At 55.0% G+C, this 57,671-nt stretch carries 50 protein-coding genes (2 of these 50 only partly in view); 23 read left to right on the top strand and 27 right to left on the bottom strand.

What is annotated here, in order from left to right; all coding sequences use genetic code 11:
* From ACOOFE_RS15845 to ACOOFE_RS15855, 3 genes are all read right to left on the bottom strand, one after another.
* Window positions 1-1,356, bottom strand: partial view of an NAD+ synthase gene (locus ACOOFE_RS15845; protein WP_420410943.1) — the 5' portion only. Its footprint begins 312 nt before the window's first position; the window shows 1,356 of its 1,668 coding nt (coding positions 1-1,356); it begins with the start codon at window positions 1,354-1,356; its stop codon lies off the left edge, out of view.
* A 98-nt stretch (window positions 1,357-1,454) separates the two neighbouring features.
* Window positions 1,455-1,928, bottom strand: coding sequence for a response regulator (locus tag ACOOFE_RS15850; RefSeq protein ID WP_420410944.1), 474 nt, complete (start codon window positions 1,926-1,928; stop codon window positions 1,455-1,457).
* Window positions 1,929-2,153: 225 nt separating this feature from the next.
* Complete coding sequence (locus ACOOFE_RS15855) at window positions 2,154-3,536, bottom strand: class II 3-deoxy-7-phosphoheptulonate synthase (protein WP_420410945.1); 1,383 nt, start codon at window positions 3,534-3,536, stop codon at window positions 2,154-2,156.
* A 271-nt stretch (window positions 3,537-3,807) separates the two neighbouring features.
* Between ACOOFE_RS15855 and ACOOFE_RS15860 the strand changes: the two genes are divergently transcribed.
* Window positions 3,808-4,542, top strand: a complete 735-nt coding sequence (locus ACOOFE_RS15860) for a VIT1/CCC1 transporter family protein (RefSeq protein ID WP_420410946.1) — start codon at window positions 3,808-3,810, stop codon at window positions 4,540-4,542.
* Window positions 4,543-4,632: 90 nt separating this feature from the next.
* On the opposite strand, the gene ACOOFE_RS15865 is transcribed toward ACOOFE_RS15860, so the two are convergent.
* Together ACOOFE_RS15865 and ACOOFE_RS15870 are read right to left on the bottom strand one after the other, a co-directional pair.
* A complete protein-coding gene (locus ACOOFE_RS15865) occupies window positions 4,633-6,087 on the bottom strand; it encodes a triacylglycerol lipase (RefSeq protein ID WP_420410947.1) in 1,455 nt (484 codons plus the stop codon).
* A gap of 206 nt (window positions 6,088-6,293) precedes the next feature.
* Window positions 6,294-6,884, bottom strand: a complete 591-nt coding sequence (locus ACOOFE_RS15870; RefSeq protein WP_420410948.1) for a gamma-glutamylcyclotransferase family protein — start codon at window positions 6,882-6,884, stop codon at window positions 6,294-6,296.
* A 52-nt stretch (window positions 6,885-6,936) separates the two neighbouring features.
* Here ACOOFE_RS15870 and ACOOFE_RS15875 point away from each other — a divergent pair, with 52 nt between their 5' ends.
* Both ACOOFE_RS15875 and ACOOFE_RS15880 read left to right on the top strand, forming a co-directional pair.
* Window positions 6,937-8,133: an aminotransferase class V-fold PLP-dependent enzyme gene (locus tag ACOOFE_RS15875; protein ID WP_420410949.1), complete on the top strand. Its 1,197-nt coding sequence runs from the start codon at window positions 6,937-6,939 to the stop codon at window positions 8,131-8,133.
* A 459-nt stretch (window positions 8,134-8,592) separates the two neighbouring features.
* Entirely contained in the window at window positions 8,593-10,122 is a 1,530-nt protein-coding gene (locus ACOOFE_RS15880) for a diguanylate cyclase domain-containing protein (RefSeq protein WP_420410950.1), read from the top strand.
* An 80-nt stretch (window positions 10,123-10,202) separates the two neighbouring features.
* On the opposite strand, the gene gor is transcribed toward ACOOFE_RS15880, so the two are convergent.
* From gor to rpiA, 3 genes are all read right to left on the bottom strand, one after another.
* Window positions 10,203-11,579, bottom strand: a complete 1,377-nt coding sequence (gor, locus tag ACOOFE_RS15885) for a glutathione-disulfide reductase (RefSeq protein ID WP_420410951.1) — start codon at window positions 11,577-11,579, stop codon at window positions 10,203-10,205.
* Between the two features lie 207 nt (window positions 11,580-11,786).
* The gene (locus ACOOFE_RS15890) at window positions 11,787-12,299 is read right to left on the bottom strand and encodes a DUF2059 domain-containing protein (RefSeq protein ID WP_420410952.1); all 513 of its coding nucleotides are present in this window, start codon (window positions 12,297-12,299) and stop codon (window positions 11,787-11,789) included.
* A gap of 51 nt (window positions 12,300-12,350) precedes the next feature.
* On the bottom strand, window positions 12,351-13,049 hold the full coding sequence (rpiA, locus tag ACOOFE_RS15895) for a ribose-5-phosphate isomerase RpiA (RefSeq protein WP_420410953.1): 699 nt from the start codon (window positions 13,047-13,049) through the stop codon (window positions 12,351-12,353).
* A 223-nt stretch (window positions 13,050-13,272) separates the two neighbouring features.
* Between rpiA and ACOOFE_RS15900 the strand changes: the two genes are divergently transcribed.
* The 4 genes from ACOOFE_RS15900 (at window position 13,273) to ACOOFE_RS15915 (ending at window position 21,297) form a co-directional block, all read left to right on the top strand.
* Window positions 13,273-15,042 carry a methyl-accepting chemotaxis protein gene (locus tag ACOOFE_RS15900; protein ID WP_420410954.1) on the top strand — a complete coding sequence of 590 codons (1,770 nt, stop codon included), beginning with the start codon at window positions 13,273-13,275 and terminating at the stop codon, window positions 15,040-15,042.
* 105 nt (window positions 15,043-15,147) lie between these two features.
* Window positions 15,148-15,822 (top strand): phosphoglycolate phosphatase, encoded by a 675-nt coding sequence (gph, locus tag ACOOFE_RS15905; protein WP_420410955.1) that lies wholly within the window; start codon window positions 15,148-15,150, stop codon window positions 15,820-15,822.
* Window positions 15,823-16,103: 281 nt separating this feature from the next.
* A complete protein-coding gene (locus ACOOFE_RS15910) occupies window positions 16,104-19,223 on the top strand; it encodes an Ig-like domain-containing protein (protein ID WP_420410956.1) in 3,120 nt (1,039 codons plus the stop codon).
* A 220-nt stretch (window positions 19,224-19,443) separates the two neighbouring features.
* A complete protein-coding gene (locus tag ACOOFE_RS15915) occupies window positions 19,444-21,297 on the top strand; it encodes a tetratricopeptide repeat protein (protein WP_420410957.1) in 1,854 nt (617 codons plus the stop codon).
* Between the two features lie 27 nt (window positions 21,298-21,324).
* On the opposite strand, the gene ACOOFE_RS15920 is transcribed toward ACOOFE_RS15915, so the two are convergent.
* The 5 genes from ACOOFE_RS15920 to ACOOFE_RS15940 all read right to left on the bottom strand — a co-directional run bounded on the left by ACOOFE_RS15920 (window position 21,325) and on the right by ACOOFE_RS15940 (window position 26,877).
* On the bottom strand, window positions 21,325-22,203 hold the full coding sequence (locus ACOOFE_RS15920; protein ID WP_420410958.1) for a methyltransferase domain-containing protein: 879 nt from the start codon (window positions 22,201-22,203) through the stop codon (window positions 21,325-21,327).
* A gap of 10 nt (window positions 22,204-22,213) precedes the next feature.
* Complete coding sequence (locus ACOOFE_RS15925; RefSeq protein WP_420410959.1) at window positions 22,214-22,927, bottom strand: cytidylyltransferase domain-containing protein; 714 nt, start codon at window positions 22,925-22,927, stop codon at window positions 22,214-22,216.
* A gap of 23 nt (window positions 22,928-22,950) precedes the next feature.
* Window positions 22,951-23,982 carry a GDP-mannose 4,6-dehydratase gene (locus ACOOFE_RS15930; RefSeq protein WP_420410960.1) on the bottom strand — a complete coding sequence of 344 codons (1,032 nt, stop codon included), beginning with the start codon at window positions 23,980-23,982 and terminating at the stop codon, window positions 22,951-22,953.
* Entirely contained in the window at window positions 23,975-25,798 is a 1,824-nt protein-coding gene (locus ACOOFE_RS15935) for an N-acetylneuraminate synthase family protein (RefSeq protein ID WP_420410961.1), read from the bottom strand. Before ACOOFE_RS15935 ends, ACOOFE_RS15930 begins: the two co-directional genes overlap by 8 nt.
* A 266-nt stretch (window positions 25,799-26,064) precedes the next feature.
* Complete coding sequence (locus ACOOFE_RS15940; protein WP_141187230.1) at window positions 26,065-26,877, bottom strand: ferredoxin--NADP reductase; 813 nt, start codon at window positions 26,875-26,877, stop codon at window positions 26,065-26,067.
* Between the two features lie 740 nt (window positions 26,878-27,617).
* Here ACOOFE_RS15940 and ACOOFE_RS15945 point away from each other — a divergent pair.
* The gene (locus ACOOFE_RS15945) at window positions 27,618-28,652 is read left to right on the top strand and encodes a GlxA family transcriptional regulator (RefSeq protein ID WP_141187231.1); all 1,035 of its coding nucleotides are present in this window, start codon (window positions 27,618-27,620) and stop codon (window positions 28,650-28,652) included.
* Window positions 28,653-28,753: 101 nt separating this feature from the next.
* On the opposite strand, the gene ACOOFE_RS15950 is transcribed toward ACOOFE_RS15945, so the two are convergent.
* Together ACOOFE_RS15950 and ACOOFE_RS15955 are read right to left on the bottom strand one after the other, a co-directional pair.
* A complete protein-coding gene (locus ACOOFE_RS15950) occupies window positions 28,754-29,509 on the bottom strand; it encodes a sulfite exporter TauE/SafE family protein (RefSeq protein ID WP_420410962.1) in 756 nt (251 codons plus the stop codon).
* A gap of 80 nt (window positions 29,510-29,589) precedes the next feature.
* On the bottom strand, window positions 29,590-30,429 hold the full coding sequence (locus ACOOFE_RS15955; protein WP_420410963.1) for a substrate-binding periplasmic protein: 840 nt from the start codon (window positions 30,427-30,429) through the stop codon (window positions 29,590-29,592).
* Window positions 30,430-30,590: 161 nt separating this feature from the next.
* On the opposite strand from ACOOFE_RS15955, the gene ACOOFE_RS15960 reads away from it, so the two are divergent.
* Complete coding sequence (locus tag ACOOFE_RS15960) at window positions 30,591-31,805, top strand: winged helix-turn-helix domain-containing protein (protein WP_420410964.1); 1,215 nt, start codon at window positions 30,591-30,593, stop codon at window positions 31,803-31,805.
* On the opposite strand, the gene ACOOFE_RS15965 is transcribed toward ACOOFE_RS15960, so the two are convergent.
* Window positions 31,802-32,866, bottom strand: coding sequence for an NAD(P)H-dependent flavin oxidoreductase (locus ACOOFE_RS15965; protein ID WP_420410965.1), 1,065 nt, complete (start codon window positions 32,864-32,866; stop codon window positions 31,802-31,804). The genes ACOOFE_RS15960 and ACOOFE_RS15965 overlap by 4 nt on opposite strands.
* Before the next feature lie 219 nt (window positions 32,867-33,085).
* Here ACOOFE_RS15965 and ACOOFE_RS15970 point away from each other — a divergent pair, with 219 nt between their 5' ends.
* Complete coding sequence (locus ACOOFE_RS15970; protein ID WP_420410966.1) at window positions 33,086-33,289, top strand: YgaP family membrane protein; 204 nt, start codon at window positions 33,086-33,088, stop codon at window positions 33,287-33,289.
* Between the two features lie 233 nt (window positions 33,290-33,522).
* On the opposite strand, the gene ACOOFE_RS15975 is transcribed toward ACOOFE_RS15970, so the two are convergent.
* From ACOOFE_RS15975 to ACOOFE_RS15985, 3 genes are all read right to left on the bottom strand, one after another.
* Window positions 33,523-34,248, bottom strand: coding sequence for a hypothetical protein (locus tag ACOOFE_RS15975; RefSeq protein ID WP_420410967.1), 726 nt, complete (start codon window positions 34,246-34,248; stop codon window positions 33,523-33,525).
* A 244-nt stretch (window positions 34,249-34,492) separates the two neighbouring features.
* Window positions 34,493-35,530 carry an L-threonine 3-dehydrogenase gene (tdh, locus tag ACOOFE_RS15980; protein WP_141187238.1) on the bottom strand — a complete coding sequence of 346 codons (1,038 nt, stop codon included), beginning with the start codon at window positions 35,528-35,530 and terminating at the stop codon, window positions 34,493-34,495.
* Window positions 35,527-36,714, bottom strand: a complete 1,188-nt coding sequence (locus tag ACOOFE_RS15985) for a glycine C-acetyltransferase (protein WP_420410968.1) — start codon at window positions 36,712-36,714, stop codon at window positions 35,527-35,529. Before ACOOFE_RS15985 ends, tdh begins: the two co-directional genes overlap by 4 nt.
* Window positions 36,715-37,400: 686 nt before the next feature.
* Between ACOOFE_RS15985 and ACOOFE_RS15990 the strand changes: the two genes are divergently transcribed.
* On the top strand, window positions 37,401-38,123 hold the full coding sequence (locus tag ACOOFE_RS15990) for an isochorismatase family cysteine hydrolase (protein WP_420410969.1): 723 nt from the start codon (window positions 37,401-37,403) through the stop codon (window positions 38,121-38,123).
* Between the two features lie 91 nt (window positions 38,124-38,214).
* Here ACOOFE_RS15990 and ACOOFE_RS15995 read toward each other — a convergent pair whose 3' ends face one another.
* Entirely contained in the window at window positions 38,215-38,892 is a 678-nt protein-coding gene (locus ACOOFE_RS15995) for a Crp/Fnr family transcriptional regulator (protein ID WP_420410970.1), read from the bottom strand.
* A gap of 130 nt (window positions 38,893-39,022) precedes the next feature.
* Complete coding sequence (locus ACOOFE_RS16000; RefSeq protein WP_420410971.1) at window positions 39,023-39,583, bottom strand: helix-turn-helix domain-containing protein; 561 nt, start codon at window positions 39,581-39,583, stop codon at window positions 39,023-39,025.
* A 203-nt stretch (window positions 39,584-39,786) separates the two neighbouring features.
* On the opposite strand from ACOOFE_RS16000, the gene ACOOFE_RS16005 reads away from it, so the two are divergent.
* Together ACOOFE_RS16005 and ACOOFE_RS16010 are read left to right on the top strand one after the other, a co-directional pair.
* Window positions 39,787-41,457 carry a formate--tetrahydrofolate ligase gene (locus tag ACOOFE_RS16005; RefSeq protein ID WP_420410972.1) on the top strand — a complete coding sequence of 557 codons (1,671 nt, stop codon included), beginning with the start codon at window positions 39,787-39,789 and terminating at the stop codon, window positions 41,455-41,457.
* A gap of 124 nt (window positions 41,458-41,581) precedes the next feature.
* The gene (locus ACOOFE_RS16010; RefSeq protein ID WP_420410973.1) at window positions 41,582-42,100 is read left to right on the top strand and encodes an HD-GYP domain-containing protein; all 519 of its coding nucleotides are present in this window, start codon (window positions 41,582-41,584) and stop codon (window positions 42,098-42,100) included.
* 15 nt (window positions 42,101-42,115) lie between these two features.
* On the opposite strand, the gene ACOOFE_RS16015 is transcribed toward ACOOFE_RS16010, so the two are convergent.
* A complete protein-coding gene (locus ACOOFE_RS16015; protein ID WP_420410974.1) occupies window positions 42,116-42,595 on the bottom strand; it encodes a hypothetical protein in 480 nt (159 codons plus the stop codon).
* Window positions 42,596-42,801: 206 nt separating this feature from the next.
* Between ACOOFE_RS16015 and ACOOFE_RS16020 the strand changes: the two genes are divergently transcribed.
* From ACOOFE_RS16020 to ACOOFE_RS16050, 7 genes are all read left to right on the top strand, one after another.
* Window positions 42,802-43,506, top strand: a complete 705-nt coding sequence (locus ACOOFE_RS16020) for a corrinoid protein (protein ID WP_420410975.1) — start codon at window positions 42,802-42,804, stop codon at window positions 43,504-43,506.
* 6 nt (window positions 43,507-43,512) lie between these two features.
* Window positions 43,513-44,190 carry a DUF1638 domain-containing protein gene (locus ACOOFE_RS16025; RefSeq protein WP_420410976.1) on the top strand — a complete coding sequence of 226 codons (678 nt, stop codon included), beginning with the start codon at window positions 43,513-43,515 and terminating at the stop codon, window positions 44,188-44,190.
* Window positions 44,191-44,293: 103 nt separating this feature from the next.
* A complete protein-coding gene (locus tag ACOOFE_RS16030) occupies window positions 44,294-44,596 on the top strand; it encodes a virulence factor (RefSeq protein ID WP_420410977.1) in 303 nt (100 codons plus the stop codon).
* Window positions 44,589-45,482 carry a methylenetetrahydrofolate reductase gene (locus ACOOFE_RS16035; protein ID WP_420410978.1) on the top strand — a complete coding sequence of 298 codons (894 nt, stop codon included), beginning with the start codon at window positions 44,589-44,591 and terminating at the stop codon, window positions 45,480-45,482. The genes ACOOFE_RS16030 and ACOOFE_RS16035 overlap by 8 nt, the downstream gene beginning before the upstream one ends.
* On the top strand, window positions 45,483-46,436 hold the full coding sequence (locus ACOOFE_RS16040; protein ID WP_420410979.1) for a methyltetrahydrofolate cobalamin methyltransferase: 954 nt from the start codon (window positions 45,483-45,485) through the stop codon (window positions 46,434-46,436).
* 180 nt (window positions 46,437-46,616) lie between these two features.
* The gene (locus ACOOFE_RS16045; RefSeq protein ID WP_420410980.1) at window positions 46,617-48,653 is read left to right on the top strand and encodes an ASKHA domain-containing protein; all 2,037 of its coding nucleotides are present in this window, start codon (window positions 46,617-46,619) and stop codon (window positions 48,651-48,653) included.
* Window positions 48,654-48,971: 318 nt separating this feature from the next.
* A complete protein-coding gene (locus ACOOFE_RS16050) occupies window positions 48,972-50,132 on the top strand; it encodes an adenylate/guanylate cyclase domain-containing protein (RefSeq protein ID WP_420410981.1) in 1,161 nt (386 codons plus the stop codon).
* 81 nt (window positions 50,133-50,213) lie between these two features.
* On the opposite strand, the gene ACOOFE_RS16055 is transcribed toward ACOOFE_RS16050, so the two are convergent.
* Complete coding sequence (locus ACOOFE_RS16055) at window positions 50,214-50,807, bottom strand: class I SAM-dependent methyltransferase (protein ID WP_420410982.1); 594 nt, start codon at window positions 50,805-50,807, stop codon at window positions 50,214-50,216.
* 422 nt (window positions 50,808-51,229) lie between these two features.
* On the opposite strand from ACOOFE_RS16055, the gene ACOOFE_RS16060 reads away from it, so the two are divergent.
* Window positions 51,230-51,949 carry a spermidine synthase gene (locus tag ACOOFE_RS16060; RefSeq protein ID WP_420410983.1) on the top strand — a complete coding sequence of 240 codons (720 nt, stop codon included), beginning with the start codon at window positions 51,230-51,232 and terminating at the stop codon, window positions 51,947-51,949.
* A 146-nt stretch (window positions 51,950-52,095) separates the two neighbouring features.
* Window positions 52,096-53,481 carry a DUF3179 domain-containing (seleno)protein gene (locus ACOOFE_RS16065; RefSeq protein WP_420410984.1) on the top strand — a complete coding sequence of 462 codons (1,386 nt, stop codon included), beginning with the start codon at window positions 52,096-52,098 and terminating at the stop codon, window positions 53,479-53,481.
* A 31-nt stretch (window positions 53,482-53,512) separates the two neighbouring features.
* Here ACOOFE_RS16065 and ACOOFE_RS16070 read toward each other — a convergent pair whose 3' ends face one another.
* The 4 genes from ACOOFE_RS16070 to ACOOFE_RS16085 all read right to left on the bottom strand — a co-directional run bounded on the left by ACOOFE_RS16070 (window position 53,513) and on the right by ACOOFE_RS16085 (window position 57,375).
* Window positions 53,513-54,187, bottom strand: a complete 675-nt coding sequence (locus ACOOFE_RS16070; RefSeq protein WP_420410985.1) for a DUF2161 domain-containing phosphodiesterase — start codon at window positions 54,185-54,187, stop codon at window positions 53,513-53,515.
* 90 nt (window positions 54,188-54,277) lie between these two features.
* The gene (locus ACOOFE_RS16075; RefSeq protein ID WP_420410986.1) at window positions 54,278-55,255 is read right to left on the bottom strand and encodes a cyclic nucleotide-binding domain-containing protein; all 978 of its coding nucleotides are present in this window, start codon (window positions 55,253-55,255) and stop codon (window positions 54,278-54,280) included.
* Window positions 55,252-56,028, bottom strand: coding sequence for a sterol desaturase family protein (locus ACOOFE_RS16080; RefSeq protein WP_420410987.1), 777 nt, complete (start codon window positions 56,026-56,028; stop codon window positions 55,252-55,254). Before ACOOFE_RS16080 ends, ACOOFE_RS16075 begins: the two co-directional genes overlap by 4 nt.
* Window positions 56,029-56,139: 111 nt before the next feature.
* Window positions 56,140-57,375, bottom strand: a complete 1,236-nt coding sequence (locus ACOOFE_RS16085) for an APC family permease (RefSeq protein ID WP_420410988.1) — start codon at window positions 57,373-57,375, stop codon at window positions 56,140-56,142.
* Between the two features lie 293 nt (window positions 57,376-57,668).
* Here ACOOFE_RS16085 and napF point away from each other — a divergent pair, with 293 nt between their 5' ends.
* A protein-coding gene (gene napF, locus ACOOFE_RS16090) for a ferredoxin-type protein NapF (protein ID WP_420410989.1) crosses the window boundary here: on the top strand, window positions 57,669-57,671 show its 5' end (the start). 486 nt of this gene lie beyond the right edge of the window; only the first 3 of its 489 coding nucleotides appear in the window; its start codon is at window positions 57,669-57,671; the stop codon falls past the right edge of the window.

Raw genomic sequence — 57,671 nt, forward strand, 5'->3', positions numbered from 1 at the left:
GCCTCCCGGCCCAAGCAGACCGGACGGCTTATTGGCATTGCGCCAAGCCGCCAGGTGGTAAACTTGTGTCTTGTACAGGTCCTTGATCGGGTTGTAGCCGCCGTTCATGTCGCCATAGAGGGTAGCGTATCCGACCGACATCTCCGACTTGTTGCCCGTGGTCATCACCATGTGGCCGAACTTGTTGGACACCGCCATCAAAATGACACCGCGAGTCCGGGATTGAAGGTTTTCTTCGGTGACACCGGCTTCCGTGCCTTCAAACAGCCCGCTCAGCGCAGCTGAAAATCCTTCGACCGGATCAGCAATCGGCACCGTGTCATAGCGCAAACCAAGGGCATTGGCGCATTCGGCCGCATCCTTGATGCTTTCTTCTGACGTATAACGATACGGCAGCATAATGCTGTGCACCTTATCGGCGCCCAGAGCATCAACGGCCATGGCAGCACAGATCGCTGAATCAATCCCGCCGGATAGCCCTAGCACGACCCCCGGAAACCCGTTTTTACTCACATAATCGCCGAGCCCCATGACACATGCGCGCCAGTTGGCTTCATCAAGATCGGGCAGTTTGGCAACCGGTCCGCTGGTACAAACCCAGGTTTCTCCCTCTCTCTTCCAGTCAGATATTCCAAGTGCGGTCTCGAATTGCGGCATCTGGAAGGCCAAGCTGCGATCTGCCTGAAGCGCGAAGGAGCCACCGTCAAACACCAGCTCATCCTGCCCGCCAAGCTGATTACAATAGACCAGCGGCAAACCTGTCTGAACAACACGGGAGACAACCACTTGCAGCCGTTCCTCGGCCCGGTTTTCCCAATAGGGCGATCCGTTGGGCACCAGAAGGATTTCCGCCCCGGTTTCCTCCAGGCACTCGCAAACTTCGTCGTTCCAAATGTCCTCACAGATCGGGATCCCGATCCTGACGCCTCTGAAATCCACTGGTCCCGGCAAGGGCCCCGCCTTGAAAACCCGTTTTTCGTCAAAGACGCCGTAATTGGGCAGATCGCTTTTGTAGCGCACGGCTTTGACATTGCCGCCATCCAGCAGCAGCAGAGCGTTATGGAGATCACCCGCATCCGATAGCCAAGGCGTTCCAAGGAGCACCGCAGGGCCACCGTCGGCTGTCTCTTCAGCAAGCACCTTAGCCGTTTCCATGCATTCCCGCACAAAGGCTGGTTTCAGTACCAAGTCTTCGGGAGGATAACCTGCCAGCATCAGCTCGGATGCCAGCAACAAGTCAGCGTTTTGGGCTGCGGCCTCGGCACGGGCCTCACGAACGAGCGCTGCATTGCCCTTAACGTCACCCACAGTTGGATTAAGCTGGGCAACGGCAAGACGGAAAGAATCGATGGTCATGAATCTCGAACCGGAAAATGAAGAGGCTCGAGATGTACCTGCATGGTTTAGGCCTTGCAATCATGCAATTGCCGAAACCAGTTCACATTACTGGGCTTTTAAAGAAGTGCGAGCGAAGCTTCTTCGCGGTCAGGTTCCAGCTCCGGAGTCATTTTGGTCAGGTCCACCTTGTCTCCGGTCGACCGTATTGGCTCGCCTTGCAGTGAGATCCCTTTGCAGCGGCCCTGCCTTTCCTGGCGTTGCAGAACATCACCAATGTGCTTGTAAAGGATCGCTGGTGACACAGGTTTGGCAATAAACCCATGAATTCCAATATTCAGTGCTTCCAGAATAACCGGCCGGCGGGCATGCGCAGTGATGACAAGGACGGGCGTTGTATTGACGATTGGATCCGGATCGCGACGCAGGACCTTAAGGAAATCGGCTCCGCCGAATAGGTTCATGACCCAGTCGCATAAGACAATGTCGGGCTTGCGGTCGACCACAAGTTCAAGGGCCTCCGCCCCTTCCGGTGCCTCAAAAACCGTGCGTACACCAAAACCGGTCACCACTGATCGGATAATAGTGCGCATGTGCGGATTATCCTCCACGATTAGGCACGAAATATTCGAAAGGTCCCACGGTCCCCGCACGCTCGTCATATCCCCCACACTGCGTGTTCCACCTACGCAGTTGATATGACGGTAGAGCGTTAACCCCCTATTACCGCAACGTCAAAATTGACAATTTTATGCATAAAAAAAACAGGGGTGGCTGATACCACCCCTGAATTCTGTCAAACGCGCTAAACGGCTGGTTTATGCACTGGCAACCAGTGGTTCACTCTGCTTGCCGTCTTTTTCCTTTTTGAGATTTTCGGCAATCAGGAATGCGAGCTCGAGCGCCTGATCCGCATTGAGGCGCGGATCACAATGGGTGTGGTACCGGTCACCGAGTTGCTCTTCAGTCAATGCACGGGCACCACCGGTGCACTCGGTCACATTCCGGCCAGTCATTTCCACATGAACACCGCCAGCATGTGTGCCTTCGGCCCGATGAACCGCAAAGAAAGCTTCCACTTCTTTCAGGATCCGATCGAACGGGCGGGTCTTGTAACCACCGGCGGAAATCGTATTGCCATGCATCGGGTCACAGGACCAGACAACCGACTTACCTTCCCGCTCCACAGCACGGACTAGCTGCGGCAGATGATCAAACACCTTGTCCGCGCCGAAGCGGGCGATCAGGGTCAGACGGCCCGGCTCGTTGTCCGGGTTCAGGATGTCGATCAATTCCAAAAGACCATCCGGGCTTAAAGACGGACCGCACTTCAGGCCAATCGGGTTCTGAATACCGCGGAAGAACTCCACATGGGCGTGATCCGGCTGACGGGTCCGGTCACCGATCCAAAGCATATGGCCAGAGGTGGCATACCACTCACCAGATGTGGAATCGACGCGAGTCAAGGCTTCTTCATAACCGAGCAACAGTGCCTCGTGGCTGGTGAAGAAATCGGTCGAGCGGATTTGTGGAACACTGTCGCTGTTGATGCCACAGGCGCGCATGAAAGCAAGCGACTCGCTGATGCGGTCGGCCAATTCTTTGTAACGGTGGCCTTGCGGGCTGTCGGAGATAAATCCGAGCATCCACTGGTGCACCTGGTCCAAATTGGCAAACCCGCCCTGTGCAAACGCGCGCAGCAGGTTCAAGCTCGCTGCAGATTGGCGGTAGGCCATCGACATGCGCTTCGGATCCGGGATCCGGCTTTCCGGAGTGAAGTTGATGTCGTTGATGATGTCACCGCGGTAGCTCGGCAGCTCGACATCGTCCTTCTTCTCGATATTGGACGAGCGCGGCTTGGCAAACTGGCCCGCAATCCGGCCGACTTTCACCACCGGCTGGCTGGCAGCATAGGTCAAGACAACCGACATCTGCAGGAAGACACGGAAGAAATCACGGATGTGATCCGGATGGTGCTCCGCAAAGCTCTCTGCGCAATCACCGCCCTGAAGCAGGAAACCCTTGCCGTTGGCGACGTCGGCCAGCTGATTTTTCAGCGCGCGCGCCTCACCTGCAAATACCAGCGGCGGATATGTCGACAGGCGATGCTCAACATCCGCCAATGCCTCCTGATCCGGATATTCCGGCACCTGCAGGATCGGCATTGATCTCCAGCTATCCGGGCTCCACTTGTCCGCCATACTTCCAACTCCTCAGTGGACCACTTGTTCGAATTGAACTTTTTCAATGCGGTCCGAGACATTTTCATTCGTTTCAGCTTGCTCAAACACAGCAAACGTGCGGCCTTATACACTCCGAAGCGGGTGAATGCCACAGGGGAAACATCCAAAATCCCGGCCGCCTTGAGAAAGGTTTTCCGTGTCACACAAAACCCACGGCCAATTGAGACGGATCATGGTTGCCCGGACCTCGGACGGCTAGGCTTTTCACAGCCAGCCAAGGACGCCAGCCATGCCAAACCTACCGCTTGAACACAGTCACCGGCCGGACGACATCGCCGCACGTCTCGAACGCGGACCCGATGCCAGTTATCTGCGGGACTGGGTCTATGGCGGCATCGATGGCGCGGTCACCACCTTTGCCATCGTAGCCGGATCCGTCGGCGCAGGCCTCTCGGCCAAAATCATCCTAATCCTGGGTGTGGCTAACCTGCTTGCGGACGGCTTTTCCATGGCTGCGGCCAATTATAGCGGCTCAAAATCCGAAAACGAGGAATTTCAGCGGCTGCGTGCGATAGAAGAAAAGCACATTTCTGTCGCTCCTGAAGGTGAGCGCGAGGAAATCCGGCAGATTTTTAAAGCCAAGGGTTTCGACGGAGACGACCTTGAAGAGATGGTCCGGCTGGTGACCTCCAACCGGAGTACATGGATCGAGACCATGCTGCTTGCCGAATATGGGATTTCCGACGGAGGGCGGGCACCGCTGAAAGCGGCTCTTTATACCTTTGCAGCCTTTGTTCTGTTCGGCGCCCTGCCCTTGCTGCCGTTCCTGGCGTCCCTTCCGGCGAGTGCGGCCACAGCGTCAATTTTGACAGCATCAGCCTTTTTTGCCATCGGCTCGCTGCGGGCCCGCTGGTCCCAGCGGAACTGGATTTCTTGCGGCTTGGAAACCACAGCCATCGGCATGGTGGCAGCTGCGATCGCCTATGCCGCCGGCCACGGCCTGCAGCAACTGTTCGGAGGGTGAACCAGTCTCCAATGGCGCTTCACTTTTCTAGTCAGCGATCAAATCCGCCACAAAAAATCTGTAACGATTCCTACTCGGTTTCCCTGTGCTTCAGGCAAAAACAAAATCATTCGCCGTCAGATCAGGAAGTGACGGCATCCAGCCTGTGTCGAGCCGGAGTGTGTCTGAGCCGTAAGCAACTTCCACATCGATCCACCAGCCATGATCCGTGATCGCCAGTTCCGAAAAACTCGTGATTCCGGCACCGCTCACATCGATCTTGTCGACACCAACTTCAAAATCCTTGATTTCATCTGTTCCGGCACCGGCTGCAAACACGAAAATATCCGCCCCGCTGTCTCCGTAAAGAATGTCGGATCCGGTCCCACCGGTGATGATGTCGTTTCCGTCCCCACCTTCGATCACATCGTTTCCTGCCCCGCCGAGAAGACGGTCGTGGCCGCCTTTGCCCTTCAGATGATCATCTCCGGCAAACCCTTCCAGGGCATCGTTGCCCCTCTGACCTGCCAAAAGATCCCCTTTGGAGGAGCCAAGGATGTAGGCATCATCGCCCTGATGGCCTGTTGGATCGAACAGGGGATTGATGTCCTCCACCCAGACCGCACCGCGGGTCAGATCCGACAGGTCCGAGACGATGACAACACTGTCGCGGGACATCTCCGTGTAAAAGACCGATCCAGCGATGGCGTCAAAGGCTTGATCGTAGTTGGACGGCAAATGCGCGGTCCAGGCGATCAGATTGGTTATGTTGCCTCCGTCCCAATAGGCGGGCGTTGCATAGAAATCATTGAACAAAACCAGATTGCTGGTTTCGTATGCGTAATCGGTGTCATTTCCCAGAAGGTGAACCGTGCCATTGGCGATGACTGAGGGAACTGGATCGTTCTCAATGTCGACACTGAAGATTTCCGCGCCACTGTCCAATACGGACGCTCCATCCTCTGGCGTATAGTGAGACGCAAATCCGATGTAGTCGGCATCTGTAAAGAAGCCGCCGAAAAAGTCATCGCTGCGCTCTGCCATGTTGATGACCGCGCCGCCGCCCAGCGAATGACCGGTCACGATCAAATCTGCTGCCGTCAACCCATTGGTTTCCAGCAAGTTCTTCACCGCTCCCATCAGGCCTGAGAACGCTCCAAAGGCATAATTTGGATCCGCGGTCAGAAACTCCAGATAATCGATCACATCGCCAACAGTATCGCTGATGATTTCGTCGATTGTTCCCGTGGTGCCCCGGAAGGCCAGGCCAACCTTGGTTATGTTTCCGGCCGTATCATACCGCCCCAGCACATCGGCCTGAGCGTCTTTGAATTGAAAAGTCTCACCCTGAAATGTGCCGTTCCGGTCGATTTCCGCCCCCGGTATTCCAAGATCCGCGGGAGAGAGCACAGTCCATCCCTTAGCCTCGATCTCCTGACGCGCAGCCTCCTCGCTGTTGCCCGGCTCGAGAATGTTTTCGATCCCATGATAGCTGTAGATCATCAGATCCCGGGCGTCGGCGACTAGACCACGCGCTTCCTGCCCCCTGTAGTCGAAAAACGGCATGAAATCCTCCCTGGATTGCATTATTGCAATGCACAACCAGATATCAAATACTACCGTTTACGTAAAGGTAAATTTACATAACATGCTGCTCACGTAGTGGCGCGACTATCCTCACAGCAATTCTCAAGTATGGGAAAACGGCATAGACGCTCAGAACCGGACATCAAAACACTGCCGAAACAAGACGGAAGAGAGCTAGACCCGCTTCACACGGTCAAAAGACGGATGTCTCGCATGCCTGCGCGGTCATCAAAAAGGCGCAGCAAGGCGGGTTCAATGTCAACCGCGCGCGGATAAAGCGGCTTTCTCCGGTCCGGCAAGACCGGGACATGCCAGCCATCGGTGGTGTCGAAGAAGTGCTCCACACCCTCTTCGCCCCAAATCTGGTGATAGCCAGCCAGCACGCAGTCCAAATAACTTTGCAAGATCGGGTGCTGGGCGCAGCCCCAGCGCTCGTTTTCCGGAGTTGCTTTGAAGAGGAACAAATCCTCCGGACCTGGCTTCTGCTCCGCCTCACAGCGGAACGAACCGGCGATCCGCCCAATTTTTTCGTAGCGGCTTTCCCGCTTTTCAAGCGCATCCAGCCGTGTCTTTTGCTCCCGGGTCATGACACCCCAGATTTCAGCATCCGGGTCCTGACGCACACTGAGGGCACAGCGTCCCTGCCCGTTTTCCCAAACACTGCAGACCCGCCATTCCCGGACCCAGCCTTTGAGGCGTCCCGGCACCAACTCGGCAGCCTCGGGGACTGTTGACGCATTGACGAGAGACCCATAACCAAAATATGTGATCATCATCTCTTTCTTATTCCATCCATTTCACTGCGCGCTTTGACCGGAAAGGTATCTCATGATCGTACCGTCCCTATCACAAAACGATATTGACCTGTTGCGTGCGGATACGCCCGGAGTAAACAAACTTATCCACTTTAACAATGCCGGCACGGGCCTTGCGCCGGCGCCTGTTTTGGATGCTGTTAAAAAACACCTCGATCTCGAAGCCACGCTTGGCGGCTATGAAGCTGCTCATGCGGCCGCAGCCGACTACAATGCCTTTTACACATCCATTGCGGCCCTCATTGGATCGACCCCGGCGGAAATCGCCTATGTCGAGAATGCCACCCGGGCTTGGGACATGGCCTTTTACGGCATCGATTTCCGCGAAGGCGACCGGGTGATCACCGGCCGGGCCGAATATGTCTCCAACTATGTTGCGCTCTTGCAAATGAAGCGGCGCAAGGGCATCGAAATCGACCTGATTGACGACGATGAGACCGGCCAGATCGACACAAAAGCCCTGGAATCAGCAGTCTCGCCCAAAACCCGGCTGATCGCTCTCACCCACATTCCGACCTTTTCCGGCCTGATCAACCCAGCGGACGAAATTGGCGCAATTGCCGCAAAACACAAGTTGCTCTACTTGCTGGATGCCTGCCAGTCGGCCGGCCAAATTCCGCTGAACGTCAACGATATCGGTTGTCACATGTTGTCAGGGACAGGCAGAAAATATCTGCGTGGTCCGCGCGGCACCGGGTTTTTGTATGTCAGTGATGCGGTTCTCGATCAGATCGAACCGCCGTTTGTCGATCTGCAAGCGTCTGAATGGTTGGACGAAAACACATACCGGCTGGCCCCGCATGCTAAGCGGTTCGAAACCTGGGAAAGGTTCGTTGCCGGTCAAATCGGCCTCGGTGTTGCCACCAGCTATGCTATCGGATTTGGCATGGAGCGGATCGGAGCGCGGATCTGCGCCCTCGGCGCACAAATGCGGACCGAACTCGCTACCCTGCCCGGGGTCTCCATACACGATAAGGGACAACGAAAAGGCGGTATCGTCACATTCACTGTCGATGGAGAAACGCCTGACTCGACCAAAGCCAGGCTTGCAAAACATCAAATCAATGTCTCGACCAGCCAGGCAAGCTCCGCCCGGATCGATCTCCCGTTGCGCGGCTTGGATGCGGTCGTCCGCGCTTCGCTCCACGCTTTTAATACAGAGGCCGAAATCGAAATGTTTGTAAAAACACTTTCCGGCAAAGCGATTTAGTCAGAACTTTCTCGGGACTTGGAAAACACTCACGCCCTATCGGCAAGTCTCAAATATGTGTTACGTGCCGAATAATTTCGGACATGACGGATAAGCCGATGGTTTACCGTCAAGGAAACTCAACGCCAAATCGACGAACAGATGCAACTTGGCGGTACCGCAACAAACATTTTCTTAACCTCACTTAACTGCTATTAATACCTTCGGTGTTTCTATCAATAAAGAGATGTTTTTTACCCAGCCCGCAAACTCAGCAATTATCACCACTTCAAATTAACACTTTCCAGACTACGATACGCTCCATATTAGATCTTGCGGCATACCCGCCAAGTCTTGCATCAAAGAGAGCAAAAGTTGCAACCTTGGGTATGACGGAAGGTTGTTTGGACTAGGTGTTTTAGTTGCCCTTGCGTTCTGGGGCCTCCGCTAGACTGCTGGCCGATTTGGAAAGACGAAACTGTGACGGAATTTCGGCGGAGATATACGGACAAATCAGACAGTGCATCACGCACCCATATCTCTAGGCTCGCCTTCCTTTTGGCAGCTCTTTTGATCGCGGTGACGTCAATTTCCCTGGCATTTGTCGGCTACGTTGCTTCACTTGCCTCTACCAAGCAAGCGATTGCGAACGAAGAGCGATTGTTTCGAAATGCATTGGATGAGCGGTTACGCGATATTGTCCGCGAACAAAGCTCCATCGGCATTTCCGATGAAACAGTCACAAAACTGGTCCGCGGTTTTGATCCAGTTTATGCCCGCCAGAGCTTTAACATGCTCTGGACCAATTACCGCCACAACAAGGTTTTGCTGATCTCCGGCACCAAACAAATCCTTGCCGAGTCTTTTCAGGACTACACCCACATCACCAAGCGGCCGGCGAGCGAAACACCTGCACTCACACCGGTCATTCAAAGAGCGAATGAACTATATGCCGCCAACCGTGTTCGTGTCCCCGGCGGCTTCGGACACCGGTCGGTTCAAGGACTGGAACTGGACCAATATGCGCTTATGGGGGTTATCCGGCTCGACGGCAAACCCGCCCTGTACTCCGTCATACCGGTCATGCCCGACAACTACGACATCACACTTCCGGGTGGCGACCCGACCTTGCTGATGTCTGTGAAATACATCGATGGCTTTCTCCTGGAGCGGCTGAATTCGCAGCTTAATTTTACCGAGCTGCGTTTCGAACCCAAAGTCATTCCAACGAACGCTGGTCCATCCCATCTGGTAAAGAGCGCAGAAGGCGTGAACATCGGCTCTTTCCGGTGGAATAGCCAGACAGTGGTGGACTCCATATGGCCAACCGTTATTCCGGTGATTGCCATGCTCAGCGTGACACTCGCAGCACTCGCATTTGGTATTGCCTGGAAGATTGGTCAGCTGACCCGCTCCTTGCAAAAGAGTGAAGAACAAAACCGTTACCTTGCTCTTCATGACAATCTTTCTGGCCTTGCCAACCGCCTTCAGTTCACCCGTGTACTGGAAAGTTCGACGGCCGCCTTACCAAGCAAACCCTTCGCCATACTTCATTGTGATTTGGATAAGTTCAAAGAGGTTAACGACACTTTTGGTCATGCGGCCGGTGATACGGTGATCAAGATGATGGCGAAGCGGCTCAAGGAAGTCGTCGGCAAACCGGGACTGGTCAGCCGTATCGGCGGCGACGAGTTCATGATTATCTACCGGGCAGGTAGGAGCCGGAAAGAGCTGGACACTTTATGCCGGGCTCTGATCAGCAAAACGCTTGTCCCAATCCCGCTTGAAGGGGGCAACACAGCTAACATCGGGCTGAGTATCGGAGTTGCCATCGCTCCCGCAGACGGCACGCTCCCAGAAGAGCTCGTCGCGCGATCCGATGCCGCCCTATACCGGGCCAAAGATCTTGGTCGCGGCCAACACTTCTATTACAGCGATCTTATGAAAGACAGCTTCCTTCCGGAACACGACGCGACCACCGCCAAAAACTACTCGCCCCTGAGAGCCTAAAGCATTGGAACAAAAACCGCCGCGATTGCGTCGCGACGGTTTTCAGCTTGTCTTCAAATCCTACTTCAAAGCTGATCCGATCAGCCGCGCAACCGTTCGGTCGGCTCGCGCATTGTAACCAGCTCTTCGGCTGCTGTCGGATGCACGGCAATCGTTCGGTCGAAGTCCGCTTTTGTGGCGCCCATTTCCAGAGTAATCCCTAGAATTTGCGCAAGTTCTCCGGCATCCGGACCGACAACATGGACACCCAGTACCTTTTGACTGTCCGCATCGACGATCATTTTCATGAGCATCTTCTCATCCCGGCCGGAGAGTGTGTGTTTCATCGGCCGGAAGCTCGACTTATAGATGTCGAGATTCGGTGTCCGCTCCAAGGCTTCCTCCTGAGTCAGCCCCACAGTTCCCATCTCTGGCTGCGAGAAAACCGCAGTCGCAATCAAGCTGTGATCGACGGTCCACGGTTTGTTGCCAAACACCGTGTCAGCAAACGCATGGCCTTCACGGATGGCCACAGGTGTTAGGTTGGCCCGGTTGGTCACATCGCCAACTGCGTAGATAGACGCAATATTGGTTTGAGACTCTGCGCTGACCTTGATGGCACCGATCCCGTCCATTTGCACACCGGCTTTTTCCAAACCGAGATCTTTGGTGTGCGGCTTTCGGCCAATGGCAAACATGATCTGATCAGCGGCCAGCGCGGCGCCGCCTTTTGTACGGCCAATCAGAGAACCGTCCGCCTGTTTTTCAATGGCACTGAATGTGTCATTCAAAACGACCTTGATGCCCTTCTTCTCCATTTCCGCGCGTACGGTTTTGCGCAGGTCCATGTCAAAGCCACGCAGGATCTCTTCGCCGCGGTAAATCAGGGTTGTATCAACACCCAGACCATTGAAGATGCCAGCAAACTCCACTGCAATGTAACCGCCGCCAGCGACAACAATGCTGTTCGGCAATTCCTCCAGATGGAATGCTTCGTTGGACGTGATGACATGCTCACCGCCCGGCAAGCTGGCATCGACATTTGGGGATGCCCCGACCGCAATCAGAATGTATTTTGCCCGGATTGTCTGGCCGGTCGCCAGCAGCCGCACGGTATGTTCATCTTCGACCACCGCACGGCTGTCGTGAATTTCCACGCCGGTGTTGTCCAGATTGCGCCGGTAGATTCCCTCCAGGCGAGTGATTTCCTGATCCTTTGCCGCAATCAGCTTGTCCCAAGAAAACGTCCGCTCACCAACACTCCAGCCGAAACCTTCGGCATCTTCGAATTCTTCAGAGAACTTGGAGGCATAGACAAAGAGCTTCTTCGGCACGCAGCCGCGGATCACACAGGTTCCACCGTACCGGTATTCTTCTGCAATCCCGACCCGGGCACCATGTGTTGCTGCGATACGGGCCGCGCGTACACCGCCTGATCCGCCGCCGATCACAAACAGATCATAGTCAAAGTCACTCATCTAATGCCCCTTGGGATTTCTTCAGGTCTATCGGCCAGCGGGATAGTGGCCTCGCAGCCCACATAAGCGCTCCCTGGCTAGAAACAAGTCCCGGCAAGACCACCGGCCAGGAACAGGGAACGCTTGAGTTCTTGTGCATCGGGCCGCTTTCGCGGCCCGTTCAAGTGTCGGTAGCCTCCTCATTGCAGAGGCTCACTCACCAATCACTTATTCTTTAGGCGCTTCAGTATCGCCCTTGGTCAGCTCTTCTTGAACCAAAGCGACCATATCGACACTCAACCGGTCCTGCCACTCACGGCTGGCATTCACGGACCGACCGGTGATTTCTGCAATGCTGTCACGCAGCTTAGAACCAAGCGGCGTCCGGTAGAACTCGGCAAGCTGTACAAGTTCTTCTTCTGAGAAGGCTGCCGCCCAGATTTTGTAGATCTCCTGGTTCAACTCAGCACGGCGCGGCGCCAGCGACAAAGCGACGTTTTGCACCACTTGCGCGATCTCTTCCGCCCGGGTCGGATCGTTTTGCGTGAAGGCAGACAATGTCTGCTCCGACATCACAAACAAAATGGCGTCGAACGGTTCCAGCACCTTTGTTTCGATTGCAACCGCTTTAGCAGCTTCAATATGGCTGTCGGAAAAACTGTCTTGAGCGACCGCAGCCCCCGAGACCATGCCCAACGCCATCATCGCCAGACCAATGCGGGCAAACTTCATAGATTTCATTTCATTGACTCCTTGGCGGTCCTCCGGAGGTTATCCGGCAACCAAAATTCGCTAAATCGACGCAGGCGTAATCGTCTTTACCCCATCTTCTCCGGCCACGTAAGCCTTCGATGCAAGTTTCAGGAAAAGACCGTGTTCGACGACGCCTGGTATCTCGACCAAAGCTTCAGCAAGCAGGACTGGGTCTTCGATCCGCTCAAGATGCGCATCAAAGATTACATGCCCGCCATCTGTGACGAAAGCTTGTCCGCCAGCGAGGCGAAGTTCCAGTTTTTGCGGCAGGCCCAACTCGGCAAACGCGGACAAGATGGCGCGGCGTGTGGCCTCCTGTCCAAATGGGACAACTTCAATCGGCAAAGGAAACTGTCCAAGCGTTGGAACATTCTTGCTGCAATCAGCAATCACAATCATCTGCTTAGACGCAGCTGCGACGATTTTCTCCCGCAAAAGCGCACCGCCCCCGCCCTTGATCAGGGCAAGGTTTGCGTCAAGCTCATCCGCACCATCGACCGTCAGATCCAGCTCCGGCATCTCTTCCAACGTGGTCAGCTTTATGCCCAAGCTGGAGGCCAGCTCCGCTGTGCGTTCCGATGTTGGTACACCGGTAACGTCCAATCCATCATCAACCCGTTTGGCCAGCGCCCGGACAAAAAACTCAGCAGTTGAACCAGTCCCAATCCCAAGGCGCATTCCGGAAGTAACGTCTTCCGCTGCCCGCTCAGCCGCCAGCTGCTTAAAGTGATCGCTCATCGTCCGCTTCTCCGGTTCTCACGCACGCTGTTTGTAGCGTACCGGCCAGTTTGTTGGATTAACCGCGCGGTCCTTAGCATGGCTGACAAGCATGGGTCCAGATCGTTTGCAGTTTTCAACCGGGATCGGCAAGCGGAACCGTTGACGTATAGTTAACCCTAGTTTCAGAAAATTCGAAAATAATCCAGTTTGATTCGAAATCATGGCTAAGAGGCCGAGTAGAATGTTCAAAATAAAAAAGAAGTTGAACACTTCTCCAACCTCAGCGACAGACGCGTTTGATAATTCTGGCACTGTTGAAGATACTCAAGGTGCTCAGCCCGAGGACGGCAAAACTTCCGCCGACATCATGGGTCACGCACTCGACAGCCTGGAAGGCGATCTACAGGTCGCCGCGAAAAGCATCGATGTTGCGGCAAGCAAGGTTCAAGACAAACTCGGCACACAAGCTGGCATTCTTGAGGAGATCAAATCCGGCAGCCAGGTGCTCACTGACCAAGCGGCCATGGCCGGGCAAAATGTCACCGAACTAACCGCCTCGATCCAGAATCTATCCTCATCAAGCGCTGAAATCGGCACCCAAGTCGGTGTTTCGAACGATCTAGCGGTAGAAGCCAGGGATGTTGCCGATCAGGCAAACCAAGGCGTTCTTCAGCTCAAAAGCGCCATCGAAGATATTGCCAATGTGGTCGGGTTGATTTCTGATATCGCCAAACAAACCAACCTTTTGGCCCTCAATGCCACTATCGAGGCAGCGCGTGCAGGTGAAGCTGGCCGCGGTTTTGCAGTTGTCGCTGGTGAAGTCAAAGCCCTATCCGTGGAAACTCAATCGGCAACAGAACAAATTGTTGCCAACATCGACAAGCTAAACCATTCAGCTGAGCTCAGCCTCGGGTCGGTAAGCCGCATCATTGATGTGATTGGCCAGATCCGGCCGAGTTTTGCTGCCGTTGAGGAAGCTGTTCAAACGCAGGTAGAGACCACGGCTCTTGTCGGCCAAAAGGCCGAAGAGACCGATACTTTTGTTCAGGAAGTTGTCCGTCGGGTCGATAAAATCAGAACGTCTGCTGATCAAGCGGAAGCAAATGGGGCCCGTGTCCGCGAAGCCGGAGACGAGATGAACGTTACCACCAAGGCATTGCAGTCACGCTTTGCCATGATGATCCGGCAAATGGAGGCCGGTGACCGGCGAAAGAACGACCGCCTGCCTGCAAAAATTGCTGGAACCTTTACATCTGGAAAAGTGACTGGCCGGCTGGAAACCCGGGATCTTTCGAGAGGCGGAGTGCTGTTTAGAACGGAAAGCCAGGACCTTGTTCGCAACGGTTCTCAAATCCGCCTTGAGTTGAAAGGACTTGGATCCACCGATGCAAAGATCGTCGGTGTTTCCGAAGCTGGCTATCATTGCTCGTTTACCGAACCAGATGCGCGTTTCCTGGCGGAGCTGGAGCAAAAAATTGAGCAAATCCATCAAAGCTATGCAAAAGATGTGGACACTGCGCAGTCCGGGGCAGCGCGTATTACATCAGCAATGGAGGACTTGGTTGCCCGGCGAGTTCTGACGTTGAATGATCTTTTCGACACGGACTACCAGCCGATTAGAGGGACCGATCCTTTGCAGGTTTCGACCCGGGCTCTCAAAGCGCTGGAAAATACCCTCCCGAATATCCAGGAGGACATTCTTGGCCACAATGAAGGCATGGCTTTTTGTGCCGCCGTCGATCGCAACGGCTATCTCCCGGTCCATAACCTGATCTTTTCCAAACCGCAAAAACCTGATGATCCAACCTGGAATGTCGCCAACTGCAGGAACAAGCGGATCTTTGATGATCGCGCAGGTCTAAGCGCGGCGCGCAACACACGCCCATTCCTAATTCAGTCCTACCCGCGCGACATGGGCGGTGGGAACATTGTCTGGATGAAGGAAGTCGATGCGCCGGTTTTCGTGCAGGGGCGGCATTGGGGCGGTTTCAGAACAGCTTATAAACTGTGAGGCAAGCCCCGCCCCCTGCTGCAAGTAGTCAGATTGTCCGGGCACCTTGCAGCACGACACGAATACGGCTAGGCAATTGCATCATCTGTCCAGCCTGAGGTTCTTATGTCTGTTCTCGTTTTTGATCTCGATGGTACGCTTGTCTCGTCCATGGAAGATCTCGTGGCTACGCTCAACGCAGTCTTGAGCAAAGCAGGACATGGCACGGTTCCCCAGGAAAAAGTGAGCAACATGGTGGGCATGGGCGCAAAGGTGCTTTTGCAACGGGGATTGGATTACTTGAATGTTGCCTGGACCGACGAGACGATCGCTCCGCTTTTCGATGATTTTCTTGAGTATTATGCCGCAAACATTGCCGTCCACACACGACCTTTCGGCGGCGTACTCCCGGCCTTGGAGCGTTTTCGGGCGGAGGGTTGGAAACTTGCGGTTTGCACCAATAAATCAGAACGCCTGACCCTGCCGCTTCTAGAGGAACTCGGCATGACACAGTATTTTGATGCCGTGGTCGGCGGTGACACTTTTTCCGTGTCCAAACCTGATGCCGCCCCAGTTCTTGGTGCAATCGAGCGCGCAGGCGGCCGGACAGCTGGTTCCATCATGATTGGAGACAGCATCACTGATATCAACGCCGCCCGCGCGGCGGGCATCCCAGTGATTGCGGTAGATTTTGGCTACACTCCCGTTCCGGTCACCGAGCTTGGTCCGGACCGGGTGATTTCTCATTTTGATGAACTGGCGGATGCAGTCTCTGCTCTCTCATTAGCTCAACCAGCGTAGATTAGAAGATAGGCTGCCTTTTTTTCCGGCAATCCACTTCATTAATTCAAGGCCACAACCGGCGGATAGTTTCGCCGGGCGGGAAGCCCTTCATTCGTATTTACATCAAGGGCAATAACGCCAGGTAACTCACCAACCTTGGCACCAATTTTTATCTGTAGAAATACGGATAGATTTACCTTGCACATCAATACAACCTCTGACTTCATTCTCGATATTCACCATTTTTAATTCACCTCAACCAACCTTGTATCCCTGCCTATGACGGAAAGGTAATAGCCATGAGTGTCAGTGATTTTGAGTTTGGCATGCATGCCTTGAGCAATTCTTGGAATACCTCCGGTGCGCCTGCACATAGCGGCATGTCTGTCGCGGATATGATTGTATTGGCCGCCCAGGGTGGATCGACCGTAGTTCGTATCCCTCTAGATCTTTCAATAGTTACAAGCTCTGGCGCACCGCAATGGAGCATCAACTCCATCGGATCACTGTTGCAGGTCGCCGCACAAAACGGGGTGAAGATTATCTTCGAACCCGGTCAAACACCTTTGGATCTCCTCCCCCCAGGTTCCAGCGTCAGTGATGTTCCAAGCGAACAATGGGCGATTGATGCCCTGGCTGACCGGTTTGCTTTGATGGTCGAACAAGTGCACAGCCAGTATTCAAGCTACACAAGTTCAATTGCCGGATGGGAAGTTGGAAACGAACCGAACCTCTCCTATCAATATACTGGAACCTACTATGGCGGACAGGGCGACCCCAATCATCCGCGCTTTTACGCCGTAAGTACGGACAATGCCGACTACTATGCCCGCTATCTTCACGCGGCCAACGAAGCGGTCAAAACCGTCGAGGCAACTCTCAATCAAAACATCAAAGTGATCGGTGCAGGCATCGCACACAACGACTATGCCTACATGGACACGATGTTCGCCACACTCAGCACCCTTGGGGCGGATGTTGAAGCTTTCGCTATCCACCCTTACACGACCTACGATTACTACGCAGCTCAACCACAGTCAGGCCGGCCAACCGATTGGATTCCCAACCCGACAAATTCTGCCTCCGGATGGGATTATAACTTCAGCTTCCAAGGTGCACTCTACAGCATCCAGTATCTCAAGGATTACCACGGCTTCGACACCTCTGAGCTCTGGCTTACAGAATTTGGGGTGCCATCTTATCTCGGATACCGGGGCGCGGGTGCCGCTGGAGAAGCAGATCAGGCCTATTTCATGGCCGAGGCGATCGGCGTGCTTGATAGCTGGGACAATGCGGATCTTAAAGGTGCCGTTGCCCATATGGTTCTGGACAATTTCCATAGAGAAACCAATGACGGGTATAACGCCTACGACGGGAACAGCAGCAATGACGGCAGCTCGTCGGTAGCAGAGGGATCCTTCGGGCTTTACGGACGGTACGCCAATGGAACAATTTATGCCAAACCCGCCGTCGCGTTCTTGCAAGCTGTCATGTCCGGACAAGACTATTCTGATCCAGCCATCCGTCTCCTGAATGAAGTTACTTCAAATACAGTGGACGTCAGCCAATGGGGAACCAATGGCGTCGGCCTTCTAGATGGATATGTCCTCTTCACAAATGACGATGCCGATACGGTCAATGGCTCTCAATTTAGCGACAGCATATTCGCCGGAACCGGCAATGACAATGTCAATGGCAATGGTGGTGACGACCGCCTCTATGGTGGTCAGGGCAACGACGTCATCAATGGCGGAAGCGGTGATGACGACCTTTATGGAAACACAGGGGACGACAATCTCGCTGGCGGTACTGGCAACAATAGAATCGATGGCGGCACCGGTTGGGACACGGTTGTGGTTGGTGGTTCCAGTTCCAACTACTCCTGGTCCGGCAACGGCTGGTACGTTACGGTTTCAGCCAACAACGGGTCCGAGTTCACAGCTGCCATAAATGTAGAAGCGATCTATTTCACTGGAGATGATTCAACAGTCAATTTGAGCGATACGGACATCAATCGTGGCAACGGCGGCGTATCCAATTCTACCGGTGGAGCGACAACGCCAACACCTGCTGATGACACCACCCAAGTGACACCCGGCGGCTCCGTCACCCTTGATGTGCTGGCCAACGACACGGACCCCAACGGCGACACGCTGACGATCACCCAGATCAACGGCGTCAACATGCAACCGGGATGGCAAACCTGGGTTTCCGGTGCCGATGGCCTGGTGATTTACAACAATGACGGTACGCTCACCTACCAACCGTCGGCAAGCGCCAACGGCACCAAAAGCTTCACCTATACGGTCTCCGATGGCACAGAGACGGCAACAGCCACCGTGAATGCAATCGTCGCACCGATCGCAACCGTGCCGACACCTGCTGATGACACCACTCAAGTGGCGCCAGGCGGCTCCGTCACCCTTGATGTGCTGGCCAACGACACAGACCCCAACGGCGATAGCCTGACGATCACCCAGATCAACGGTGTCAACATGCAACCAGGATGGCAAACCTGGGTTTCCGGTGCCGATGGCTTGGTGATTTACAACAATGACGGCACTCTTACCTACCAGCCGTCTGCAAGCGCCAGTGGTACCAAAAGCTTCACCTATACTGTCTCCGACGGCAATGAGACGGCAACGGCAACTGTAACAGCCACTATTGTTGCAACCACGCCATCACCAGCTGATGACACCGCCCAAGTGGTGCCCGGTGGCTCCGTCACCCTTGATGTGCTGGCCAACGACACAGACCCCAACGGGGATGCCCTGACGATCACCCAGATCAACGGCGTCAACATGCAACCAGGATGGCAAACCTGGGTTTCCGGTGCCGATGGCCTGGTGATTTACAACAATGACAGTACGCTCACCTACCAACCGTCGGCAAGCGCCAGTGGCACCAAGAGCTTCACCTATACGGTTTCCGACGGCAATGAGACGGCAATGGCAACTGTAACAGCCACTATTGTTGCAACCACGCCATCACCAGCTGATGACACCACCCAAGTGGTGCCCGGTGGCTCCGTCACCATTGATGTGCTTGCCAACGACACGGACCCCAACGGCGATACCCTGACGATCACCCAGATCAACGGCGTCAACATGCAACCAGGATGGCAAACCTGGGTTTCCGGTGCCGATGGCCTCGTGATTTACAACAATGACGGCACCCTCACCTACCAACCGTCGGCAAGCGCCAGTGGCACCAAGAGCTTCACCTATACAGTCTCCGATGGCACTGAGACGGCAATAGCCACCGTTACTGCTGTGCTCGGGTCGTCTGCAGCCCGGGCACTTCTTATGACACCAGAGGATTCCGGAGTTTTTGCCGAAGCACCGGATAATGGGATAGCTGCTGCCACATCGATCACTGGCATACCGGCGGTCAACGTTTTGGATGACAACTTCCTCTAAAAAACGCAGAGAAACGGCGCGTTTACCACGCGTCGTTTCGCAACTTTTAAAATAAGAGCTGCTTGATCACACTCGTGAAGCGTTCGCTAAAAAATTCCTTTTTTCACGGATTTTCTGGTCGCAATCCCCAAAGGATTATCGAGGTTTGAGCGGCTAATCTGTCACAAACGCTGTGTCCTGCTATTCTGTTGCAACTGATTCCCGACTAGGCAGAACACAAATGGCAACACAGGCCGCGAATAATCCCATCAGAGAGAAACTGCTCAAAGGTATTTCCCTGCAGAAAACCGGCGAATATGAAAAAGCACAGCGGGTTTATAAGCAGGTTGTCAAAAAGGCTCCCAAAAACCCGGATGGCTTGCATCTGCTCGGGGTAACCTATCGTCAACTCGGTTTTCCGAAACGTGCTCTGGAGTACATCCAAAAGGCGATTGCGCTTAGCCCGAACCAATCAGTTTTTTACGCCAATTTGGCCCGGACGATGATGGATTTGGGGTCTGACGTCGACAGCCTTCTTGCTGTTTGCAACAAGGCACTCACGCTAAACCCGAAAGAGCGTGAAGCCCGCAACATCAAAGGCATTGCACTCACCAAGAAAAAGGAATTCGAGGAAGCGGAGCTAATCTTCCAGAGCCTCATCGTAGAAGATCCTGACAACAAAGACGCATACCGTAATTTTGGCACGCTTTTAATGGACGCTGATCGCGAGCACCATGCGGTCAACTTCTTCACCAAAGCGGTCATGCTAGAGCCGGATAATCCGGAAAACTACATCCTGCGGGCGCGCTGCCGCATAAAGCTCAAGCAATATGAACCCAGCCAGTATGAACTCACCGAGGCTTTGGAGCGGTTTCCGGACAACGGTGACATCAAACATGAGGCCGCCCGACTTTTGTTTTGTATGAACGAGTCCAATTTGGCGGTTCACTATGCCCGGCTAGCTCACAAAGCCGACCCACGCGATTTCCATAAATGCGTAACTTTCGGTGTCAATCTTCTCATGCATGGCGATTCCAAAGAAGCGCTGGACGTCATGAAGATTGCCAAAAAATACGCACCTGCAGGCAACCGGACAGTCGATTGGAACCTTGCGCTTGCCTATCTGGCAAACGGCGATTTGAAGAACGGCTGGGAGCTTCACACCGCACGTTTCGATGATCCGGCGGCCAAGCTCATCCGGCGCACGTTCGATGTGCCTGCGTGGGAAGGTGAAGATATCTCAGATAAGACTATTCTGGTCTGGGCCGATCAGGGGCTCGGTGACGCAATCAAGGCCGGTACAATGTTGCCGGAGCTGATCAGTTTGGCCGGAAAAGTGATCGTCGAGCTCTCGGAAAAAGGCGCAAAATACTTTCAATACTGTTTCCCCGAAACCGAGTGCCGCGCCGCCCAAATGGACAAGGACTTTGCAGCCACGGCGTCAGACTTCGATCTTCATGTCAACATCGGCGAATTGGTGCGATTCTTCCGGCCAACGCTTGAATCCTTCCGTCAGGCTCCCTGCCCGGTCTATTCTTTCCAGAAAGAGCGGGCGGTGGAGTATCTTCAACGCCTTAAAGGTCATGAAGAAAAACCGGTTATTGGATTTTCCTGGCGGTCGCGGAACCTTGCGGTAAACCGAGCCCGTTATTATCTGTCTGCGCCAGGTATCGCCCCAGTTCTAGAATCGCGCGATGCAATCTTCGTCAATCTGCAATACGCCCCGCTGGAGAAGGAAGCGGTCTTTTTTAGGGAGCGGATTGGAGACCGGTTCAATATCTTAGAAGACGTGGACCTCTTCGACGACCTCCTAGGCGCTGCTGCACTGACCGCTTGTTGTGACTTTGTCGTATCGGCTAACACGAGTGTCGCTGATATGGCCGGAATCCTAGACGTTCCCTGTATCCGTTTCGGACAACAAGAACCTCCTCTTCTTCTCGGTCAGAAAAATCCGCCCTGGTATCCTTCGATGACTTACATGCACCCCTATACAGACAAACCTTGCGCGGAGTTTGTACCGGAAATCATCAAGGAAATGGACCGTCAATTGGAGAATTGGACCCCAGAGCGGCGGAACAAACGTCTGGGGCTCTAACAGATATTTACTGGTGGATTTGGACGATCAGCCCGGTTTGCGGGCGATCGCGACCAATGTGTCCGTGGCGTCGATCCGGTTGAGCGCGGCTTCGTAGGATCTCTTCAAATCGGGTGTGTCGATAGCCGCCAGCGTCGATTTATGGCCACCGGGCTTTCCTGATGACAACCATGTCAGATGGTTCGACAAGGGATAACGCTGTACGCCTTCAATGACGATACCGCCGAAGCCAGCATAGGTCAGTAGACGCGTAAGGCTGTCTCGTGTGTGCAGAACCAGATGCTGGCTCCACAGCGTGAAGGCTTTGAACGCTTCGCTTTTCAACTCATTCAGCAAGACATCTTTTGCATGTGGCACTTCAGCGACCAGTAGGCCTCCCGGTTTTAAGACCCGGTAGAGCTCCTGAAGGATCGGCTTAGGTTCAGGCAAATGTTCCAGTACGTGGAAGCTGAGTGCGCTGTCCATGGACCCATCGGGCAAAGCTGACAAGGACGTGTGACAGGAAATGCCGTTGGCATTGAGCGCGGTCACATAATCTTCCTGTAGTTCTACTCCGCAGCAGCTCTGCGCTTCGTTTTGAATCGCGTGCAGGAAGGCCCCGTCACCGCAGCCGAATTCGACAATGTGTTTGCCCGTAACATAGGGCCGGTACGCCGCCATGCGCCGCGTCGCGTCGATCATGACTTCATAGTCGCGTTTACCAATCAGCGCTTCATTCGCCTGACGATAGGCACCGTCTTCATAGACTTGGTCGCCACCATAGAAGCCGTCGATGTAGATCACGCCAGATGAGCTGTCGCGGTAGACCGTAACATTGTCGCGGTCCCGGGTTCGGGAGGCGAAAATTTCTTGGGTCGCTTTGCTGGCAACACCCAGTTCTTCCAAAGTCTCAAAAATACTCGCCATGGGCTTGTCCTCAGCTTCCAGCTGGTTGGATCATCTCCGACTGATAACCGGCTGCTATTGCATAGGCTTCAAGCGCGAGCCAATCGCGCGGTGTGTCGAGATCGATCTCAACAGCATCCGGCAGAACGACTGGAACGCTGAGGCCAAAGAACCGCTCACCGGCTTTAACAAAGCCGTCCTTCCGCAACGCATAGATGGCCCCGGTTTCCCGGAACTCTTGGGGCCTATCCTGCCGGCGCTGGCGTGGTTTGGAGGCATCATGATTGATGCCAACGCCCGAGCCGTCTTCTGCGATTTGCCAAAGGAAAGCATGCACCTCGACAACCGAAAAAGCTGTATCTGCATTTTGTTCGGCGCGCGCCCGGACCACTTGATCGATTTCGGCAGAACTTGTCAGAGGCGCAGTGCATTGCAGAAAGACGATGGTATCCGCTGCCTGACAGGCTTCTGTTTCCGAGATTGCATGAAGAACGGCAGATTCGGAAGACGCTTCGTCACCTGAAATGCCGGCTGGCCGTTTGAGGCCATCGGCGCCATATTCCCGCGCAACGGCTAATATCTCGTCGTCGTCGCTGGAGACGATCACATCAGAAACCGTTTCAGCAGCCTGAGCCGCACAGATGGAATGGGCAACTAAAGGCAGTCCCAAGAACGGCTTGATGTTCTTTCCCGGAATACCTTTTGACCCGCCGCGCGCGGGAATGATCACTGCGACCCGTTCCATCTCACGTGCCTCCCGGCGTCTGGTCAAAGTCCAGGATTGTTGACCGCGGCTTTTTTCAGATCATAAATCGCCATGCGCCGGGCAATTTCCGGCGCCAGGACTTCTGGCTTCCAGCCCAGCATCTCCTGGGCCTTGGTGTTGTCACCGCGCAGGTAGACCACATCAGACGCCCGGAAGTACCGCGGATCGACATAGGCGATCAGTTTGCCGGTCTTGCGGTCATAACACTTCTCGTCCATGCCTTCGCCTTCCGAATGCAGGTCGAACCCGACCTCCTGGGCCGCCATAAACAAGAATTCGCGCACGGTGTATTCAGTGTTGGTGGAGATAACAAAATCATCTGGCCGGTCGTGTTCCAGCATCTTGATCATCATGTCGGTGTATTCAGGCGCGTAGCCCCAATCGCGCACGCTGCTCAGGTTTCCAAGCGGCATGGCGTCCCTGCCCTGCAGCTTGATCTCTGCAAGCCAGCTGGTGATTTTGCGGGTGACAAACTCCAGGCCGCGCAGCTCAGACTCGTGATTGAACAAAATGCCGGAGGTCGCGAACATGTCATAGGCCTGCCGGTAGTTTACGACCAGAGAATGCGCCCCCAGCTTGGAGACTGCATAAGGGCTTAGCGGATTAAACGGTGTTTTTTCCGTTTGCGGTTTTTCCAGTACATCGCCGTACATCTCCGAAGTCGACGCCTGATAAAGCTTGGCATCGAGTTTCAGGATGCGCATTGCTTCCAGAATGTTCAGAACCCCCATGTAGTTCACATCGGAGGTGTAATGCGGGAACTGGAAGCTGTCGGCGACAAAACTCTGAGCAGCCAGATTATAGATGTGGTCCGGCCGGATTTCGTTCAAAACGTTTTGCACATTGGCGAATTCCGTGACTTCCAGCGTGCAGTATTTGATCTTTTCCCGGATCCCAAGCTCGTTGAGGCGGTCGGTCTTGGATGTGCTGCCCCGGCGCATGGCGCCATAAACTTCATGACCGCGCTCAAGCAGGCCGCGCGCCAGAAATGCACCGTCCTGGCCGGAAATTCCGGTAATCAGCATTTTAGCCATTTTGTTCTCCTAACTGCCGGATCGCCTTGTCGAAGCCGTCGCCCTCGGAAAGGTGGCCTTGCCACACTTCCAGAACCTTGCGTCCAGGCCTGTCAACATATTGCGAAGGATCCCCCAGATCGCCTTCGCCGAATTCAATGCCTTCACCGTCAATCCCAACAGCATCGGCAATATGGATGTGCCGGGCAAGCGGCATTAACCGGTCACACCACTGACGCCAGTCCGCTTTCGAATAATTTGCCGACAAAATCAGATGCGACAGATCCAGGCAAACTTCCATCGAGATATCGGTGATGATGTCGATGTCGTCTTCACCGCAGAACATGTCGAGCACGTCAGCACCACCGAAGTACCAGGCAATGCGCGGCAGCCACTGCGGATAGATCGGAGCCCCGCGCTCTCGGCCGGCTTCATCAAGGACCTGTTGCAAACGTTCGTAAGTTGCCCGTTTTCCCTCCGGCAAGAGCCTTGAGAAACTGCCGACGATCGGGACGCCAGCGCCGGTGCGCTGCTCCAGCTCCACCGCCAGATCGACACAGGTTTCGATCACCTTCAGACTGCGGATACGGGTGTCGTCTTCCGCAGACATCGGATCGATCAGCGTCTTACTGTCGATGTAATCGGGAATGTGGATCGAATAATGCCGGGTTAGATCAAGCTTCTCTAATCCGTCAGCCATCGACGCACCGAAGGTGGCCACCTCTTCATAGGACAGATGAAGCTCGTTGTTCTGGATCGGAAAACGGCTCTGCAGAATTTGTGCATCGTGTAGACGGAGCGGAATGGAAAGCTGTTTTTCGTCGCAAAAAGCCACCAGTTCCGGTTCAAGCGGCGGTTTGGGCTCGGTGAAATGCAGGTCGGAAATAGCTGTTCCTTCCCCCACCGGTCGCCGGACAGCCGTGAGGCCTCGTTTTTGAACATCGGCCCAGGTCAGGCCCTTCCGCGGCGCCTTGACCACCACATTGGCTTCAGACAAGGCTTCACCTGCAGCAATATCCTTGCTTGCATAAAGGGAAGACCCAAGGTTCTGCATATTGATGCGCTCACCTTGGTTGATGTCCCGGCGTCCAGTCCCTTGAACAGTGTCAAAAGCATTCAACATCCGGCACATGCGCATGAATTCTTCTGGATCGGATGACGAACTGTCGTCAATGCCCTTGCCGTGTTTGTCGAGGGTCAAATGCCGTTCAAAAACGGTTGCCCCATTGGCCGCTGCGATCAAACAGACTTCCCAATCCTGATCATGACTGGAATAGCCGATGTCCGCATCGGTCTTTTGCTTCAAGGTTTCGATGAATTTCATCTGCTGATTGCCGAGCAGAACCGGATAATTCGAAATGCAATGGAGATAAGCAATCTCCGGCACATCCTTGGTGGCTTCAATCGCCTTGAAGATATCGTCCTCCGAATGACCTCCGGTGCTCAAGATCAGCGGTTTTCCGAGACCCGCCATCGCGGTGACCAGCTCTTCATTCATCAGCTCAGCAGACGGCACTTTGAAGAAATCAAATTCGGAGATCTTGTCACCGAAGTCAGCAGCGTCTGAGAATTTAAAAAAGCTGATCCCGGCCTTCATGCCCTTTTTTTGAATGAGACCGGCAAGGCGTAAGATTTCGTCTGGTGAGATATAGCTTTCATCGATTTCACGGCTGAGGATCTCATCACCGATCTCACTGATCGCTTGATAAAACCCGGCCTTGGCCCGGTACTGAAACTTGGCGCCCCAAGCCCCAGTTTCACTGGCAATATCAATGAGCTGCTCCGCGATCTTAGAAGAGCCGCGGTGGTTGATGCCAAGTTCGGCAATGATCTTCATGCGTTCGCATCCCGCCCAGGAAATGTCGAGTTTTCAAGCCGACTGAAAAACCATCTAACTTGCGCCAAGGTTATTCCATGCCATCATCCGTTGACATTCACCGGGCTCGCCATGCGGCAGTGGTCCACAGATAAGCTCAATATTCACAGGGATTTGGCTGGATTGGAAGCCTCTAGCCGTCAAACCCTCTCGCTTAGAAGGGTAGGCAAAGAAAAAGGCCGGGTTTCCCCGGCCTCTTTGATTCTCTTCAATTTCCGTCAAAAACGTCAGCCGACGAAAGCACGCTCCACAACAAACTCGGCAGGCTTGTTGTTGGCACCTTCGTTCAAGCCTGCTTCTTCCAACAAGACCTTTGTGTCGCGGATCATATCCATGGATCCGCAGATCATACCCCGATCGACCGCCGGATCGAGCGGCGGCACACCCAAGTCTTCAAACAGCTTGCCGGAAGATATCAAGTCCGTGATCCGGCCCTGCCGCGGGAAGTCTTCGCGAGTGACGGAAGTGTAGTGCACCAGTTTGTCTTTGGCGAACTCACCGATCAACGGATCATTCAGCGTTTCCTGAACCAGCTCTTCGCCGTACTTCAGTTCCGCCACTTCACGGCACGTATGGGTCAGGATCACCTGATCAAACTTCTCATACGTATCCGGATCGCGGATCAGGCTGGCAAAGGGCGCGATGCCTGTACCGGTGGAGAACATATAGACCCGCTTGCCCGGAACAAGCGCGTCATTGACCAATGTGCCCGTTGGTTTCTTTTTCATCAAAACCGCGTCGCCGGGCTGAATCTTCTGAAGATGGGACGTCAGCGGCCCATCCGGAACTTTGATCGAAAAGAACTCTAGCTCTTCGTCCCAGGCCGGGCTGGCAATGGAATAGGCCCGGTAGAGCGGTTTGCCGTCGATCATCAAACCGATCATAACAAACTCACCTGAACGGAACCGGAAACTTGCCGGACGGGTCATCCGGAACCGGAACAGGCGGTCAGTATAATGCTGGACTGTCTTCACCTCTTCCACAAATACATTGGCCGGCACGGCATCTGCGAGATCAGCGGGTTTGGCAAGTACGTTCATATTTTTCCCGTCCATGGGTCTTGGCACACTTACGATTTATGCCCCGTGTACCATCAATTGCACCTTGACTTGAAGCAACAGCGGCCCACCAAATGTGGGTTTGGCAAAAAAAACATCCAATATTTTCGATAAACGCGCTCAAATGACGCACTGCAAAATGAATATTGCAGTCTTCTTGTTTCGATGCACTACCAGATATAGCACAGCCCAGAACCCAGGCCGTCTGGACGAATTGGAGATCTCTTTCGCTGGGATTTGCCGTGTTCAGGATCAAGAAAAGCTGCCGCGGGTGATGGTCGTGCATCATCAAGGCGGATTGCGCGGAGGATTGGGCGCTGCAGACCTAGCCCTTCGGGTGAGGCAAAGGACAGCAATCTGACGCGGACAGCCCCTTGACCGTTTCACCGATGCGCTTTGCAGATCTTTCCACGTCATTTTTAGACCTTTGTCTCGCGAAAGACATCTCCAATTCCTCCCGTCCATACGGTCTCGCTATTAACCTCGCAGAGATTTGAAACCGCGACTGGACCACGTCAAAAATGCTGACTTTGAAGGCTGCTGATGGTGATTAGAAATTGCACAATCACGCCAGAACACAAGCAGAAGTGCTGACCAGTTTACGACAATCTCAAGAAGATCCGGATATCTGACGTTTTTTATTTGACAGCCAAGTTAAAAATGCAGAAATTACTGCAATCACAAGACAAGCTTCAATAATACCTTCCAATGAGGCAAAGTAAATGTCCGGACGCGCGCACGACGATACGCATCAAAAAATAGCATTCGTGCTCATGGATCGCTTTTCCATGAATGCATTTGCGAGTGTCATTGAACCACTTCGCATAGCAAACCGTATGCTCGGCAAGGATTTTTACGTATGGGAGACTTATTCCCTTGACGGAAATTCAGTGGTCGCGAGCAACGGCTGCGAAGTTTCGGTCAAAAAATCTATTCGGGAACTTGGCGACGCAGATATTACACTTTTGTGTACTGGAATGGACGTTGAGCGCCTGCCGCTGGATCCGGAACTGGGCAACAAACTTCGCCGCCTGAATGCGCTTGGCCGCACCTTTGGCGCCATCTGCACCGGCGCCTATCTGTTGGCCCGCTATAATCTGCTCGATGGCCGCCGCTGCACCATCCATTGGGAGAACCTCCGGTCCTTGCGCGAGGAATTTCCGGATGTTGAAGTGACCTCCGACATTTTCTCTATAGACCGCAACTGCATCACTTGCGCCGGCGGCATGGCATCGCTTGACATGATGCTGCGTCTTATCGCGATCCAGCATGGCGCTTATCTCGCCCATGAAGTCGCAGAAGTGGCGCTTTATCAGAACATGCGCTCCGGCGAATCTGCCCAACGCCACGACATTGAAGCACGTACCGGTATCTCCAATGCCAAGATCCTCGACGCCATCCGGATCATGGATTTGCATATCGAGGACCCGCTCAGCTGTCAGCAACTGGCAATGACAGTCAACTTGTCTCCTCGCCAGCTGGAGCGTTTGTTCCGCCGTCATTTCAACTGCACGCCAGGCCAGTATTATCTGCGTCTGCGTCTGGAAACCGCGCGCGATCTATTGCGCCGCACCAGCCGGCCGGTTCTGGATGTGGCCTTGGCTTGCGGATTTGCGTCAACATCGCACTTCACCAAGTGCTACCGGGAACGCTTCTTGTGTACACCGACCGAAGAGCGCCAGTCCTATCAGTGGGCCAATACCAAACCGACCTCCAATGTCGGCACGGCCACACCGATGCGCCTGGTCGCCAAGTAAAATCGGCGCATGTAGATTTCAAACGCCGCCCTCTGGGCGGCGTTTTTGGTTAGGCTCCTAGTTCCGGCACGGCCATTTTTCCTAATTCAAAAGCCAACTCACTATCCCAACAACCGGACAGCGCCCAACGGTACAAGATAAATACCAAGGCACAAGATCGCGCCGAGAAACACCCGTCTGAACCCCTCATCTGAGAGGCGTCCGCGCAGATGCTGGCCCACATAAACACCGCAAAGTGCCGGCACACACATCAGCAACGACTGCAAGGCATCGGCAGCACCCAAAATGCCAAATCCGCCTAGGGCCAACGCAAGTACGATGGTCGCAGATAAGAACAACAAGCCCATCGCCTGAATTAGCTGGTCGCGGTTAAAGCCCAGTGCCTGCAGATACATGACCCCGGGGACAGTGTAAGAGCCGGTCAGACCGGAAAACACACCATTGACCGCGCCAAGGAATACCCCAGCCGGTATTTGCCATACTGGTGAGATGTGCAGCCTCAAGCCAAAAAGCATCGGAACGGCATAGGCGATCATCAACACCCCAAGAATGAGATCCGCCGCCCCGCCGGGTGCCCGGGTGAGAATGAAGGTCCCTAGGGCCAATGTGAGCGCGGCTGCCCCCAGAAACGGCCAGAGCTGCTTGAGCAAGTTTTTTAGGTGTCCGCCCGAAAAAGCCTGCCAGAGGTTTGTTAGAAATGTTGGCCATAAGATGAGAACAATCGCTTTGTCGACACCAACAAAGACGGTCATTAAACCTAAGCTGATGGTCGGCATTCCCATGCCGACAACACCTTTCACCACACCGGCGAGGAAAAACACGGCAAAAGCGATCAGGATCAAGTCAAAACTGTCCAATGAAGTCTCTTTCTAATCCTGTGTTTGGCAGGCTTGCCGGACAGCCGAAAATCGAAATGGACGTTATTCTGGATGCAGCTTTATTGAGACACTTTTGGCTGCGGTCGCTTTTCAATGGCAGGATCCCCGCCGGTTTCATATTCCTTCAGCAATCGAGCCAGCGGCTCACTCCATTGCCCCTTCTCAATGGCAGTATCAAACTGGATAAGTAAGTCGAGGCACGGTGATTTTTTTGAAAACATGAAATGAACAGGCTTACTGGCGGCTGACCATGGCAAATCCTCAATCACGCCATCAAGTTGGGCAGCATTCACAGCTTTTCTCCCGAAACTCCGCGACATAAAAATATAGTCGATCCGTTCATCCGCTAGCATTTTTAGATCTTCTGCGAGGTTGTCACGCGGTTCATTGTCAATGAACAAGTTTTCAGCGGCAAACTCATTTCCCTCAGGACCGAGGTCTGTCCCAAAGGGTGCGCGCCCCGACAAGCCGACAAGATCTTCAAGCCGTTCGGGTTTGGCCTCCAGATTAGCGCGGACAAAAACACCAACGTGATCTTGGACCACAGGCAGACTGAGTTTGAATTTCTCGGTTCTTTCACCTGTCGCAAAGGCTCCTGCCAACACATCAATTGCGCCATTTTCCAAAAGCGCAAACAACCGGTTCCATGGCAAATCGGGGCCATATTCCATCTCGACAGGAAGATCTTGAAGAACAGTACTGGTGATCTCGGGAAAAATACCTTTCAATTCCGTCTGGTCCTCGGAGCGCCAGGAAATCGGCTGCCACTCATTGGCACCATTGACGCGCAGTACTTGGCACTCTGGCGCCGCATAACTGCTCATAGTGAAAGCGAAAAAAAAGATAACCCAAAAAGGCAAAAACGCCCCGCAACCGCGCGACGGACTAAAAGAAAACATTTTGACTACGCTCTCCTCACCCGCACTTATAGGGTGAATAGTGCCTTCGCAGCGCTTTGCCGGTCAACTCATAATAAAGGACAAGTCCGGCTGAAACCTACTTCTACCCGAGCGATTAAATCGGGTTTCAATCCTCCGCTACGGAGTGCTAGTTTTTCTAAATGCCAGCCTCTTCGCCTCCCCAAATCAACAACGCCACCGCCCGCCATCTCTTTCTCGACCGGCATGGACTTGCCGCACCGCTACGCGGCACAGCTACGGTTGAGGACGTGAATTCTACGATAAAGTCCCTTGGCTTCGTTCAAGTCGACAGCATCAATACGGTGGCGCGTGCGCACCATATGATCCTTGCCTCCCGTCTCCCCGGTTACAAAGAAAGCCATCTCAAACGGCTTTTGGAGAAAGACCGCCAACTTTTTGAACATTGGACCCACGATGCGTCGGTGATCCCGGCTGATTTTTTCCCGCATTGGCGGCTGCGTTTCGAGCGGGACAGGGAAAAGCTCATCGGCCGCTGGCGCAACTGGCGTCAAAATGGGTTTGAAGCAAAATTCAACGAGGTTTTGCAGCAGGTTTCCGATCATGGCCCTGTGTCCTCTTCGACAGTTGGCGAAGGTGAGAAGCGCAGCAATGGCGGTTGGTGGAACTGGCATCCGTCCAAAACCGCGCTGGAGTTTTTGTGGCGTACCGGAGCACTCTCCGTCTGCCATCGTCAGGGCTTTCAGAAGGTCTACGACCTGACGGAACGGGTCATTCCATCAGCACATAGAGAAACCCTTTTTGAGGATCACCAGACAATTGACTGGGCTGCACGGGCAGCACTCAACCGGCTTGGCTTTGCCACCTCCGGCGAACTTGCGGCCTTTTGGGATCTCATTACACCGGCCGAAGCCAAAACCTGGTGTGAACAAAAATTGGCCGCCGGTGAGATCCAGGAAGTTCTGGTAGAATGTGCCGACGGCGTGGTTCGCAAGTGCTTTGCAGCACCGGAAACGCTCGACACTCTGGACAATCTGTCCGAACCACCCTCGCGGGTGCGAATCCTGTCTCCGTTCGATCCGGCCCTGCGCGACCGCAAACGGGCGGAGCGCCTCTTTGGTTTTCATTACCGGATCGAGGTGTTCGTCCCCGAACCCAAACGCCAATATGGATACTATGTCTTCCCTGTCTTGGAGACCGACAAATTGATTGGCCGGGTCGACATGAAAGCGCACCGCTCTGAAGACCGGCTCCATGTCAAAGCCTTTTGGCCGGAAAAAGGAACGCGCTTGGGCAAGGGCCGGATCGCCAAGCTGGAAAGCGAAATTGGCCGCATGGCCCGGTTCTCAGGCTGTAGTTCTGTCACGTTTGAACGCGACTGGCTGAGGACATCTTAAGCCACGTCTGCGTCCGCAGCCTCAAATTCTTCCTTCAAGGCCTGCATAAGTTTCGCAGCCGGCAGGAACCTTGCCCGGGAGGCCTCTGATCCGGCCCACTGAGCGCCATATCCCGGTTCACCTTTGGCTTTGGCCGCTGCATTCAGCGCTTTGCCAAGATCATAGGTGTAGGGATAGGCGGGAACCTCGGCGTCGGACACATCGGCTGTCCATTTGGTGAATTCGTTGTCAAGGCAGCGGGCCGGCCGGCCGGAAATCGCCCGGGTCATCACCGTCTTGCCACCTTCTGCGAGGCGCGCCCGGAACCCGTCGTCAGCGGCGGTTTCCGGGCAGCCGATGAAGGCTGTTCCAAGCTGGGCGGCTTCCGCACCCCAGCTGAGCGACGCGCGCACATCCGCACCGTCCATCAAGCCCCCCGCCGCAATCACTGGAATGGAAAGGTTTTTGGCAAGCAGCCGGGTCAACGCTTCGGTGTCCAGCCGCTCGTCCGGTCCGTTTTCGTCGATCAAACCCCGGTGCCCACCGGCGGACCAGCCCTGGGCAACCACTGCATCAATCCCGGCCGCCTCCACCCTGCGGGCGTCTTCTAAAGATACAGCGCTGGCAATCAGCATGATCCCTCGGTCTCGCAGCGCCGCCAATTTGTCCTCAGCCGGTAACCCGAAATGAAAACTGGCCACCGCCGGCGCACTTTCCAAAAGCAGTTCGAACATCGCCTGATTTACAACAAAACTTTGATAAATCTCGTGAAGCTCGTTTGGCGGTGCAGCCTCAAAACGCTCAAACCGCGACTTTGATCGCGCGATCCAATCGCGCGCGACTTCCTCGCGCAATTCCATAGGTTTGTGGCAGAAGAAATTCAGATTAATAGGCCCGCCAGTCATCGCAGCTGTTTCGGCAATCATCTTTGCTGCCGTCTCTACGCTGGCTGCGCCGAGTCCCAGCGCACCCAAACCACCCGCATTGGCGACAGCCGCCGCGAGCGCCGGCGTTGACGTTCCGGCCATCGGCGCCTGAAACACCGGGATGTCCAACGAAAGGTCTTCAATTGTTTTGCGCATCACGCCCCTCCCCTATGCACATGGCCTGTCCGCCACATTCTGAGTGTGGTGATAACCACGGCTCGCCACAAGGCCCTGATCTCTGGGAAACACTTTCCGGTCATCCGGCCGTGGCGGCACCACTTGATACAAGACGCTTTGCCGCAGGCAACCCACTAGCGGAAATCAGATTTTAAATGCATAGTTTCGCAATAATGAATTTTATTTCCGGAGACTGCGATGACTGTTGAACGGGGTATTTTATTTGTCGTTGGCGCGCTCGTACTCGCAAGCGTCTTGCTTGCCGTTTATTCGAGCCTCGCCTGGCTGTGGCTGACCGGCATTCTCGGCGCGCATTTGATGCAGGCCGCCTTTACTGGCTTTTGTCCGGTGGTCATGACGCTGAAAAAACTCGGCCTGCCACAACGCGCTGGATTTTCATAGCGCTGAAAAAACTGAAGGGTTGCCGGTCTCATCCCAACGCCCACCGGGACGGCTGGCAATATAGCGGATTGCCAAGGCCCATACCTTCGGCAATCCGCAGCTTTTATTCTGATTTCGCCAAACGGATTGAACAGGACTCGGAGACACTCAATTTCCAGTTACGCATCTCCGGTCAGCTTGATGCAAAATGACAAACGGGTAGCTTATGTCGGCGTTTAACAAAACTCAAAAAATCAGCTCAAGACCTGGCCACGGAAATAGTTGGACCGGCTGGGTTCACCAAGGGCCTTGAAGAACCGTTCAACCACCGGTTCAGACACCTTAATCGGCGACGGACCGTAGGTGTCGTATTTGTCCGACAAGGCCTTGTTGATCGTGTTTGAGAAATTGACGAAGTCCAGATGTTCGGACGGGAATTTTGCGACCACCTTGCGCACAATCTGCTGGATTGCAGGGTCATGAGCAATGGTCATGACTGTGATCTCACTGCCGTTTTCTTTTGCCAAACGCCGGTATGCGGCCGAAAGGCTGTCTTCAAAGTCGTCGTCGGCCGTCCGGCAAATGTAGTTGCTGAACGCCTGCAGGAACTCGATTTCCCAGGCTGCGTCGGTGCGGTTGATCTGGGACTCGAAGGTCTTTCTCAAGACATCGAAACACAAAAACCGCAGCACCGACATGGCAAAGAAACCCTTGTTGGCGCCAACGAAGGATTGTTTGCGATGGATCTTGCCGCAGGCTTCGTAGTTTGTCCGGAAGATATCGAACATATCCTGAGACACTGCAAGAAACTCAAAAACGGCCGTGATTTCTGCCGCATCCAACTTGCCGCCGCGCATTTTGGCCGCACTGAGCATTGCCTTTTGAGCAAGGTTTAGGGACTGCTGACCGACGGACGCGCAGATATGCGGGCCGCTCAGCTTCGGCCATGTCAGTTTGGCTTTACCGGACTTCGAGGTCATCGAAGCGTCTCCAATAAACACTCCAAGCGCCCTAAAACTCACGCTTCGCGCAAAACATTACTAAGAAATTGTTTTATTTAAAGTAAAGAAACCCTCTAACCTGGCACGCAACTCAGTATTGCGATTTAAATAAAGCATGTCGGCCTGACTTTTGTTAGCCAGGTCTTCCCATGACCATCACCAAACATTCAAACATTCGCTACTTCGAAATAATATTCTTATCTTACGCACATTGCCAAGTGACTTAGTCCCAGCTCAAGACGACCTTCCCGGCCGTGCCGGACTTCATCGCGGCAAAACCTTGTTCAAAGTCGTCCACGCCAAATCGATGGGTGATGACGTTGCGCACATCCAGACCGTTCTGCAGCATGGCGATCATCTTGTACCAGGTCTCGAAAATCTCACGGCCATAGACGCCTTTGATGGTGATCGCCTTGAAAACAATGCGCGACCAATCAACCGGTGACTTGCCCGGCGGAATGCCGAGCAGCGCAATGCGCCCGCCCATAACGAGATTTTCGACCATCTGATCGAGCGCGACCTGATTTCCGGACATTTCCAGACCGACATCAAATCCTTCTTTCATGCCGAGCTTTTTCTCAACGCCCTTCAGATCTTCCTTAGCGACATTGACCGGCAAAACATCGGTGACCCGTGTTGCCAGATCGAGCCGGGCCTGATTGACGTCGGTGATCACCACATTGCGGGCACCAACATGGCGGGCCACCGCCGCTGCCATGATGCCGATCGGACCAGCGCCGGTAATGAGGACATCTTCACCGATGAGGTCAAAACTCAGCGCTGTATGCACCGCATTGCCGAGCGGGTCGAGGATCGCGCCAATTTCATCATCAATTTCATCGGGCAGCGGCACCACATTAAAGGCCGGCAAGCGCAAGTATTCGGCAAAAGCCCCCTGTTCATTAACGCCGATGCCGCGAGTTTCCGGGTCGAGGTGGAATTTCCCGGCCCGCGATTGGCGGGAGTGATGACCGATCAGATGCCCCTCCCCCGAACAGCGCTGGCCGATTTCCAGATCGTCGACGTTCTTGCCGATCTCAACAATCTCCCCTGCAAACTCGTGGCCGGTGATCATGGGAACCGGCACCGTTCTGGAGGCCCAATCATCCCAGTTCCAAATGTGAATATCCGTGCCACAGATCCCGGTTTTGTGGATCTTTATCAAGACATCGTCCGGGCCGATTTCCGGCACCGGGGCGCGGGTCATCCAGAGACCTTCGCGCGGCTCGGATTTTTCCAGCGCTTTCATCTGGTTGCTCATGACAGCACTCCCGTTGCCTTGCCCGCCTTCTCAAAAGCTTCCAACGCGCGGTTGAGGTCATCATGTGTCAGGGCTGCGTTCATCTGGGTGCGGATGCGCGCCTGGCCGCGTGGCACAACCGGGAAGAAAAAGCCGGAGACATAAACTCCCTCGTCAAACAGCTTGGCCGCCATTGCCTGCGCCAATTTGGCTTCGCCCAGCATCACGGGAATGATCGGGTGCTCACCCGGCAATACCGTAAAGCCGAGAACTTCCAAGCCGGCACGCCAATAGCGGGCATTGTCAAAGAGGTTTTTTCTCAAATCATCGCCCTCTTCCACCAGACGGATCGCCTCCAGGCCGCTCATGACAATTGCGGGCGGCAGGCTGTTGGAAAAGAGATAGGGCCGCGCCCGCTGGCGGAGAAGGTCGATCACCGGCTGCGGACCCGCAATATAGCCGCCAATACCGCCGCCGAGCGCTTTGCCAAGCGTTCCGGTCAAGATGTCGACATCCACGCCAAAATGCGCCGGAGTGCCCTCACCTTTTGGCCCCATGAAGCCGGTGGCGTGGCAGTCATCGACCATCACCACGGCGTCATACTTCTTGGCCAGAGCTGTGATCTCCGGCAATTTGGCCAGATACCCATCCATGGAAAACACACCGTCAGTGGCAATCATGATGTGGCGGGCACCAGCCTCGCGGGCTTCACGCAGTTTTGTTTCAAGATCCGTCATATCGGAATTTTGGTAGCGGTAGCGCTTGGCCTTGCACAGGCGGATACCATCAATGATCGATGCGTGATTCAGCGCGTCCGATATGATCGCGTCTTCAGGCCCCAAGAGTGGCTCAAACAAACCGCCATTGGCGTCAAAACAGGCTGCAAACAGGATCGCATCGTCCTTGCCGAGAAATCTGGCCAGGCGGTGTTCTAGCTGCCGGTGAATGTCCTGAGTTCCGCAGATAAACCGGACGGACGCCATGCCGAACCCCTTCGGCTCCATCGCCTTCCTGGCTGCCTCGATCAACGCCGGGTGATCCGCCAAACCCAGATAATTGTTGGCACAAAGGTTGATGACGTCGCGCCCGCCGACCGCAATATGGCCACCCTGCGGCGAGGTGATCAGCCGTTCGCGTTTATAAAGACCCTCCGCCTCAATGTCCTTCAATGTAGCGGCGATGTCAGACAGAAATTCCTGGGCCACGGCACCCTCCGGTAATTTGGATTTCCATCCACAATAACGGATTATCATTCAAAATAGAAGATTATTTTTCCAGTATGACGGATGAGATTTCCACCCTGACTGCTATAAGCGGCTCCGCAATTAGAAACAAATTCGCCCTGTGTTTCATATCAGACACCTAACAAAATCACTGATTGGTTCCCTCATGTGGCTATCATTTTGATTGGGCATCTCATCAGCTCGAATGATGCCGGGAGGGCCCAATGATTGCGACGTTCGCTTTAGGACTTATTGGCAGTTAATGAAAGGTAACATCTGCCCAGCATGTTGCCTGTTGCGATCCCTCCAGCGCCGACACCTATCCGGCACTTATATGGTGAACTACGGCAGGACATTTTCAGCTGGCCTCGGCGCCCGGGCAAGCGTCTGGGGAATGGGCTGATAATAAAATAGAACATTTTTGCCAAAAAACCTGCCAGGTCATCATTCAGAATGCCGACAGGAAGTTAGCCAATTCCGGTTCTCCTTTTTGTACCCGGCCATCTTGCATTGCCCGGCTTCCCCCTCCCGTCAAAATTTTTCCGCCAGTGGAACAAATGCTGCATCGCGCTGTCCGGCTGATTCGTATCACCTGTACCACCAGCCGCCCAGATATTTTCCATGACAGGCGCTGGATGATTGCAACGTCAAAATTGAGGTTTTGAACCATGAAGACCCTTTTGCTTTCTATCGCCGCCAGCCTTCCTCTTGTGATGGCAGCCGCCCTGGCGCCCGCAGCAGAGACCCCACTGCCAGCGCTCGACAAGGCCACGACGGCCATCGTGATCACCGATCCGCAAAACGATTTTCTGTCCGAAAACGGATTGCTGTACGGACTGGTCTCGGAAAACCTGGCCGAACTCGGCACGATCGACAACATCGAAATACTGATGAAAACCGCTAAATCGACCGGAGTAGCCTTGGCGGTTGATCCTCTTGTCTACACCAAAGTGGACATTGAGCGCAGCGGCGCAGGTGCCCTTCAGCGCCAACTCCTGGACATGCGCGCCCTCTACCGGGAATCGATGAATTCGACCGAGGGATTTGCCGGGTCAGGCGCGGACTTCTATGAGCCATACAAGAAGTACATTCATGACGGAGACACCATTGTTGTCGCCCCGCATAAGATGTACGGCCCGGAAAGCAATGACCTGATCTATCAACTGCGCGCACGGGGCATCGAAACCGTCATTCTAGGCGGACTGGTGGCCAACCTCTGTGTCGATTCCCACATGCGGGCGTTGATGGAAAATGGCTTCAAGGTTTATGTCGTCAAGGATGCCGTCGGAGCTCCAGGACAGGACGCCTACAACGCCGCCCTGGTGAACTACAGCATGATCGCAAATGGCGTCGTGACTACCAAGGATGTGACACAAATCCTTAGTCATTGACCGGAAATGGGGCTCAGGAGACCAGGGTGCTGTCGCAAGCAGCACCCTGCTTTTTTCTGCGCGACGTTTGGATGGATCCTAACAATCGCACTCAAACAGGGTCATGGTCTGCAATGTTCTTAAGCCGTTCCCGGGCAAGTAGCGTCACTTTGCCGGGCGACAGGGCGACAAGCTTTTGGCTTGCAAGGTTTCTTAAGAGCCGCGAAACCACTTCCCGGATCGTGCCGAGATGCCGGGCCAACTGTTCCTGGGTTTGCCGCACAACTCCGTCTTCATCTGCCTGGTTGAGCAATAGCAGGATCAATCGGCCCTCTTGCGGCAAACGCATGCTTTCTTCAAGCATTTGGAGCAGCGAATAAACCCGCCCGGATAACTGATCAAATAAGAAAGCCTGCACCGCCGGGTCTTTTGCAAACAAATCCCGGAAAACTGTGCCCGACAAGGTGAGAACTTCCACCTCCCCGCCATCGGCTGAGGCAAAAGCAGGATACGGCATTTTGGAAAAGAGACTGTTGAGCGCCAAGATACAGCTCTGCCCGGCCTCGATCCAATAAAGCGTTCCTTCCCGTCCGTCCGCCCCCACATAATAGACCCTGATCCGGCCGGACTTCACCAGATATACACCATCCACAAGATCGCCTGGGTGCAGGATGTCGCCGCCGGATGGGACAGCCGTGAAGGTTACGTTTTCCGACATCAACCGGAACGTCTCCTCCTGCATGCCTTCGGCGAACGGGGCAATGGAGCGAAAATCATCTGCGGTGATCATGACCACCTCTCATCAAAAATGCTTGGTAAAACCTATCAGATTGCGTTGGTAACATTGGTGGCTGAACCATGCGCAGCGGCAAAGCCGCGCAGGTTTTGCGTTCCTGGCCTAATCCCCTTGCCTTCGTGCCCTAGAAATTGACGACAATAAGGATCGCCCGAGCCGACCCGCCGACAGCCTCGATCGTGTGTGGCACATCGGCCGCATAACGGGCCGTATCGCCTTTGCTGATCTCCCCTTTGGCAACACCGGAGGTAACATGCAATGTGCCTTCTTCGGCAACCAATTGCTCCCGGGTGCCGCGCTCATGGGGTTTGCTGACCAGCTTGCCGCCATCGGCAAAGATCAGTTCATAGACTTCAAACCGGCCGGCATCCTGGGGCGGCGACAAGATCCGGATCTTGCAGCCATTGCCGGCCTGATCAAGTGCTGGGGCCTGATGTTCCTTTTGGATTTCGACCCGGTCCTCGGCCGCTTCTTCTCCAAGCAGGCCGGCAAAGTCGACGTTGAGCGCCCGGGTCAGATTGAGAAGGGTCGCCACCGTAGGATTGGATTCGCCGCGCTCGATCTGGCTGACCATGGATCGCGAAACGCCGGAGAGTTTCTCAACCGCCTCAAGCGACAAGCCCTGCGCCCGGCGCGCTTTCTTCAACCGGTCAGGCAGACGGGCCAAAATATCAGAATCTGTCATGACGGAATTAAAATCCGCTTGGGTAGAAAATGCAATTCTGCATCGATGCCGTATCGAAATTATTTGAGGAGCGTTCCCATCGTCGGTTCCGAAGCGCATCCTGTCGGTTTCGGAACATCTGCTGCACCGCGCTGTCTTTTAGCGTTCGGGCACCATCACACCCGGCCTGTTGCGCCGGGCTTTTACCCACTTGAGGAAGTCAAATGGCCAGCGATATCGAAATTGCCCGTGCAGCCAAAATGAAACCGATCCAGGAGATTGGTAACCGCCTGAATATTCCCGAAGAGTCCTTGCAGCCTTATGGGCGGACGAAGGCGAAGATTTCTGCGGACTTCATTAACAATTTGAACGGCCACGACAATGGCAAGCTGATCCTGGTTACCGCCATCAACCCGACCCCTGCCGGCGAAGGCAAGACGACCACCACTGTTGGTCTGGGCGACGGCCTTAACAAGATCGGCAAGAACGCCATGATCTGCCTGCGTGAACCGTCTCTCGGCCCGTGCTTCGGCATGAAAGGCGGCGCGGCCGGCGGCGGCCATGCCCAGGTCGTTCCGATGGAAGACATCAATCTTCACTTCACCGGTGACTTCCACGCCATCACCTCTGCACACAACCTGCTCGCCGCTCTCATTGAGAACCACATCTACTGGGGCAACGCACTGGGGATCGACCAGCGCCGTGTGACCTGGCGCCGTGTCCTCGACATGAACGACCGTGCCCTGCGCGAGATCGTCTGTTCGCTTGGCGGTGTGGCCAACGGCTTCCCGCGTGAGGGCGGCTTCGACATCACCGTTGCATCCGAGATCATGGCGATCCTTTGCCTTGCGACAGACCTGGAAGATCTGCAAAAACGCCTTGGCGACATCATCGTTGCCTACCGCCGCGACCGCACTGCGATCACTGCGCGGGAGCTGGAAGCCGACGGTGCAATGACAGTTCTCTTGAAGGAAGCCATCCAGCCGAACCTGGTTCAAACCCTGGAAAACAACCCGGCCTTCATCCACGGCGGCCCATTCGCAAACATCGCTCACGGCTGTAACTCCGTGATGGCAACCCAGACAGCCCTCAAACTTGCCGACTATGTGGTGACCGAAGCTGGTTTCGGCGCGGACCTTGGCGCGGAAAAGTTCTTCGACATCAAGTGCCGCAAGGCGGGCCTTTCACCAGACGCTGTGGTCATCGTTGCCACAGTCCGCGCATTGAAAATGAACGGTGGTGTCGCCAAAGAAGATCTGGGCGCGGAAAACGTCGAAGCGGTCCAAAAAGGTTGCGCCAACCTTGGCCGGCACATCGAGAACATCAAGCAGTTCGGTGTCCCGGCAGTGGTTGCCATCAACCACTTCACCGCCGACACCGACGCGGAAGTTCAGGAAATCAAAGACTTCTGCTCCGATCTTGGTGTGGACGCAGTTCTGGCCTCACACTGGGCGAACGGCTCTGAAGGCACAGTTGAGCTGGCAGAAAAGGTCTCTGCATTGGCAGAAAGCGGCGCGGCGCAATTTGCTCCGCTCTATGAAGACGACATGCCGCTGTTTGAAAAAATCGAGACCATCGCCAAGCGCATTTACCGCGCAGACGAAGTTCTGGCGGACAAGTCAATCCGCGATCAGCTGCGCCGCTGGGAAGCCGACGGTTTTGGCCACCTGCCGGTCTGTATGGCCAAAACCCAGTACTCCTTCACGACCGACCCGAACCTGCGCGGCGCTCCGACCGGCCACGGCGTGCCGATCCGCGAAGTCCGTTTGTCTGCAGGCGCCGGGTTCATCGTTGCCATCTGCGGCGAGATCATGACCATGCCTGGCCTGCCGCGTGTTCCGTCAGCCAACCACATCAAACTGGATGAGCAAGGCCAGATCGAAGGCCTGTTCTAAGCCCCCCCTCCCGGAGACCAACAGACTATAAAGGCGGGCCCTTGCGGCCCGTCTTTTTTCGATACAGCAAGCAAATTTCTACGGAAGTTTGCAGGGTTACCATTCCCACACGACGCGGCACACATTGCTTGTCGCAACCGTCGCAGCTGAATTCTGCACCCGCCTGAACCTTTCAGACGATATCCGTGAATTGCTGATCTCCGGTGCGATTGTTCACGATATCGGCAAAACTCAGATCCCTTTGGCAATCTTGGACAAACCGGCAAAACTGTCCGATTCAGAAATGGAATTGGTCCGCACCCATCCACGTCACGGGTACCGGATTCTACAAAAAAATCCGAAACTTGACGATCGCATCAAGATCCTTGCTTTGGAGCATCACGAATATTTGGATGGATCTGGGTATCCAGATGGGAAAGTTGAAAAGGATCTTTGCCTGGAAGTGCGCATCCTGACAATTTGCGACATATACTCCGCCCTAATCGAAAAGCGCAGCTACAAACCACCGCTCTCCCACAACGAAGCCATCCGCATTTTGGATTCCATGGGCGGAAAACTCGACCAAAGGCTCCTTGCGGAATTTAAGAAAATCATGCGGCCAGCGCCCGGTTTTGCAACAGTGCGTGCCAAGGCAGCAAGCTAAACCACCTCCAACCGATCACCGGGGTACCCAGCGGCTTTCCAACCTGGGCTCATTTACAACACAAGAAACCTGAGATGCCGGTGCTTGCCGCCGTTTCGACCTATAGGCCTTTGCGGCTCTCTCATCCGCACAGGTGGGACGCCGGGCAAGCTGATATCCTTTGCCGCGCAGGCAGCCTTCAAACCTTCGTGCCCTCAGGCGCTCGTTTGGATCAACACTGACAACATTGGCTGAATAGAAATCGCCGTAGTACCGGCAAGAAAAACCATGACAATATCGTGGTCCGAATCCGCCAAACCCACCAAATGACGTGGTTTTATAGGACGGCGGCACTTCCTGGAGCGAGCGCACTTGGCAGGCATCGATCGCCGCGCGCCGCTGTTCAACAGTTGATCCAGTTTTCAAGATCACGAATTGGGCACCGCCCAGTGTCTGGCAGGCCGCCAGAAAAACGCTGCTAATTGCCAGGAAGAAGAGCCATTTCCTGTTATTCATGATTGAATTCCAATCGCTTAGAAAACATGAGTGTATTGTGCTAGTATTCCAGGCACAAGTCCTCTCCGCCGCATAGAAAAGCGCCGCCCTTGCCACCTGTCGCGAAAGCGACTTGGCGTGTCGTTTTAAAGATACCGGGCAAATCGGCTTGAGGCATAAGGTTTTTCAACGTTTACCGGCCACAATTGCCTTTTTGGAGCTGCCTAATGTCTGACGAAGAAGACATCGACCTTTCGGCCCTGTCTGACGATGAACTCGTCGAGCAGATGCATGACGATCTGTATGACGGCTTGCAGGAAGAAATCCAGGATGCGGTGAACATCCTTCTGGAACGGGGCTGGGCGCCCTATGACATCCTCACCAAAGCCTTGGTTGAAGGCATGCGGATCGTCGGCGTCGACTTCCGCGATGGCATCCTCTTCGTGCCGGAAGTGCTGCTCTCAGCCAACGCCATGAAGTCCGGCATGAACATCTTGCGCCCGCTTCTCGCGGAAACCGGCGCGCCGAAGGTCGGCAAGATGGTCATCGGCACTGTTAAAGGTGATATCCACGACATCGGCAAGAACCTCGTTTCCATGATGATGGAAGGGGCCGGTTTTGAAGTCATCGATATCGGTATCAACAATCCGGTTGAGAACTACCTTGCCGCTTTGGAAGAACACCAGCCAGACATCCTCGGCATGTCTGCGCTTCTGACCACCACCATGCCTTATATGAAGGTCGTCATCGACGAGATGAAAGAAAAAGGCTTGCGCGATGATTATATCGTTCTTGTCGGCGGCGCGCCGCTGAACGAGGAATTCGGGCAAGCGGTTGGCGCTGACGGCTATTGCCGCGATGCCGCCGTTGCCGTGGAAATGGCCAAGGACCTCATTGCACGCCGGCACAATCAGCTGGCCAACAGAGGCTAACGGGCGATGTTCAAGGAGGCTGCCGACATGCAGGCGGGCGAGCCTCTTTTCCCGATCGAACCGGACGAGGACACGAACGACAAGATTGGCCGTGTCCTTGTTATCGCCTGCGGCGCGTTGGCCCGTGAGATCATTGCGATCCGCGACTTGAACGGGCTCGACCATATTGACCTGACTTGCCTTCCGGCCAAGCTGCACAACACTCCGGACAAGATTCCGGACGAAGTCAGACGGGTCATTACCCTTAACCAGGGTCGCTACTCTGACATTCTTGTTGCTTATGGCGACTGCGGCACCGGCGGCCTTCTCGACAAAGTTCTGGAAGAAACCGGCGCCCGCCGGATTGAAGGGGCACATTGTTATGCCTTCTTCGCAGGCATCGAAACTTTCGACGAATTTGAAGAAGATCAGCTCGGCAGTTTTTATCTGACCGATTTCCTGGTCCGCCACTTTCAAACGATGGTGATCGAACCGCTCGGGCTCGATTGGCATCCGCATCTGCGCGACATGTATTTCGAGCACTACACCCGCGTTTTGTACTTGGCGCAAACGGACGATCCAAAACTGGAAGAAGACGCATTGAAGGCTGCAGAACGCCTTGGTCTTCCGCTTAAAATCAAAAAAACCGGCTTCGGTTTGCTGACGCCGTTTTTGGAAAAAACGCCGACGGTGACAGTGCTCTGAAATTCGGCACTGCACAAGTCGGTTTTTCACCTCGCAATGCCGCTATCGCGCTGCTTGGATTTATGACTTTCCGGCAATCATGCTTGAAAGAGGAACACGTGACATGGCGCAAAAGACCATCGTTTACTGGCGGGACATCCCGGCACAAATCCTGGTGAAAAAAGGCCGCAAATCGGCCCGCCGGGAACTGCCGGCTGTTTTCATGGAAACGATTGATGCCTGTGCAATGCGTGTCGGAGCAAAAGACAGCGATGCCTATATGGCCGAATGGCGCCGGGCAGACCCTGTGGAAGTTTCCGACGAGCTTGAACAGGAGGCCGACAGCGCACTGGAAACACTTGTTGCCGCCTACCCGAAACACCGCCTGATGGAGCTGATGGCGAATGGAGGCATCGAACATGACTGAGACCTGCCTGTTGGCCAATGGGCGGTTGCCCGCGTCGACTGAAATGTCACCGAAGCAGGTGGTGGAAAAGAGCGAACTTCTGGCAGGTATCCCTACCGGCACGCAAGTTTATGTCACCGACCTGGGCAATGCTTCGGAAGACATGATTGTCTCCGCAGCGAAAATCCTGACCGACAAGGGGTTGGCGGCTGTGCCGCATATGGCCGCGCGCCGCTATGCCAGTGCTCAAGATTTTGAGCGCCGCATCACCCGCCTCACCCAGGAAGCTGGTGTCAACGACGTTCTGGTGATCGCGGGAGAAGCCGACAAAGCCGGCCCCCTCACCTCCTCGGTTGCCCTTTTGGAAACCGGCCTGTTCGACAAGCTTGGCATCAAGAAAATCGGCGTTGCCGGACACCCTGAGGGGGCGCCCGATATCAAACCGGACGTGATCAAGTCCTTCTTAATGCATAAACATGAGCTGGCCAAAAACAGCGATGCGGAATTCCGGATTGTCACCCAGTTCGGCTTCGACCCGCATCAGGTCAGCGTCTGGCTCGATGAAATTCGCGCCTGGGGCAACACCTTCCCGGTCCACATCGGTGTCGCAGGACCTGCGAAGATGACGACACTTTTGAAATATGCGGCCTTTGCCGGTGTCGAAAATTCTCTCAACTTCCTGAAGAAGCGCGGCGGAGCTGTCGTCTCCATGCTGTCCGGCTACGACCCAAACACCATGGTCGAACCGCTGGAAGCCCGCATCACCAGCCAGCCGGATAGTCAGCTGGCCCAGATCCACGTTTACCCGTTTGGCGGCGTCGCCAAGACCTCCGAGTGGCTGCTTGCCCGCGGTAGCTGGTCCTTTCAGAACCCGTCTTCTCCCCTGACTGCAAATGAGATTGCCTAAATGACCCGCACTGTTGTCGCCTCCGCCACCAAAGAAATCGTCATCGGTTTCGACCAGCCGTTCTGTGTCATCGGTGAGCGCATCAACCCGACCGGCCGCAAGAAATTGGCCGCAGAAATGGTTGAAGGCAATTTTGAAACCGTAAAGGCCGACGTCATTGCGCAGGCGGCGGCTGGCGCGACCATGCTCGATGTCAATGCCGGCGTCACGGCTGTGAACCCGAACGAAACCGAGCCGCCTCTTTTGGTGAAAACGCTTGAGATCGTTCAGGAGTTGACAGACCTGCCGATCTCCATCGACTCCTCCGTTACCGAGGCGATCAAGGCAGGCCTAGAAGTCACCAAGGGCCGTCCGCTGGTGAATTCGGTAACCGGTGAAGAGGATAAGCTCGAAGCGATCCTGCCGCTCATCAAGAAATACGATGTGCCTGTGGTTGCGATCTCCAACGATGAAACCGGCATTTCCGAAGATCCGGATGTGCGTTTTGAGGTTGCCAAGAAAATCGTCGAGCGCGCGGCCGACTACGGCATTCCGTCTCACGACATCGTGGTTGATCCGCTGGTCATGCCGATCGGCGCCATGGGGACTGCCGGTCAGCAGGTGTTTGCATTGCTACGCCGCTTGCGTGAAGAGCTGAAGGTCAACACCACCTGCGGCCTGTCCAACATTTCCTTCGGCCTGCCACACCGCCACGGCATCAACGCAGCGTTCATTCCGATGGTGATCGGCGCCGGCATGACGTCCGCAATCATGAACCCGTGCCGCCCACAGGAAATGGAAGCTGTCCGCGGCGCGAACACTCTCAACGGCACCGATCCGAACTGCCAGGAGTGGATCATGACCTACCGCGACCACAAACCGGCCGCAGCCGGCGCGCCAACCGCAGCTCCGGCAGAAGCGGCCAGTGCCGGCGGACGCCGCCGCGGCGGCCGCGCTGCCCGGCGTGCTGGCTAAAGCCAGTCCGCTCACCACTTGAATTGTCATCCCTGCGAAAGCAGGGATCCAGTATTCAGGGACATTAGAGTTCAATCTCAAACGCTGCGGCGTACTGGATCCCGGTCTTGGCTTTGCCAAACCGGGATGACACGTTTCTAAGAGCCAGCCCAAACGGCCTAGCAGGATAGACCCGCACCAATGACAGACAGCACTGAGAAACTTGCCAAAGTCGTTTTCCAGCCCAGCGGCCGGCGCGGCACGTTTGCTGTCGGCACACCGCTTCTGGATGCGGCAAGATCTCTCGGTGTTTATGTGGAATCGGTCTGTGGAGGCCGGGGCATCTGCGGGCGCTGCCAGATCTCCGTTTCCGAAGGAACCTTCGCCAAGGAAAACCTGACCAGCGCCGCCAACCATCTGGAAGGTGCAACCGAAGCGGAAACCCGTTACGCGACGCTGCGCAAACTGCCGGAAGACCGACGTCTGTCCTGTCAGGCCAAGATCCTGGGCGATCTGGTGGTCGACATTCCAACCGATGCCCAGACCAACCGCCAGGTTGTCCGCAAACGCGCCGAAGCCAAACACATTGAACCGGACAGCGCGATCCAGCTGGTCACCCTCACCCTTGATGAGCCGGATATGGAAACCCCGCGCGGCGACAGCGACCGACTGCGCGAGGCGGTTGCCGCCAAAGCCGGTCTGTCGGCTCTTGGCATCGATCCTATCCTGCTGCCGAAGGTTCAAACCATCCTGCGCAAGGGCAAGTGGACGGTGACGGCTGCGATCCACCAGGATGAAAGCGCCGCTCCGGCTATTGTTTCCCTGTGGCCGGGCGAAAAAGCAGCCGTCTACGGCCTTGCCGTAGATATCGGGTCGACCACCATCGCGGCGCACCTGTGTAATCTGCAAAACGGCCGCACCGTGTCGTCCGCAGGCACGTCTAATCCGCAGATCCGCTTCGGCGAAGACCTGATGTCGCGGGTGTCTTATGTCCAGATGAACCCCAGCAAACTACCAGATTTGGTGAAGGCCGTCCGCGCGGCGATCAACGCGCTCGTCGGCAAACTGGTGGGCGATGTCGGCGCCGAACGTAGCGACGTTCTGGATGCCACCTTCGTCGGCAACCCGGTGATGCATCACCTGTTTTTGGGGATCGATCCGGTGGAACTGGGCGGCGCACCCTTCGCGCTCGCCGCATCCGATGCCATGGTTCTGAATGCCCGCGACCTCGATCTGGATCTCAATCCCGGTGCAAGGGTCTATATGCTGCCGTGCATTGCCGGTCACGTCGGCGCGGACGCGGCTGCCGCCACACTCTCTGAAAGCCCGTACACACACGCAGAAACCACCCTGCTGGTCGATGTCGGCACCAACGCAGAAATTGTTCTGGGCAACAAGGACCGCCTGCTCGCCGCCTCCTCCCCCACCGGTCCGGCGTTTGAGGGCGCGGAGATATCCTCCGGCCAGCGGGCCGCCCCCGGTGCCATCGAACGCATCCGCATCGACAAAGACACGCTGGAACCGCGCTTCAAGGTGATCGGTGTCGACGAATGGTCGGACGAGGAAGGCTTTGAGGAGAAGATCGACAGTGTTGGTGTCACCGGCATTTGCGGGTCCGGCATCATCGAGGCGGTTGCGGAAATGTACCTTTCCGGGCTCATCACCGAGGACGGCGTGATTGACGGATCTATGGCGGAAAAAACCCATCGCATCCGCTCGGAAGGCCGCACATTTTCTTATGTGATCGCCGACCGGGATATCGAGATTTCAATCCTGCAAACGGATATCCGCGCGATTCAGCTCGCCAAAGGTGCGCTTTATGCCGGTATCAAACTGTTGCAGGATAAGCTCGGCAGCGACCACATCGACCGCATCCGTTTCGCGGGCGCTTTTGGCAGCTACATTGAGCCGAAATACGCAATGATCTTAGGGCTTATTCCGGATTGTGCTCTCGACGGTGTTTCCGGCGTCGGCAATGCCGCCGGCACCGGCGCCCGCATGGCGCTGCTCAATCGTGGCTACCGGCGCGAGATCGAAGAAACGGTCCACAACATCGAAAAGATCGAGACCGCTCTGGAACCGAAGTTCCAGAAGCATTTTGTCAACGCCATGGCCTTGCCCAACAAAGTCGATCCCTTCCCGAATTTACGGGCAGCCGTTGAACTGCCCGAGCGAAAGGAATCGGTGGCAGCAGAAGGTGCTGGAGACGGGCGGCGTCGGCGAAGACGGCGGGGGTGAGGCATTCGATATCTGGTGTGCGACCGAGGAAATCTATGACAGCTAGATTTGCTGGTACGCAGACCTTTTCATGGTGCGTTGAGCGCAAAACAATGATCCGACGTTTCCGAACCGGCAGTCCATCTCAAATTGTTCATTTATCTACGTTGGAGGAAATTGACCGGCGGTCCCCGGCACATATTGGTGTCCCGGTGTCCTGAATTGATCTGCGGCTGATCTCCAATCAACTAAAATCCAAAAAACAGACTTGGCCATTGCCTTAACCGGGCTACCATCCGTTTCTTGGCTTGCGAGCATCATTTCCGGGGGTGGGGCATCGTGGTGAATCCAAACGAACGCTCAAGTCGTGACACGATCATTCATTGGCTGATGGCTGAAGGACCGCGGCAAGAGACACCCTCAGCCTTGCTTCACAATTATTGCCTCAAGCTGCGCGAGTTTGGAATCCAAGTCGACAGATCCACAATGGGTGCTCCAATCCTCCACCCTGTCGCAAAATCCTCTTTTGTGTTTTGGGACCTGGCCGCAGGGCCCAGCCAACGCTGGTTCACCTACACACCGGACCAGCTTGAGTTGTTAAAAGCCAGTCCAATATTAAAGATCTACACTCGCGGTGAACCGTCCTCGCTGCGGCTAGATCAACCCGCAGAGCGGAGCCGATATCCAATTGGAGATGATCTTTGGGCCGAAGGGTATATTCAGTACGAAGCCCTGCCCCTAAAGTTTTCAGACGAGACCTTCAAGGTTCTAACGCTGGCGACAAAGTCATCCCATGGCTTCACGAAAGCGGACAAGGCCTTGATCGACGCAACGCTTCCCGCTCTGACATTGGTATTTGAAGGATTTGTTTCCCGAAACACTGCAAAAACCTTGATGGAGACCTATGTCGGCAAAAGGGCAGGTTTACGGGTGCTAGACGGGGAGATCGCACGCGGTGACGGAAGCCCCATTGATGCCGTGATCTGGTTCTCCGACCTTCGCGGTTTCACGTCCCTGGCGCAATCCCAGGACGAAGGCGAGCTTCTCAAGCTCTTGAATGACTATTTTGAAATCCAAACAGATGCGATCGAAACCAATTCCGGAGAGGTTCTCAAATTCATAGGTGATACCGTGCTGGCGATATTCCCTTATGAAAACTCAGTAGGCGATGCAGTCGCGCGGGCTGAAGCTGCCGCTTTTCACGCATTAGGAGACAGTTATCCGCAAGATGACTTTTCCTTCGGCATCGGCCTCCATCCCGGGTCAGTGTTTTATGGAAATGTCGGAGGAGGCAACCGCCTGGATTTCACGGTTATAGGTCCCTCTGTGAACCTCGCAAGCCGCATTGAAGGATTGTGCAGCTTATTGGACTGCCCTCTTTTAGCCTCGGCCGACTTTGTTGAACAATCAGCGCAAAAGTGGGTATCGCGAGGACAATATGAATTGAAAGGTGTTGCCAGCGACACCGAGGTGTTTTCGCCGGAAACGGACGCCAAATAGGCTGTCGTGAATAGGATTGCGCACGTAGCTGTCCCGACGGTCGTCACCCAATGATGACGCATCTGCGTCCACTGCTAAATCTTATCTTTTGCACCCCAAAACCAGCACAAACGGATCGACTGTTCCGGCAAGCCCGGCTTCTGCGCCCTCATGGGTTTTCAGAATTTCAAATCCGGTGCTCTCCAAAATCCCGGTGAGGTCTTCCGTTTCAACGTAGGTGTACTGGCGGCCGAACTTGTCGCGTTTTTCCCCTGTGCCGCGTTTCATGCCGATGTGAAGAATGCCATCTGGCCTCAGTGCAGCGTGGGCGGTCGCAATGTGACCGGGCAGATCGGCGCGCGGCGCATGCAGCAGGCTGAAGTTTGCCCAGATGCCATGATAGCTTTCAAGGTCTAGCGGATCGGCAAACGTGCCCTGGCGCGCGTCGATCCCGTATTTCTCGCGAGCGAGCGCCACCATTTCCGCCGACGCATCGACCGGATCGGGATCATAACCGGCAACTTTCAAATGGTAGGAAAACATCCCCGGCCCGCAGCCCCAGTCGAGCACCCGGCCACCGGGCGGAAGGTGGCTCATGAAGGTTTTCAGCGATCCGCTCGGTTCTTTTTGGTCGAAATTACCGGCATATTCTGCGGCCTTTGTGTCGTAAACCTTGATCGTTGTCTCATCAGTCATTTTGTAAACAGCACCTTGCAAGCCTCTGAAATCAGACAGTTCTCTTGTTCGCAATAAATTGGAACGCCCAAGGCGCTCCCTATACCTAAGGTAATCGGATATAGAAGTTGTAGGAGCCAGTCCAAGTGTCCTAATTGGCGGGTCGTCGAACAGACCTCTTAAACACGGTCATCCCCGCCCCTGAGCGGGGATCCACTCGCATTTCGACTTGCTGCTAGTTCTGAACGTATGCGCAAAGGCTCTGCAAACGAGTGGATCCCCGATCTCCGCTATGCTGCGTCGGGGATGACCGGCGTGAGCATGGTCACAGCTTTCTCTGTTTTCGTTCGCGTTTACCGGTAGCTACATCCTCCCTGCCCCTGAACCTGGGAGCAACTCACATCCACCCTTCCCAAACCCTTCTTCGCCCGCCATGGTGCGGCATGAGCAAAATGTTTGAAGAACTGGATTACGCCCCGACCCCCATCGGCGCGGTTTCCCTGAGGCGGCGGCATCTTCTTGCGCTGAACACCGATGTCTTTGAGATCCTGCTCGGCGAAGAGCATTTGATGTCGAGCCTGTTTACCGCGTCAGAAGTGGCGCTGGCGGATTTGGGCATTGCGGCGCTCAACGGAGAAAATCTGGACGTGCTCGTCGGTGGGCTAGGGCTCGGCTACACGGCGCAGGCTGTTCTGGCTCATGAGACCGTCGCCAGCCTGACGGTGGTCGACCTTCTGGAGCCGGTCATCCGGTGGCACAAAGAAGGCCTCGTGCCGATGGGAACCGAACTTGCCGTCTCGCCCCGCTGCAAATTGGTGCAGGGCGACTTCTTTGGCCTGGCCATGTCTGAAACCGGCTTCGACACAGACAGTCCATGCCGGCAGTTCGATGCCATCCTGATCGATATCGACCACACGCCGGAGCGGCTGTTGCTTGGCGGTTCAAAGAGCTTCTACACGCCGGACGGATTTCAGGCGCTGCAGCGATTTCTAAAACCCGGCGGCGTTATGGGGATCTGGTCCGATGAGGCCCCGGATCCAGCCATCACGGAGCTGCTTGGCAAAGCCTTTGACGAGGCCTGGGCAGCGCCGGTCATATTCGAAAACCCGCTGCAAGAGGGCCGCGAGGTCACCCAGGCAGTGTATCTTGGCCGGAAAGCCTGAGCAGAGACTTAAGGATCGCCCTCGAATGTGCGTTCACGCGCCCTCTCATCTGCTCACTGGGAGCTGACATTTCGTGATTGGCTATTTTTGCAGATAACCCCGCAGAGTAGACGCTAAGACGACACAGACACGCGAAGGACCGTTCCATGACACTGGAATTTGGTTTGCAGTCCCGCTTTGTCCGCTTGGCACTAATCACAGCGCTTTTCTGTTTGTGGGTCGGCCAGGTCACCAGCCAGGCTCAAACGCCCCTGCCCGATTATGTCATCGAACACTTTGGTGAGCCACCAGCCATCCCGAAGGGACCACTTTCTGCGGAATTACAGGCGGCCATTCAGACCGCCATTGTTGAAACGGTCAAACAAGGGGCCTGGGGCAACAAACAGGCGGAGGCTCTCAAGACAATTGCCGCTTCAAAGGATCCGCGGGTTGCCTGGTGGATTGCGGACTTGATGCGGTTTGCAACGGCGCCACAGTTGAACGCCGTGCTTACAGATGCCGCCTCCGATGTGCTTGCGAAAAAACTGCCGTTTGAAAACAGCTGGGGCATGCTGACAGACCATCTGATCGCCTGGGATATTCCTGCCCCGCCGGATTACCTGGCGGTGAAGCGGGAGGTGTTCACCAGCATCGTTCCGGGATGGGAGAAGATCTTTGTCGACGGGGACATTGACTGGCGTCATGTCTCCTGGGGTGGCGTCCTCATCGATGACCGGCCCTTTGATACAACAGACGAGGCCTGCAATTGCATTCCCGCCGCAGACAATCCGGAGACCAGCAGCGCCAAAGAGGCAACATGGCTCAAGGACGACGACATCGTATTCGGTATTGTTGTGAACGGGGAAAGCCGGGCCTATCCGCGGCGGATCATGGAAGTCCGCGAGATGGTCAACGACACGCTCGGCGGCCGACATCTCGGCATTCCCTATTGCACGTTATGCGGCGCGGCGCAGGCTTACTTCACCGACCAGCTGCCGGAAGGCGTTGAACGGCCCGTCTTGCGCACGTCAGGCCTTCTGATCCGGTCCAACAAAGTAATGTATGACGTCAACACCTATTCAGTTTTCGACACATTTCTCGGCAAGGCGGTCACTGGACCCTTGGCAGAGAAAAACCTGCAACTCGACCAGGTCAGTGTGGTGACCACCGATTGGGGCAGATGGAAAAAGGCGCATCCGGACACAACCGTGCTGGTCGAAGCGCTCGCCCTCGGCCGGGACTTCGACTTCCGCAATGGACGGGATGCCGATGGACCGATTTTCCCGGTCGGCGATGTCGATCCACGCCTGCCGGTGCATGAGGATATCATTGGCATTGTCACGGCCTCTGGAACTCCTGTGGCTTTCCGGAGAAGCAACGCCTTTGTGGCTTTGCAAAAGGGCGAAGACATCGGATTTGAGAACGTCCGCCTGAAACTTGATGCCGGTGGGATCAGAGCCGTTGATGCCGACGGAACCGACCTCGGCAGCCATCAGGCCTTCTGGTTTGCCTGGTCGCAGTTTCATCCCGGAACCAAGCTTTGGCCGGAATAAAGCACTTGGCATTCAAGCGCGGTTTCGACACTTATTTGGCGGTGTCTTTTTGGTCCTTGAGGGATGCCTGGCCCTTGGGCGTCAAACCATAAATCCCGCGCTCGACCCGTTCGAACCAGCCGTAATGGTCGTCGGCCATCATGCGGGTGGCGCGCTCCACCCCCGCCGCCTTGGCAACCTCCGCACCGCGGCTTGGGCCGTTCGCGGCTAGATGCTCTGCGCAGCGGATGGCATCCTGGCGGTAGGCAGTCACGAGTGTGGTCCGGGTCGAACCACCGGTATTCGGGTCTCCGACGCGGCGGGCAAATTCCCGCAAAAGCCGGTCCTTGCGCGGTTTCGATTTTTTCGGCGCATAAGGACCGGGGTCCAAATGCACTTCGACAAACCCGTCGGACAGCCGGACCGTGATCATGCCGAGACCCAGCCGTCGGGCGAGTTTGATGTTGGATTTCAAGGCAGATTGAAACCGCTTGCCCTTGCCCCTTGCTATCGCAACATAGACCGCATCCGTGATTGCCTGACGCTCAATTGCCTGATGGAACAGGCTCAAGGTGAAGCCGGTTTTCAGTTCCACGATCACCGGGTCTTCGTCCCCCCGGCAGGCAACAACATCGGCCGCACCAACTTCGGCCTTCACCTCATACCCTTGGTTTTCAAGAAATGCTTTGACCGGCTGATATAGCTCGGTTTCCAGAATGCGCCCCATGGCTGTCACTCTATGTTGGGTAGAGAGGTGGAGCAATCCGCCGGTTGCTGCAGAACTGACCTTTTCCACGTTCCGGACAGACTAGTGGGGTCAGCGCCATCGATTGCGCCGGATCCGCTCGTCGATGGGCATGCGGGAAAAATACTCCGGCACATTCAAAACCATCGGCACCGAAAGGCCGTTCTCATAGTGCACAAATTCCTCCGCCGACGGCCGGAACTTCATGGTGGCGTAAAACCGTGCAAGGTGCGGAACACAATCGATGAAGATCTCGGTCATGCCTTCGGTTTCGACAAAGGTGGCAATTCCGGCGAAGATCCGCATATAAGTGGCTCCGCCCCGCCACTTTTCCGGAATGGCGTATTTGGTGATCACGCATGTGCCGTCTGGGTGATGAGGGGAAGCCGCCATCCCGTAGAGATCCGGCAAAATCGACAGGCCGCCGTGTTTGGAGAAGTTTACCCGGGCCGTACCAGCATCCTCGCCCTCATAAACGGCAAGAAAACTTGTTCCATGCGCGTCAAGCGGGTCGATCAAAATGCGTCGGTCATGGTCTGCGTACGGCGAGTCCCGGCCAAATTCCCCGCAATAAACCTCGTATCGTACCCGCTGTGCGCGGAATAAAAGCTCGGCAGTCGTACACTGAAACACCTCGATCGGGGACGACGGCGTGTCTTCAAACTCGTCCAGCAGCACTTCGTTCTGCTGCAGCCGCGCCCGCATGATTTTCGCAAGATACCTCGAAAAATCAGCAGCAACTTCCGGATTGATGTCTTCCAGGCGCTTCAGCTCCTTGTGGCCGATGCCAAGCCCGCGCACTGGAGTCAGCGTTTCGACCCGGGCCGACGCACCGGTCCCAGTCAGAAAACCGAATTCACCGAGTATGGTGTTGCGGCCCGACGTAAGGCTGGTGGTTTCGCCGCCCTGGTCAAAACGAATTTCCACTTCGCCTTCCAGAACCAGCAACATCTCGCTGCCATAACCGCCCTGATACCGGAGCACGTGGCCAGCCTCAAACTGGCGCTCCGGACATATCATTTGTAGAGCATCCACGATGACCGGCTTCATTTGGCAGCGCCCTCTGTCTCACCAACAGTTTCCCGAAGAGAAGACAGTGGTTTTTTCTGGACAACCACCTGATCGAACACCGCTTCGGAATCCGGCCATTCCGTTTTGAACACCCGATCGAGAAACCGTGTTCCCAAGCCATAGTTGCCGGTGTACCTGGAGTGATGCAGCGCGTGATAAACCGTTGACGTGATGTATTTGCCTTTGACCTCCATAAAGTTTTCGGACCGGATTTCATAATTCGCGTGCCCATAGGAGTTGATCACCAGATAGGCCGCGAACCAGGCAGCAATTCCGAAGAAGTTCAAATTAAAGACAAAGATGTCGATGAGAGCGAGCGCTCCCAGGATCCCGAGATCGAAGATGAACTTCTCCCAAAACGAAAAAGACAACGCGGTAAACGGACTGGATAGACGGCTCTTGTGATGCTCCGCATGGATCCAGTGAAGCGATTTCAGATGAAATGCCCGGTGCGAACTGTAGTGCCAGATCTCGGCCCAAACTGCGGTTAATAACAGACTGGCGAAAAAGCTCCCGACCGACCGGCTCGAAAACAATCCTGCCAGCAGGAAGATCATCAATACGACGGCATGCAGCGGCGTATGCAGGGAGTTTTTCAACTCGCGCCGAACCTGAGGATCCTTAATCGGAAGGTCGTAAATCCGGTCGCGTGAGAGATCGACTTCGTAGTCTTCTACGCAGAGCCAAAAGAGCGCCATCAAGTGACCAATTACAGCTATGAGGCACAGCATCGCTGTTTCGGAAGCGCTCATATTTCGGTCCTGCAAGAGATGGTTCAACAAGATCAAGCGTGGGATTGAGGCTAGAAAGTCCCGCTAAACCGGTCAAGTCCAATATGTTTTGGCCCTTATTTCGCCTGGAAATCAGTGCCCGCCGGAAACACCTGAAAAAATTTGGAACCCGGCAATCGACAGACACATAGCAGTGCCCAGAATGCCCCACCAGCGGAACTGGTGTATTGCCCCCTTCCCAATCTGCCGGCCAACGGCAAACAGTGCGAGATTGACCAAGGCAAAGACGCTCAAGGTGACAAGGCTAGTCGCTTCAGCAAGCCGCACCAGCGGGAAAAACAAGGCGAGGCCCAAAACTATCAAAGCAACTGTCAACGTGGCCCGTGCCGGGGTTTGACGGCGGTCGTCGACTTTAGCAAACCATTGCGGCGCGAGGCCTTCGTTGGCCATGCCGTAAAGCACCCGGCTTGCCATAACGATCTGCACGAGAATTCCGTTCACCATGGCGATGGTGGCCATGGCAGCAACAGATTTGCCCGACAGACCGGATACAGATTCAAAGAGAGCCGCAAGGGGCGCGGTTGATGATGTGATCGCCTCGCGGTTGCCGGCAAGAGCGGCGATGACCGCAAGCACCACATAAATCACCAGCGTGATGCCAAGCGTCCAGACCACAGCAAGCGGCACTGTTCTTTCCGCTTTCTGAGTTTCCTCACTCATATTGACGATGTCTTCAAAGCCGATGAAGGCAAAAAACGCCAACACGCCACCGGATACGATCCCGGCCAATGCTGCTGAATTCAATGACGGAACAAAGGTGTTTCCGACCGCAGAAAAATCACCAAGCAAAGGCAATCCGAACACAATCACCACAAACAGTGTCCCGACTTCGATGAGGGTCACCAGAGCGGCAAAGGCAACACTTTCGCGCACACCGAACCAGGCAATTCCGAACAAGATCAGAACGATTGTGGAAACCAGTAAAGTTTCTGGAAGCGCAAGAAAAACCTGAACATAACCTGCAAAGGCAAGCGCAATTGCTGCGCTGGATATGATCCCTGTCGCAACGACCCCGAAACCCGCAAGCCGCGCGAATACACTTCCAAGGCCCCGATTGACGAAAACAGCTTCTCCGCCAGCTACCGGATACCGCCGTATCAACAGTGCATAGGAGATGCCGGTAACTCCGGCGATCACACCGGCGAGCAGAAACGACAATGGTGCCTGATCGCCAGCAAGCGCCAATACTTCTCCGATTAGAGCAAAGATGCCAGCGCCAACAGTGACGCCGACTCCATAAAAAACCAGCCAGGGAAGAGTCAGTGTCCGATTAAGTCTGGCCGGTGGATTCGAATTCGAACTTGTCATGAGGGTTACTCTTGCCCAGCTTGTTCAGTCGTCCAATCGGCGCGACTACGTATTCCGCGAAGAAACTTGTTTCTTAAACTGATGCGCGAGTGGCGTTCGCGGGGCGGGGATGGTCTTACAAACACCATAACCAATGCCCCGTGACCTGTGTGTTTTGCCTCAAGTAGTGCAGCTAAAACGCGGTGTCTGAAGCAGAATTTGATCTGAAGCAAAGATCCCGGCCCATTTTTTCCTTAGCTTCCGGCAAAAGACAGACTAGGCTGTCTTCATAAGGACGTGTGAGGAACGGTGGCATG

The sequence above is a fragment of the Roseibium sp. genome, assembly GCF_965216085.1.
Classification (GTDB): domain Bacteria; phylum Pseudomonadota; class Alphaproteobacteria; order Rhizobiales; family Stappiaceae; genus Roseibium.

Bases quoted from the DNA above. Each gene is read 5' to 3' on its own strand.
- ACOOFE_RS15850 (WP_420410944.1), bottom strand. From the start codon at position 1,928: ATGCGCACTATTATCCGATCAGTGGTGACCGGTTTTGGTGTACGCACG.
- ACOOFE_RS15855 (WP_420410945.1), bottom strand. From the start codon at position 3,536: ATGGCGGACAAGTGGAGCCCGGATAGCTGGAGATCAATGCCGATCCTG.
- ACOOFE_RS15860 (WP_420410946.1), top strand. From the start codon at position 3,808: ATGCCAAACCTACCGCTTGAACACAGTCACCGGCCGGACGACATCGCC.
- ACOOFE_RS15865 (WP_420410947.1), bottom strand. From the start codon at position 6,087: ATGCCGTTTTTCGACTACAGGGGGCAGGAAGCGCGTGGTCTAGTCGCC.
- ACOOFE_RS15870 (WP_420410948.1), bottom strand. From the start codon at position 6,884: ATGATGATCACATATTTTGGTTATGGGTCTCTCGTCAATGCGTCAACA.
- ACOOFE_RS15875 (WP_420410949.1), top strand. From the start codon at position 6,937: ATGATCGTACCGTCCCTATCACAAAACGATATTGACCTGTTGCGTGCG.
- gor (WP_420410951.1), bottom strand. From the start codon at position 11,579: ATGAGTGACTTTGACTATGATCTGTTTGTGATCGGCGGCGGATCAGGC.
- ACOOFE_RS15890 (WP_420410952.1), bottom strand. From the start codon at position 12,299: ATGAAATCTATGAAGTTTGCCCGCATTGGTCTGGCGATGATGGCGTTG.
- rpiA (WP_420410953.1), bottom strand. From the start codon at position 13,049: ATGAGCGATCACTTTAAGCAGCTGGCGGCTGAGCGGGCAGCGGAAGAC.
- ACOOFE_RS15900 (WP_420410954.1), top strand. From the start codon at position 13,273: ATGTTCAAAATAAAAAAGAAGTTGAACACTTCTCCAACCTCAGCGACA.
- gph (WP_420410955.1), top strand. From the start codon at position 15,148: ATGTCTGTTCTCGTTTTTGATCTCGATGGTACGCTTGTCTCGTCCATG.
- ACOOFE_RS15910 (WP_420410956.1), top strand. From the start codon at position 16,104: ATGAGTGTCAGTGATTTTGAGTTTGGCATGCATGCCTTGAGCAATTCT.
- ACOOFE_RS15915 (WP_420410957.1), top strand. From the start codon at position 19,444: ATGGCAACACAGGCCGCGAATAATCCCATCAGAGAGAAACTGCTCAAA.
- ACOOFE_RS15920 (WP_420410958.1), bottom strand. From the start codon at position 22,203: ATGGCGAGTATTTTTGAGACTTTGGAAGAACTGGGTGTTGCCAGCAAA.
- ACOOFE_RS15925 (WP_420410959.1), bottom strand. From the start codon at position 22,927: ATGGAACGGGTCGCAGTGATCATTCCCGCGCGCGGCGGGTCAAAAGGT.
- ACOOFE_RS15930 (WP_420410960.1), bottom strand. From the start codon at position 23,982: ATGGCTAAAATGCTGATTACCGGAATTTCCGGCCAGGACGGTGCATTT.
- ACOOFE_RS15935 (WP_420410961.1), bottom strand. From the start codon at position 25,798: ATGAAGATCATTGCCGAACTTGGCATCAACCACCGCGGCTCTTCTAAG.
- ACOOFE_RS15940 (WP_141187230.1), bottom strand. From the start codon at position 26,877: ATGAACGTACTTGCCAAACCCGCTGATCTCGCAGATGCCGTGCCGGCC.
- ACOOFE_RS15945 (WP_141187231.1), top strand. From the start codon at position 27,618: ATGTCCGGACGCGCGCACGACGATACGCATCAAAAAATAGCATTCGTG.
- ACOOFE_RS15955 (WP_420410963.1), bottom strand. From the start codon at position 30,429: ATGTTTTCTTTTAGTCCGTCGCGCGGTTGCGGGGCGTTTTTGCCTTTT.
- ACOOFE_RS15960 (WP_420410964.1), top strand. From the start codon at position 30,591: ATGCCAGCCTCTTCGCCTCCCCAAATCAACAACGCCACCGCCCGCCAT.
- ACOOFE_RS15965 (WP_420410965.1), bottom strand. From the start codon at position 32,866: ATGCGCAAAACAATTGAAGACCTTTCGTTGGACATCCCGGTGTTTCAG.
- ACOOFE_RS15970 (WP_420410966.1), top strand. From the start codon at position 33,086: ATGACTGTTGAACGGGGTATTTTATTTGTCGTTGGCGCGCTCGTACTC.
- ACOOFE_RS15975 (WP_420410967.1), bottom strand. From the start codon at position 34,248: ATGACCTCGAAGTCCGGTAAAGCCAAACTGACATGGCCGAAGCTGAGC.
- tdh (WP_141187238.1), bottom strand. From the start codon at position 35,530: ATGAGCAACCAGATGAAAGCGCTGGAAAAATCCGAGCCGCGCGAAGGT.
- ACOOFE_RS15990 (WP_420410969.1), top strand. From the start codon at position 37,401: ATGAAGACCCTTTTGCTTTCTATCGCCGCCAGCCTTCCTCTTGTGATG.
- ACOOFE_RS15995 (WP_420410970.1), bottom strand. From the start codon at position 38,892: ATGATCACCGCAGATGATTTTCGCTCCATTGCCCCGTTCGCCGAAGGC.
- ACOOFE_RS16000 (WP_420410971.1), bottom strand. From the start codon at position 39,583: ATGACAGATTCTGATATTTTGGCCCGTCTGCCTGACCGGTTGAAGAAA.
- ACOOFE_RS16005 (WP_420410972.1), top strand. From the start codon at position 39,787: ATGGCCAGCGATATCGAAATTGCCCGTGCAGCCAAAATGAAACCGATC.
- ACOOFE_RS16015 (WP_420410974.1), bottom strand. From the start codon at position 42,595: ATGAATAACAGGAAATGGCTCTTCTTCCTGGCAATTAGCAGCGTTTTT.
- ACOOFE_RS16020 (WP_420410975.1), top strand. From the start codon at position 42,802: ATGTCTGACGAAGAAGACATCGACCTTTCGGCCCTGTCTGACGATGAA.
- ACOOFE_RS16025 (WP_420410976.1), top strand. From the start codon at position 43,513: ATGTTCAAGGAGGCTGCCGACATGCAGGCGGGCGAGCCTCTTTTCCCG.
- ACOOFE_RS16030 (WP_420410977.1), top strand. From the start codon at position 44,294: ATGGCGCAAAAGACCATCGTTTACTGGCGGGACATCCCGGCACAAATC.
- ACOOFE_RS16035 (WP_420410978.1), top strand. From the start codon at position 44,589: ATGACTGAGACCTGCCTGTTGGCCAATGGGCGGTTGCCCGCGTCGACT.
- ACOOFE_RS16040 (WP_420410979.1), top strand. From the start codon at position 45,483: ATGACCCGCACTGTTGTCGCCTCCGCCACCAAAGAAATCGTCATCGGT.
- ACOOFE_RS16045 (WP_420410980.1), top strand. From the start codon at position 46,617: ATGACAGACAGCACTGAGAAACTTGCCAAAGTCGTTTTCCAGCCCAGC.
- ACOOFE_RS16055 (WP_420410982.1), bottom strand. From the start codon at position 50,807: ATGACTGATGAGACAACGATCAAGGTTTACGACACAAAGGCCGCAGAA.
- ACOOFE_RS16060 (WP_420410983.1), top strand. From the start codon at position 51,230: ATGAGCAAAATGTTTGAAGAACTGGATTACGCCCCGACCCCCATCGGC.
- ACOOFE_RS16065 (WP_420410984.1), top strand. From the start codon at position 52,096: ATGACACTGGAATTTGGTTTGCAGTCCCGCTTTGTCCGCTTGGCACTA.
- ACOOFE_RS16070 (WP_420410985.1), bottom strand. From the start codon at position 54,187: ATGGGGCGCATTCTGGAAACCGAGCTATATCAGCCGGTCAAAGCATTT.
- ACOOFE_RS16075 (WP_420410986.1), bottom strand. From the start codon at position 55,255: ATGAAGCCGGTCATCGTGGATGCTCTACAAATGATATGTCCGGAGCGC.
- ACOOFE_RS16080 (WP_420410987.1), bottom strand. From the start codon at position 56,028: ATGAGCGCTTCCGAAACAGCGATGCTGTGCCTCATAGCTGTAATTGGT.
- ACOOFE_RS16085 (WP_420410988.1), bottom strand. From the start codon at position 57,375: ATGACAAGTTCGAATTCGAATCCACCGGCCAGACTTAATCGGACACTG.